The organism is Streptomyces sp. ISL-94 (assembly GCF_018614075.1).
Classification (GTDB): Bacteria; Actinomycetota; Actinomycetes; order Streptomycetales; family Streptomycetaceae; genus Streptomyces.
This window is the reverse complement of sequence record NZ_JAGGOZ010000045.1, coordinates 1-55489: the sequence shown is the minus strand read 5'-3', so window position 1 is coordinate 55489 and position 55489 is coordinate 1. Positions and strand designations below refer to the sequence as shown.

General features: G+C 72.7%; 54 protein-coding genes, 1 other RNA gene, 2 pseudogenes and 1 riboswitch (1 of these 58 cut by a window edge). Of the genes and pseudogenes, 38 read left to right on the top strand and 19 right to left on the bottom strand.

Features of this window, described 5'->3' with window-relative positions; all coding sequences use genetic code 11:
- The 4 genes from J7E94_RS16625 to J7E94_RS16610 all read right to left on the bottom strand — a co-directional run.
- A protein-coding gene (locus tag J7E94_RS16625; RefSeq protein WP_215016226.1) for an energy-coupling factor transporter transmembrane component T crosses the window boundary here: on the bottom strand, positions 1–863 show its 5' portion. Its footprint begins 199 nt before the window's first position; 863 of the gene's 1062 nt are visible here — the first part of the coding sequence; its start codon is at positions 861–863; its stop codon lies off the left edge, out of view.
- A gap of 413 nt (positions 864–1276) precedes the next feature.
- Complete coding sequence (locus J7E94_RS16620) at positions 1277–1954, bottom strand: SCO2322 family protein (protein WP_251056757.1); 678 nt, start codon at positions 1952–1954, stop codon at positions 1277–1279.
- Positions 1954–3204: a prenyltransferase/squalene oxidase repeat-containing protein gene (locus tag J7E94_RS16615; protein WP_215016199.1), complete on the bottom strand. Its 1251-nt coding sequence runs from the start codon at positions 3202–3204 to the stop codon at positions 1954–1956. The genes J7E94_RS16620 and J7E94_RS16615 overlap by 1 nt, the downstream gene beginning before the upstream one ends.
- A 128-nt stretch (positions 3205–3332) precedes the next feature.
- Positions 3333–3424: riboswitch (cobalamin riboswitch) on the bottom strand.
- A 117-nt stretch (positions 3425–3541) separates the two neighbouring features.
- Positions 3542–4591 (bottom strand): MBL fold metallo-hydrolase, encoded by a 1050-nt coding sequence (locus J7E94_RS16610; protein WP_215016198.1) that lies wholly within the window; start codon positions 4589–4591, stop codon positions 3542–3544.
- A gap of 206 nt (positions 4592–4797) precedes the next feature.
- Between J7E94_RS16610 and J7E94_RS16605 the strand changes: the two genes are divergently transcribed.
- Together J7E94_RS16605 and J7E94_RS16600 are read left to right on the top strand one after the other, a co-directional pair.
- Positions 4798–6261, top strand: coding sequence for an aldehyde dehydrogenase (locus J7E94_RS16605; protein ID WP_215016197.1), 1464 nt, complete (start codon positions 4798–4800; stop codon positions 6259–6261).
- Positions 6261–6494 carry a ferredoxin gene (locus J7E94_RS16600; protein ID WP_215016196.1) on the top strand — a complete coding sequence of 78 codons (234 nt, stop codon included), beginning with the start codon at positions 6261–6263 and terminating at the stop codon, positions 6492–6494. Before J7E94_RS16605 ends, J7E94_RS16600 begins: the two co-directional genes overlap by 1 nt.
- 532 nt (positions 6495–7026) lie before the next feature.
- On the opposite strand, the gene J7E94_RS34610 is transcribed toward J7E94_RS16600, so the two are convergent.
- Entirely contained in the window at positions 7027–7377 is a 351-nt protein-coding gene (locus J7E94_RS34610) for a hypothetical protein (protein ID WP_251056756.1), read from the bottom strand.
- Between the two features lie 915 nt (positions 7378–8292).
- On the opposite strand from J7E94_RS34610, the pseudogene J7E94_RS34605 reads away from it, so the two are divergent.
- The 3 genes and pseudogenes from J7E94_RS34605 to J7E94_RS16585 all read left to right on the top strand — a co-directional run.
- Positions 8293–8478 (top strand): annotated as a pseudogene (locus J7E94_RS34605) (RNA-guided endonuclease TnpB family protein); the annotation flags it as partial.
- Positions 8479–8627: 149 nt separating this feature from the next.
- Complete coding sequence (locus J7E94_RS16590; protein ID WP_215016195.1) at positions 8628–9365, top strand: transcriptional regulator; 738 nt, start codon at positions 8628–8630, stop codon at positions 9363–9365.
- Between the two features lie 11 nt (positions 9366–9376).
- Entirely contained in the window at positions 9377–9742 is a 366-nt protein-coding gene (locus J7E94_RS16585) for a hypothetical protein (protein WP_215016193.1), read from the top strand.
- Positions 9743–10173: 431 nt separating this feature from the next.
- On the opposite strand, the gene J7E94_RS16580 is transcribed toward J7E94_RS16585, so the two are convergent.
- On the bottom strand, positions 10174–10806 hold the full coding sequence (locus J7E94_RS16580; RefSeq protein ID WP_215016191.1) for a TetR family transcriptional regulator: 633 nt from the start codon (positions 10804–10806) through the stop codon (positions 10174–10176).
- Between the two features lie 276 nt (positions 10807–11082).
- Between J7E94_RS16580 and J7E94_RS16575 the strand changes: the two genes are divergently transcribed.
- The 3 genes from J7E94_RS16575 (at position 11083) to J7E94_RS16565 (ending at position 14331) form a co-directional block, all read left to right on the top strand.
- The gene (locus J7E94_RS16575) at positions 11083–12399 is read left to right on the top strand and encodes a glycosyltransferase family 4 protein (protein ID WP_215016190.1); all 1317 of its coding nucleotides are present in this window, start codon (positions 11083–11085) and stop codon (positions 12397–12399) included.
- Positions 12400–12484: 85 nt separating this feature from the next.
- Positions 12485–13246 (top strand): class I SAM-dependent methyltransferase, encoded by a 762-nt coding sequence (locus tag J7E94_RS16570; RefSeq protein WP_215016189.1) that lies wholly within the window; start codon positions 12485–12487, stop codon positions 13244–13246.
- Positions 13243–14331: a prenyltransferase gene (locus tag J7E94_RS16565; protein ID WP_215016188.1), complete on the top strand. Its 1089-nt coding sequence runs from the start codon at positions 13243–13245 to the stop codon at positions 14329–14331. Before J7E94_RS16570 ends, J7E94_RS16565 begins: the two co-directional genes overlap by 4 nt.
- Positions 14332–14399: 68 nt before the next feature.
- Here the strand turns inward: J7E94_RS16565 and J7E94_RS16560 are convergent, their stop codons facing one another.
- Positions 14400–14708 carry a hypothetical protein gene (locus J7E94_RS16560; RefSeq protein ID WP_215016187.1) on the bottom strand — a complete coding sequence of 103 codons (309 nt, stop codon included), beginning with the start codon at positions 14706–14708 and terminating at the stop codon, positions 14400–14402.
- A gap of 178 nt (positions 14709–14886) precedes the next feature.
- On the opposite strand from J7E94_RS16560, the gene J7E94_RS16555 reads away from it, so the two are divergent.
- Together J7E94_RS16555 and J7E94_RS16550 are read left to right on the top strand one after the other, a co-directional pair.
- On the top strand, positions 14887–15462 hold the full coding sequence (locus tag J7E94_RS16555; RefSeq protein ID WP_215016224.1) for a hypothetical protein: 576 nt from the start codon (positions 14887–14889) through the stop codon (positions 15460–15462).
- Positions 15463–15497: 35 nt separating this feature from the next.
- Entirely contained in the window at positions 15498–15878 is a 381-nt protein-coding gene (locus J7E94_RS16550; RefSeq protein WP_215016186.1) for a hypothetical protein, read from the top strand.
- On the opposite strand, the gene J7E94_RS16545 is transcribed toward J7E94_RS16550, so the two are convergent.
- From J7E94_RS16545 to J7E94_RS16525, 5 genes are all read right to left on the bottom strand, one after another.
- Entirely contained in the window at positions 15879–16889 is a 1011-nt protein-coding gene (locus J7E94_RS16545; RefSeq protein ID WP_215016185.1) for an LLM class F420-dependent oxidoreductase, read from the bottom strand.
- Positions 16890–17103: 214 nt separating this feature from the next.
- A complete protein-coding gene (locus J7E94_RS16540; protein WP_215016183.1) occupies positions 17104–17910 on the bottom strand; it encodes a DUF5336 domain-containing protein in 807 nt (268 codons plus the stop codon).
- A 162-nt stretch (positions 17911–18072) separates the two neighbouring features.
- A complete protein-coding gene (locus J7E94_RS16535) occupies positions 18073–18993 on the bottom strand; it encodes an N-acetylmuramoyl-L-alanine amidase (protein ID WP_215016182.1) in 921 nt (306 codons plus the stop codon).
- A 146-nt stretch (positions 18994–19139) separates the two neighbouring features.
- Entirely contained in the window at positions 19140–19784 is a 645-nt protein-coding gene (locus J7E94_RS16530) for a class I SAM-dependent methyltransferase (protein ID WP_215016181.1), read from the bottom strand.
- 348 nt (positions 19785–20132) lie between these two features.
- Entirely contained in the window at positions 20133–20552 is a 420-nt protein-coding gene (locus tag J7E94_RS16525) for an ATP-binding protein (protein WP_251056754.1), read from the bottom strand.
- Between the two features lie 85 nt (positions 20553–20637).
- Here J7E94_RS16525 and J7E94_RS16520 point away from each other — a divergent pair, with 85 nt between their 5' ends.
- From J7E94_RS16520 to J7E94_RS16495, 6 genes are all read left to right on the top strand, one after another.
- Positions 20638–21486, top strand: a complete 849-nt coding sequence (locus J7E94_RS16520; protein ID WP_215016222.1) for a helix-turn-helix transcriptional regulator — start codon at positions 20638–20640, stop codon at positions 21484–21486.
- On the top strand, positions 21446–21712 hold the full coding sequence (locus J7E94_RS16515) for a DUF397 domain-containing protein (RefSeq protein WP_215016180.1): 267 nt from the start codon (positions 21446–21448) through the stop codon (positions 21710–21712). Before J7E94_RS16520 ends, J7E94_RS16515 begins: the two co-directional genes overlap by 41 nt.
- A gap of 100 nt (positions 21713–21812) precedes the next feature.
- A complete protein-coding gene (locus J7E94_RS16510; protein ID WP_215016179.1) occupies positions 21813–21983 on the top strand; it encodes a hypothetical protein in 171 nt (56 codons plus the stop codon).
- Between the two features lie 101 nt (positions 21984–22084).
- Positions 22085–24025 (top strand): serine/threonine-protein kinase, encoded by a 1941-nt coding sequence (locus tag J7E94_RS16505; RefSeq protein ID WP_215016178.1) that lies wholly within the window; start codon positions 22085–22087, stop codon positions 24023–24025.
- Between the two features lie 75 nt (positions 24026–24100).
- Positions 24101–26245, top strand: a complete 2145-nt coding sequence (locus J7E94_RS16500) for an acyl-CoA dehydrogenase (RefSeq protein WP_215016176.1) — start codon at positions 24101–24103, stop codon at positions 26243–26245.
- A gap of 12 nt (positions 26246–26257) precedes the next feature.
- Entirely contained in the window at positions 26258–27451 is a 1194-nt protein-coding gene (locus J7E94_RS16495; RefSeq protein ID WP_215016175.1) for a lipid-transfer protein, read from the top strand.
- Between the two features lie 157 nt (positions 27452–27608).
- Here J7E94_RS16495 and J7E94_RS16490 read toward each other — a convergent pair whose 3' ends face one another.
- Positions 27609–28943: an amino acid permease gene (locus tag J7E94_RS16490; protein ID WP_308345146.1), complete on the bottom strand. Its 1335-nt coding sequence runs from the start codon at positions 28941–28943 to the stop codon at positions 27609–27611.
- A 156-nt stretch (positions 28944–29099) separates the two neighbouring features.
- Here J7E94_RS16490 and J7E94_RS16485 point away from each other — a divergent pair, with 156 nt between their 5' ends.
- From J7E94_RS16485 to J7E94_RS16445, 9 genes are all read left to right on the top strand, one after another.
- Entirely contained in the window at positions 29100–29612 is a 513-nt protein-coding gene (locus J7E94_RS16485; RefSeq protein WP_215016174.1) for a flavin reductase family protein, read from the top strand.
- Positions 29609–29968, top strand: a complete 360-nt coding sequence (locus J7E94_RS16480; RefSeq protein ID WP_215016173.1) for a chorismate mutase — start codon at positions 29609–29611, stop codon at positions 29966–29968. The genes J7E94_RS16485 and J7E94_RS16480 overlap by 4 nt, the downstream gene beginning before the upstream one ends.
- Positions 29969–30026: 58 nt before the next feature.
- On the top strand, positions 30027–31496 hold the full coding sequence (locus tag J7E94_RS16475) for an FAD-binding oxidoreductase (RefSeq protein ID WP_215016172.1): 1470 nt from the start codon (positions 30027–30029) through the stop codon (positions 31494–31496).
- 50 nt (positions 31497–31546) lie between these two features.
- Complete coding sequence (locus J7E94_RS16470) at positions 31547–32734, top strand: acyl-CoA dehydrogenase family protein (protein WP_215016171.1); 1188 nt, start codon at positions 31547–31549, stop codon at positions 32732–32734.
- 47 nt (positions 32735–32781) lie between these two features.
- A complete protein-coding gene (locus J7E94_RS16465; RefSeq protein WP_215016169.1) occupies positions 32782–33759 on the top strand; it encodes a methionyl-tRNA formyltransferase in 978 nt (325 codons plus the stop codon).
- A gap of 12 nt (positions 33760–33771) precedes the next feature.
- On the top strand, positions 33772–34296 hold the full coding sequence (locus J7E94_RS16460) for a quercetin 2,3-dioxygenase (RefSeq protein WP_215016168.1): 525 nt from the start codon (positions 33772–33774) through the stop codon (positions 34294–34296).
- 5 nt (positions 34297–34301) lie between these two features.
- A complete protein-coding gene (locus J7E94_RS16455) occupies positions 34302–35483 on the top strand; it encodes an MFS transporter (protein WP_215016167.1) in 1182 nt (393 codons plus the stop codon).
- The gene (locus tag J7E94_RS16450) at positions 35476–36243 is read left to right on the top strand and encodes an SDR family NAD(P)-dependent oxidoreductase (protein ID WP_215016166.1); all 768 of its coding nucleotides are present in this window, start codon (positions 35476–35478) and stop codon (positions 36241–36243) included. The genes J7E94_RS16455 and J7E94_RS16450 overlap by 8 nt, the downstream gene beginning before the upstream one ends.
- A 93-nt stretch (positions 36244–36336) precedes the next feature.
- Positions 36337–37539 carry an acyltransferase gene (locus J7E94_RS16445; RefSeq protein WP_215016165.1) on the top strand — a complete coding sequence of 401 codons (1203 nt, stop codon included), beginning with the start codon at positions 36337–36339 and terminating at the stop codon, positions 37537–37539.
- Here J7E94_RS16445 and J7E94_RS16440 read toward each other — a convergent pair.
- Entirely contained in the window at positions 37485–38186 is a 702-nt protein-coding gene (locus J7E94_RS16440; RefSeq protein WP_215016164.1) for a TetR/AcrR family transcriptional regulator, read from the bottom strand. The two genes, J7E94_RS16445 and J7E94_RS16440, sit on opposite strands and share 55 nt — an antisense overlap.
- Positions 38187–38348: 162 nt before the next feature.
- Here J7E94_RS16440 and J7E94_RS16435 point away from each other — a divergent pair, with 162 nt between their 5' ends.
- On the top strand, positions 38349–39812 hold the full coding sequence (locus J7E94_RS16435) for an MFS transporter (protein WP_215016162.1): 1464 nt from the start codon (positions 38349–38351) through the stop codon (positions 39810–39812).
- A gap of 118 nt (positions 39813–39930) precedes the next feature.
- On the opposite strand, the gene J7E94_RS16430 is transcribed toward J7E94_RS16435, so the two are convergent.
- On the bottom strand, positions 39931–40260 hold the full coding sequence (locus J7E94_RS16430) for a hypothetical protein (protein ID WP_215016161.1): 330 nt from the start codon (positions 40258–40260) through the stop codon (positions 39931–39933).
- Between the two features lie 327 nt (positions 40261–40587).
- Here J7E94_RS16430 and J7E94_RS34600 point away from each other — a divergent pair.
- Positions 40588–41214 (top strand): annotated as a pseudogene (locus J7E94_RS34600) (IS200/IS605 family accessory protein TnpB-related protein); the annotation flags it as partial.
- Positions 41215–41691: 477 nt separating this feature from the next.
- A complete protein-coding gene (locus J7E94_RS35945; protein WP_374224452.1) occupies positions 41692–41868 on the top strand; it encodes a hypothetical protein in 177 nt (58 codons plus the stop codon).
- A gap of 56 nt (positions 41869–41924) precedes the next feature.
- On the opposite strand, the gene J7E94_RS16420 is transcribed toward J7E94_RS35945, so the two are convergent.
- Complete coding sequence (locus J7E94_RS16420; RefSeq protein ID WP_251056762.1) at positions 41925–42284, bottom strand: DNA-binding response regulator; 360 nt, start codon at positions 42282–42284, stop codon at positions 41925–41927.
- A 251-nt stretch (positions 42285–42535) separates the two neighbouring features.
- On the opposite strand from J7E94_RS16420, the gene J7E94_RS16415 reads away from it, so the two are divergent.
- Genes J7E94_RS16415 through J7E94_RS16405 form a run of 3 tightly spaced genes read left to right on the top strand, consistent with a single transcriptional unit; the run spans position 42536 to position 45473 of the window.
- Complete coding sequence (locus J7E94_RS16415) at positions 42536–43390, top strand: MaoC/PaaZ C-terminal domain-containing protein (RefSeq protein ID WP_215016158.1); 855 nt, start codon at positions 42536–42538, stop codon at positions 43388–43390.
- A gap of 29 nt (positions 43391–43419) precedes the next feature.
- The gene (locus J7E94_RS16410) at positions 43420–44496 is read left to right on the top strand and encodes a Zn-dependent alcohol dehydrogenase (RefSeq protein ID WP_215016157.1); all 1077 of its coding nucleotides are present in this window, start codon (positions 43420–43422) and stop codon (positions 44494–44496) included.
- A gap of 35 nt (positions 44497–44531) precedes the next feature.
- Positions 44532–45473: a 3-oxoacyl-ACP reductase gene (locus J7E94_RS16405; RefSeq protein WP_215016156.1), complete on the top strand. Its 942-nt coding sequence runs from the start codon at positions 44532–44534 to the stop codon at positions 45471–45473.
- On the opposite strand, the gene J7E94_RS16400 is transcribed toward J7E94_RS16405, so the two are convergent.
- Entirely contained in the window at positions 45460–46653 is a 1194-nt protein-coding gene (locus J7E94_RS16400; protein WP_215016155.1) for a hypothetical protein, read from the bottom strand. The two genes, J7E94_RS16405 and J7E94_RS16400, sit on opposite strands and share 14 nt — an antisense overlap.
- A 252-nt stretch (positions 46654–46905) precedes the next feature.
- Between J7E94_RS16400 and J7E94_RS16395 the strand changes: the two genes are divergently transcribed.
- The 4 genes from J7E94_RS16395 (at position 46906) to J7E94_RS16380 (ending at position 50736) form a co-directional block, all read left to right on the top strand.
- Positions 46906–47763 (top strand): Nif3-like dinuclear metal center hexameric protein, encoded by an 858-nt coding sequence (locus tag J7E94_RS16395; RefSeq protein WP_215016154.1) that lies wholly within the window; start codon positions 46906–46908, stop codon positions 47761–47763.
- A complete protein-coding gene (locus tag J7E94_RS16390; protein WP_215016219.1) occupies positions 47760–48503 on the top strand; it encodes a zinc ribbon domain-containing protein in 744 nt (247 codons plus the stop codon). Before J7E94_RS16395 ends, J7E94_RS16390 begins: the two co-directional genes overlap by 4 nt.
- Positions 48503–49945: a bifunctional RNase H/acid phosphatase gene (locus tag J7E94_RS16385; RefSeq protein ID WP_215016153.1), complete on the top strand. Its 1443-nt coding sequence runs from the start codon at positions 48503–48505 to the stop codon at positions 49943–49945. Before J7E94_RS16390 ends, J7E94_RS16385 begins: the two co-directional genes overlap by 1 nt.
- Positions 49946–50265: 320 nt before the next feature.
- Positions 50266–50736 carry a hypothetical protein gene (locus J7E94_RS16380; RefSeq protein ID WP_215016152.1) on the top strand — a complete coding sequence of 157 codons (471 nt, stop codon included), beginning with the start codon at positions 50266–50268 and terminating at the stop codon, positions 50734–50736.
- Positions 50737–50774: 38 nt separating this feature from the next.
- On the opposite strand, the gene rnpB is transcribed toward J7E94_RS16380, so the two are convergent.
- An RNA gene (gene rnpB / locus J7E94_RS16375) (RNase P RNA component class A) lies at positions 50775–51176 on the bottom strand.
- Between the two features lie 77 nt (positions 51177–51253).
- Here rnpB and J7E94_RS16370 point away from each other — a divergent pair.
- Positions 51254–51988, top strand: coding sequence for a MerR family transcriptional regulator (locus J7E94_RS16370; RefSeq protein ID WP_215016150.1), 735 nt, complete (start codon positions 51254–51256; stop codon positions 51986–51988).
- On the top strand, positions 51985–52812 hold the full coding sequence (locus tag J7E94_RS16365; RefSeq protein WP_215016149.1) for a hypothetical protein: 828 nt from the start codon (positions 51985–51987) through the stop codon (positions 52810–52812). Before J7E94_RS16370 ends, J7E94_RS16365 begins: the two co-directional genes overlap by 4 nt.
- A 37-nt stretch (positions 52813–52849) precedes the next feature.
- Here J7E94_RS16365 and J7E94_RS16360 read toward each other — a convergent pair whose 3' ends face one another.
- The gene (locus J7E94_RS16360) at positions 52850–54292 is read right to left on the bottom strand and encodes an RNB domain-containing ribonuclease (RefSeq protein WP_215016148.1); all 1443 of its coding nucleotides are present in this window, start codon (positions 54290–54292) and stop codon (positions 52850–52852) included.
- A 150-nt stretch (positions 54293–54442) separates the two neighbouring features.
- Between J7E94_RS16360 and yaaA the strand changes: the two genes are divergently transcribed.
- Positions 54443–55243, top strand: a complete 801-nt coding sequence (yaaA, locus tag J7E94_RS16355; RefSeq protein WP_215016147.1) for a peroxide stress protein YaaA — start codon at positions 54443–54445, stop codon at positions 55241–55243.
- Positions 55244–55489 lie beyond the last annotated feature (246 nt).

Here is a 55489-nt window from a genome sequence, read left to right as displayed (position 1 = left end):
CGCGCGCCCCACCGGTCGGGCCGGTAGCGGGTCCGCACCGACCGGCGGCCCCCGAGCCGCAGCCCGGCCAGGGCCAGGACCAGGCCGATGCCGAGCACGGGGAGCCCGTACGCGGCGCCCTGCGCGGCGAGCAGCCCGTACGTGCCCGCGCACATGCCGAGCAGACCGCCGAGGGTGAGGACGTTGGTGGTGTGCCGCACGGCGGGCGGGACCTGCGCCGTGCGCCCGTACCCGCGCGCGTCCATCGACGCGGCGGTCGCGACCGAACGCTCCAGAGCGCCCTCCAGCACGGGCAGGCCGATCTGCAGGATGGCCTTCACCCCGCCGGTGGGGCGGCCCCGCAGCCTGCGTGCGGTCCGCAGCCGGACGACGTCGGCGACCATGTTCGGCGCGAAGGTCATGGCCACGACCACGGCGACCCCGGCCTCGTACAGGGCGGCCGGGAGGGATTTGAGCAGCCGCGCCGGATTGGCGAGGGCGTTCGCGGCGCCCACGCAGATCAGGAGGGCGGCCAGCTTCGCGCCGTCGTAGAAGGCGAAGAGCAGCTGCTCGGCGGTGACCCTGCCGCCGAACCGGATGCCCTGGGCCCAGGCGGGGAGGGGGGCCTCCGGGAGGGTGAAGAGGGTGTGCGTGCCGGGGATGGGCGAGCCGAGCAGCAGGGAGAAGAGGAGCCGCAGGCCGATGACGAAGAGGCCGAGCTTGAGGAAGGCCCCGTAGGAACGGGCCCAGGGGGCGGCGGTGCGGCGGGCCGCGACCACGTATCCGGCGACGCCGACGATCAGGCCGAGAAGGAGGGGATTGGTGGTCCGGGACGCGGCGGTGGCGAGGCCGAGGGCCCAGAGCCACCACGCACCCGCGTGCAGGGCGGTGGCCCGGCGGGCCTCGGGAGCCTGCCAGGGCCTGCTCCTTTTGTACGTCGGCCCCTGCGGGGGGTCTGACGCCGCGGGCCGGCTCCGGCGGGCCGGAGCCGCGTCGCCGGGTGCGGCTCCGGTGGGGGTGCGCCCGGCCTGCGGCCGGGCGGGATACCCACCCGCACCACCCGTGCGACTCGTACCCCGGGCGCGGGTGGCCCCCGTGGGTGCCTGGGCGCCGTCGGCGGCTGCCGCTCCGTGCGTGGCCGGTCCGGGTCCGGGGGTTCCGGTGGGTGCCTGGGCGCCGTCGGCGGCTGCCGCTCCGTGCGTGGCCGGTCCGGGTCCGGGGGTTCCGGTGGGTGCCTGGGCGCCGTCGGCGGCTGCCGCTCCGTGGCGGGCGTCCGGCGGCGGGGCGGCCGGGTGCGTCATCGGGCGCGGCGGCGGGACTGCCAGACGGCGGCCGCGGCCAGGGCGGCCACCGCCGCGAGGCCCGCCAGCAGGCCCGCCGACGGGGCGTTGCCGTTCACCGGGGGCCCGGCCTGCGGGGCGGCCGGGGTGGCCGTCGGGGCCGGGCCGTCGGCCAGCGGCTCGCCGCAGCCCTGCTCCGGGTAGCCCGAGATCGCGCACAGCAGCGCCGCGCCGTTGTAGCGCAGCGGCTTGGCGACCGCCGCCAGCGCCTCGGCCGCCGTGCCCTCCGGAGCCAGCTGCGCACAGGCCGTCCGCGGCTCCGCCTGCGGCGGGGCGTCGCCCGCCGGGGCGTCCGGCGGGACGCCGAAGTCGATGACGACCGCCACCCTCTTGCGGCCCTCCACCGGCGCGGTGGACCCGCACACGGCCCCGAAGTCGGCGGCGGCCCGCGGCTGCGCGGCCTGGTCCCCGGCGTCCTTGCCCACGGCGAAGCGGAACCCCTGCACGGAGCCGTCCGCCGGGCGGGCCATCGACGGGCCCGTGGTGGCGTACGTCCAGCCGCCGCCGGTGCCGTCCCAGAACGACCAGTAGCGGTAGCCCGACGCCAGCGCCGGGCCGGCGGCCGACAGGGTCAGGGCGATGCCGAAGGCAACCGCCAGGGCGGGGAGGCGGGGCGGTCGGGCCAGGCGGCGCATCAGAGCTGGTTCTTCTTCCGGCGCCCGCTCAGCAGGATGCCGATGCCCACACCGGCCGCGGCGCCCGCGCCGATCATCCACCAGACGTTCTGGTTGCCGGAGCCCTTGCCGCTGTCGCTGTCCACCTCGGTCGCGCTCGTGTCGGCGCCCTGAGGGGCCGGACCGGTCGCGTTCAGCTCCGAGACGAGGTCGGCGCCGCCGAAGGACTTCGGGTCCGTGCCGGTCGCGTGCGCGGCCAGGACCAGGGTGCCGAGGGCCGCCGGGCTGCCCTTCGCCCACGGTGCGGAGTTGCCCTTGAGCCACTCCAGCGCGCCCGCCGCCGACTGCTTGTGCCCGGCCGCGGCCAGGGCGATCACCGCGTCGGCGGTGTTGCCGGTGTCCGGGGTCGGCAGGACCTGGCCCGGGGTCACGGCCGTCAGGTGGCCGTCCTTCTTGAGTGCCTCGGCCAGGTAGCCGGCCGCGCCCTGGGCGGCGGACGCCGGGTCGGTGGCACCCGCCGGGCAGGCCAGGGGCGCGGCAGGGGTGTCCGTACCGGACGGGACGACGGCCGAGCCCCTTCCGAGGCCGGCCAGCACCGCGGCGGCCGTCGCGTCGCCGTTGGCGATCAGCTTGCCGTCGACCGGCTGGTACGCGAAGGCGCCCCGGTCGGAGGCCGGCTCGGCGGTGCAGCCCAGCTGGAAGGGGAGCAGGCCCTCGTACGCCGACTTGCCGGCCTTCGACTTGACCTCGGCCGGCTTCTCGCCGGCCACCGCGAGCGCGCTGATCACCAGGGCGGTGGAGTTGGCCTCGCTGGGGGAGCCGGGGACGAAGGACCAGCCGCCGTCCTCGTTCTGCACGGACTTCAGCCAGTCCACGCCCTTCTTGACCGCCTCGTCCTTGCCGCCGAGGGCCTTGAGCGCCTGCACGGCCGCGGCGGTGGCGTTCGTGTCGAACATCGTCGTCGCCTCGCATGCCGCGCCCGCGTCCGCGCGGAAGGAGGCGAAGCCGCCGTTCGCGCACTGCTGGCCCACCAGCCAGTCGACGGCCTGCTGGGCGGGCTTGACGCCGACCGTGTGCTGGGCGAGCAGCGCGAAGGACTGCCGCCACACGCCGTCGTACGTCGGGTCGCTCTTGCCGTAGAGCCCGGAGGGGATCACCGGCGGCGCGGAGGGGGAGGCGGGCGGCGTGGTGTCGGCGAGGGCTGCGGGGGCCGCGCCCACGCAGAGCACGGCGGAGGCGGCGAGCGCGGCGGCGCTGCGGCGGACGTTCATGGGGGCGGGTGCCTCTCCTGCTGGGGAGCGGGAGGCAGGCACGCAGGGGTACCGGGCTCCGGCTCCGTTTGCCTCGACGGTGCCGGCCGCCGGGGGACCCGGCGGCGCGAGCCGCGCACTCCGGTCCGGGGCATTCCGGCTCCCCGCCCGGGCGGCGCCGGGGTGGCGCCGCGAGTGGGTCACGGTTGCGGGTCAGCGCCGGAATTGCACCGGCTTCCCCCCGTACGAAAGTGTGGACGACGGGCTCACTCTACCGGCCCGTAGCCCGCGAGACCGGTGGCGCCGGGCTGGAGCACCCCTTACCGGCCGACGCACCGCCCGAGGCGCCGCCCGAGCCTCACAGGGCGCGGTACGCCACCGGGTCGCTGCCCGGGACCGCCTCCGCGCGGCCCTGTTTCACCAGCCGCCGCAGGTGGGCCTCCGCCTCCGAGACCGCGATGTTGCGGGAGCCGTACGGGATCTGCTCCCAGGGGCGGTTCCACTCCATCCGCTCCGCCAGCCCCCACGGGGTGAGCGGCTCGGCGAGCAGCGCCCACAGCCCGGTCAGCCGCTCCTCGTGGTGGTGCAGCAGCTCCCGTACGCGGGCGGGCGCGTCGGTGAAGGCGTGCTGGTGGGCGGGGAGCACCTCGGCGGGCCGGAGGCGGCCGATGCGTTCGAGGGAGTCGAGGTAGTCCCCGAGGGGGTCGGTGACGCGGGGGTCCTCCGGGGCCTCGTACAGGCCGATGTGGGGGGAGATCCCGGGGAGCAGGTGGTCCCCGGAGAAGAGGCGCCCGTTGCCGGGGAGGTTGGCCGGATGGGCCTCCTCCAGGTGCAGGCAGACGTGGCCGGGGGTGTGGCCGGGGGTCCAGATCGCCCGCAGCCGGCGCCCGGCGAGGGGCAGCAGCTCGGCGGGGACGATCTCCCGGTCGGGGACGGCGGCCCGCAGCCCGGGCAGGGTGCGCATGCGGCCGCTCGCGCGGGCGGCGCGCAGCGGAGCGATGTGCTCCTCGGGGGCTCCGGCCGCGGCGAGCTTCTCGCTCATGTAGTCGAACCAGACGCCGGGCTCGGCGGCGCGCGTCCGTACGACGACCTCGGTGTCGGCGGCGTGCATGGCGATCCAGGCGCCGGACGCCTCGCGGACCTGGCCGGACAGGCCGTGGTGGTCGGGGTGGTGGTGGGTGATGACCACGCCGTGGACGTCGGCGACGGCGATGCCGAGCGCGGCGAGGCCGGCGACGAGGGTGTCCCACGAGGCGGGGTCGTCCCAGCCGGTGTCGACGAGGACCGGGCCGCGGTCGGTGTCGAGGACGTGGACGAGGGTGTGCCCGAGCGGGTTGTCGGGGATGGGGACCTTGATCGCCCACACCCCGCCACCGTGATCGGTCACCTGTGACGTGTCCTCTGACATGAGGCCCCCTGTCTGCGAACTAGGCGAAGTCACGAATCTCAAAGAACAAGAACCCGTTTCACTTCTGAACCGGTAGCCCAAGTCGACCATCTCCAGCGGCTCCTGACTAGTCGTTGGATCTTCCGGGCTGTTCCGTCCTGCCCGTGGACTCCTCCAACTAGAACTGGTATCAGTTCTGGAACGCCAAGCCGCAGGAGGCATCAGCCATGACCGAGCTCGTGGAACACGGACAACTGTTCATCGGCGGGGAATGGACGGATCCGCAGGGCACCGACAGGATCCAGGTCGTCTCCCCCCACACCGAGCAGGTCATCGGCTCCGTCCCGCACGCCGCGAAGGCGGACGTCGACCGGGCCGTCGAGGCCGCGCGCAAGGCCTTCGACGAGGGCCCCTGGCCCCGGATGTCCCTCGACGAGCGGATCGCCGTCGTCACCCGCATCAAGGACGCCATAGCCGTCCGGCACGAGGAGATCGCCCGCTCGATCAGCTCCCAGAACGGATCCCCGTACTCCTGGAGCATCCTCGCCCAGGCGCTGGGCCCGATGATGGTCTACGACGCCGCGATCACGGTCGCGCGCGCCTACCCGTACGAGGAGTACCGCCAGGGCGTGCTCGGCCCGATCCTGGTGCGCCGCGAGCCGGTGGGCGTCGTCGCGGCCGTCATCCCGTGGAACGTCCCGCAGTTCGTGGCGGCGGCCAAGCTGGCCCCGGCGCTGCTCAGCGGCTCCACGGTCATCCTCAAGCCGTCCCCCGAATCCCCGCTGGACTCCTACATCCTCGCCGACATCGCGCGCGAGGCCGGCGTGCCGGAGGGCGTGCTGTCGATCCTGCCCGCCGAACGGGAGGTCAGCGAGTACCTGGTCGGCCACCCCGGCGTCGACAAGGTCGCCTTCACCGGCTCGGTCGCGGCCGGCAAGCGCGTGATGGAGGTCGCGGCCCGCAACCTCACCCGGGTCACCCTCGAACTCGGCGGCAAGTCCGCCGCCGTCATCCTCCCGGACGCCGACCTGGAGACCACGATCGCCGGGATCGTCCCGGCCGCCTGGATGAACAACGGCCAGGCGTGCGTGGCCCAGACCCGCGTCCTCGCGCCGCGCAGCCGCTACGACGAGATCGCCGACGCCCTCGCGGCGGCGGCGAGCGCCCTCGTCGTCGGCGACCCCCTCGACCCGGCGACCCAGCTCGGCCCGCTCGTGGCCCGGCGCCAGCAGCAGCGCTCCCTGGACTACATCCGCATCGGCCAGGAGGAGGGCGCCAAGGTCCTGGCGGGCGGCGGCCGCCCGGCCGGCCTCGAACGGGGCTGGTACGTCGAGCCCACCCTCTTCGGCGACGTCGACAACTCCATGCGGATCGCCCGCGAGGAGATCTTCGGCCCGGTCGTGTGCCTGATCCCGTACGGGGACGAGGCGGAGGCCGCCCGGATCGCGAACGACTCCGACTTCGGCCTGAGCGGCAGCGTGTGGACCGGCGATGTGGCCCACGGCATCGACTTCGCCCGGCAGATCCGGACGGGCACCTTCAACGTGAACACCTTCAGCCTGGACATGCTCGGCCCGTTCGGCGGCTACAAGAGCAGCGGCGTGGGCCGGGAGTTCGGCCCGGAAGGCCTGAGCGAGTACCTGGAGCACAAGATGATCCACCTCCCCGCAGGCTACGAGGCGGGCGCCTGATGGGAGACCGCTGGCAGGTCGAGGTGGACCGGGGCGTCTGCATCGGCTCGGGCATGTGCGTGAACCACGCCCCGGACGGCTTCACCCTCGACTCGGCACGCCAGTCGCACCCGCGCACCCCGCAAACGGACGCGAACGAGCCGATCCTGACGGCGGCCGAAGGCTGCCCCGTCGAAGCCATCCTGATCACCCTGGCGGCAACGGGCGAGCCGGTCTTCCCGCCGGAGGAGTAGCCGCCCGGCCCGGCGGACCCCGGTGCGCGCCGGACACCAGGGTCCGTGGGCACGCGGAACCTAGCGCCTCTTCACCTCCGGGAACGGCTCGGATACCCCCAGCGATCGAGCAACGGTGTTGGCGCACCGCCCCACGGTGCGCGCGTTGATGTTGCTCGTGTCGGGCCTGCCTATCGCGGGGTCCTGCCGCAAATCCAGTGCAGTTCCTTGAGCGCATCGAAGACATCCTCTGCGACCCGAGGAGCCGCACCCTCCTCGATCCTCTGAGGGTTTCCCCGCCCGCGCCAGGGATGAGGCTGCGCGTTCCGCAAGGTGCTGCGGGCATGACCATCCGGCATCCGCCCAGCCGTGAACTTGGCGATCTCGTACGAGAACTTCAGATCAATGCTCCGGCTCATCGCATCTCCCCCCTCGGGGGCCGAGATGCGCCGACCGACCGCCAACTCATTCCCACCACAACCCCGTTCTCCTGCGCCGATTCTCCCGTCGAGTTCTCACCCGCACAACAGAGACTCATTCCTCGGGCATCAGATCAGCTCAGGTCGGGGACCGGGTGGTCGGGGCTGTCGAGCCAAGGGACATGATTGCCGTCGGGGGCGACTGTCAGCCCGAACCGCTCCGGCCCGGGCCGGCCCATGCCGCGCCACCAGGCGTAGGCCGCCTCGACGGACTCCCACAGACGCCGAGGCCCGTGCTCCCACACGGTGAACCGGCCGGAGCTCCGCCCGTCCCAGTCCACGGCGGCCCAGGACGTCGCGTCGGTGGTGGCCAGCCACAGCCGCGACGCCACCCCCTCCACGTCAGGGTTGTCGTGCCAGGTCCGCCATACATCACGGAGCTGGAGCCCGACCGCGAACTGCGCGGCACAGTCGTCGCCGGACACCCCCAAGGCGAGAGTCGCGTCGAAGACTCGGTCGGCACATGGGCATCTCGCACCACGTCGCGGAAGATCCGCAGATCGGTACGCTGCCCGCGCATCAGCATGAACGCCGAGTACGGAGAGAAGGCTCCCGAGGCGACCCCGTACCCGTCCACGGTCACCCTCAGCAGCCCGTAGCAGAACCACGGCGACTCCCACGGTGCCAGGATCACCCCACCGGGCTCCGTCTCCTGCCCGTCGTTGACCTGGGTGACCACCGGGGTGTCGGCGTAGGCATGACGCAACCAGGTATCGGGCGCCGCATCCCGGGAACACTCCGCCAGGCCATCCCCGATCCACACCCTCCCGGGCAGGAAGGCGTGCCGGGCAACTCCCCAATAAGCGCGCTCCCAGACCGCAGCCAAGGGCGCCCCGAGACCTTCCTCCATCACGCCGAGCAGGCCCCGCATGGCAGCCGGCTCGGCTCCTCCGCTGCTCACCATCCGCGTACGCCTACTTCCCCTTGTGCTTCGGGTCAGGCTTCGGCTGCGCCGTATCCGGGGACGGCTTGGCCGTACCCGGATCCTTCTTCCCCGAGTGCTTCCCATCGCTCCCGCCGCCACCCTTGCCGGTTCCCCAACCCATGCCAGCCTCCTCAGAGTCGAATCGATCCCTCACGAAGACGACCGCAGCGACCGTGCCGCGACCGTCCGCCGCCCCGTACATCGCACGCAGCCGCACGGCGGATACATGTGCGGGTTCGGCAGCACCACCACCGGATCGCCCTCACGCACCGCGGATTCCTGCCCCCACGTCCGCCCTGAATCCCGCGACACCCGCACGGTCATGAGCACCCGCGGCTCGCCGTCACCCAGGCCCCGGATCACCGGACCGACCTCTCGTGGCCGTGGCGAAGCCGACCGTTCGGGGTCCGGCGCCGGGAGCCGGGAGTCCCAGGCCGTGTTCGTGTGCAAGAACCCGGACTGCGGCTGGTCGGGCAACGCCGACTGGAACGCGGCCCGGAACGTGTTGCATCTGTACCGGATGGGCCACGCGCTCATCCCGGCTGCCGGGAGGGCAGTCGTCAGGCGTGCCAAGCGCGTCAAGCCCGCTACCGCAAGGTAAGCAGGAACCTCCCGGCTTCAGCCGGGAGAGCACTTCAACTACTCGCCCAGACCAAGGGCTCCGTCTACCCGGTCGTACGGAACCAGCTCTCCGCGTTGAACGCCACCTTGGACGGGAGCCCGCAGCGGGGCTCCAGGAGCCTGTGCAGCGTGGCCGCGGATCTCTTCCAGTTGGCCGGCGAGCTTGCGTTCGACAACAACAGGTACACGGACGCAGCCGCCTCGTACTCGCTTGCCGCATCTGCCGGCAAGGAGGCAGGAGCCTACGACCTGTGGGCGTGCGCGCTCGTCCGGCACGCGTACCTGGATATGTCCGAGCGGCGGTATCGCGAGGCCGCGCAGATCTTGTCAGCAGCGGAGAGGGTGGCCGACCGAGGAGACAGGCAGCTGTCCACCCGCCATTGGGTCGCGTCGGTCCAGGCGGAGGCGTACGCGGGACTCGGTGACCTGACCGCATGCGAACGGGCACTCGACCGGGCGGAGCGGGTACGGGACCTGAGCGGCGAGAGCAACAACGGCGGATGGCTCCGATTCGACGGGTCACGGTTGGCCGAAGAGCGCGGGTCGCGGTACGCGAAGCTGGGGCGGCTCGACCTGGCCGAACACACGCTCATAAACGCACTGGGCCAGGACGCCCTGTCCGCCGGGCAGTCGCTGCGCCGCCGGGGCGCCGTCCTGGCCGATCTTGCTTCGATCGGTGCCCAGCGCGGCGATGCAGACCAAGTGCTCACCTTCGGCCGACAGGCTCTGGCCCTGGCCGGACAGACATCGTCCGGATACGTCGCCCGTAGACTCCAGGATCTACGAGAAGGGTTCGGCCCGCTGTCGCAGGACCGGCGCATCGCCGAACTGGGGGCCGAAATCGGTGCGTTGAACGCAGTCCGATGAGAGGGGTAGCCATGTCGCAGACCGAAGGCGCACGTCTGTTCCGGGAAACGTGGATCACTGGTGTGAAGGAGCACTTCCCGGGCGAACCGAAGACCGGCTACATCACGCCCTGGGACGACACACCAGAGTGGGAGCGAGAGGCCGCCGGTTCGGTGTACGAGCAAGTCCGCCAGTTCATCGAGATCAGCGGTGGTCAGGCGTCAAGACTGTCGCGTGAGCAGAAGAGCCGGTTCGTCGCCACATGCTGGACGGCCCAGATGTTCAAGCACTTCGGAGACCCCAAGCCGGGCTACGTCGCAGACTGGCCGGATCTTCCGACCTGGCAGCAGGAGACCGACGCCGACATCTTCGAGGCGATCGAGAACGCGCTCGGCTGACCATCCGGAGGTGGGTGCCTCATTCCGCACGCACGCGATCACGCACGCGACGAGGCACCTGTTTCGCCCGTGGGATGGGCGGCCACGAGCCGATGAACAGACTGGGTGGGCCTAAACGAGATCAGCTCCAGGCGGCGGTCGGACGCCAAGCCGTGCGAAGCGCGTAGCGATCTGACGCGCCTGCGGCTCCGGGTGGGCTTCGCGCCGCTGTCCGGTGCGGGTCGGGTCCACCTCCGACCGGCGTGAGGCCAACCCCAGACGGCCGTCGGACGCCAAGCCGTGCGAAGCGCGTAGCGATCTGATGCGTCTCGGGCTCCCGATGGACCTCTCACCGCTGTTTCGCGCAGGTAGAGCCGCCCCGACCCGGAACATGCCCCGCCCCGGAGTGACGCCTCGAAGCCCCCGCCCCCCGTAGCCCCGTACCGGCGGCTTCAGGACTTTTCCGGGGCCGTCAAGTCGATCAGGCGGCAGACGGTCTCGATGTCGATCTTGACCTGGGCGATCGAGGCGCGCCCCGAGAGCCAGGTGATCAGCGCCGAGTGCCAGGTGTGCTCGATGACCCGGACCGCCGAGAGCTGCTCCGCCGTCGGGGGGGCCTCCAGGCCCATCGCGTCCAGGATGATCGCCGTGGTCAGCCGGGAGACCGTGTCCACCTCCGGGCTCACGCTGCGGTCCGCGAACGTCAGCGCCCGGACCATCGCGTCCGCCAGGTGCGGTTCCCGCTGGAGGGCCCGGAAGGCCCGCATCAGGGTCTCCGCCACCCGCGCCGCCGGGTCGTCGCCGGCCGGCGGGCGCTTGCGCAGCGTGGTGTGCATGTGCTGGAGCTGGTCCTGCATGGTGGCCACCAGCAGGTGCACCTTGGACGGGAAGTACCGGTACAGCGTGCCGAGGGCGACGCCGGCGGCCTCCGCCACCTCCCGCATCTGGACGGCGTCGAAGCCGCCCCGGCTGGCCAGCTGGGCGCTGGCGTGCAGGATCCGGCGGCGGCGCGCCTCCTGGCGTTCCGTCAGGGGAGGGGACGCCGGTGTGGTGACCGTGCTGACGGCTTTCGCTTCCGCTGTCATCTGTCCCGTTCCATGGCGTTCCGTGTCGTTGCGGTGGCGGTTCTGCGAGGGAGTTGCAGGGGGCGTGCGGGGGGCGTGCGGCGGAGCTGATTCCGGGCCGGTCCGGGATCAGCATCGCAGGCGCCGCAGCCGTGGCGCGAATCACCTGCTCCGCCTCTTACGGTGTGGTTTCCGGCCGGTAGATTCAATGGTCTTCGACGGATCAAGTCTGAAACTTGTTCTACATTATGCGAGCGGTTACGCTCCGGCGAAAGTGCAGGGAGATGGGGGCCGAGAGTGACCGCTGAGGCCATGGTGAAGAGCCCTTTCACGGGTTCCGCCACCGACGGCGACCGCCCGCTGCGTATCGCACTCCTCACCTATAAGGGGAACCCGTTCTGCGGTGGCCAGGGCGTCTACGTCCGCCACCTCTCGCGCGAGCTCGTCCGCCTCGGGCACTCCGTCGAGGTCATCGGCGCGCAGCCCTACCCGGTCCTCGACACCGGCGCCTCGCTCACCGAGCTCCCGAGCCTCGACCTCTACCGCCACCCCGACCCCTTCCGCACCCCCAAGCGCGACGAGTACCGGGACTGGATCGACGCCCTCGAGGTCGCCACCATGGTGACCGGCGGATTCCCCGAGCCGCTGACGTTCTCGCTCCGTGCCCGCCGGCACCTCGCCGCCCGCGCCGGTGAGTTCGACGTCATCCACGACAACCAGACCCTCGGCTACGGACTCCTCGGCGACCTCGGCGCCCCGCTGGTCACCACGATCCACCACCCCATCACCGTCGACCGCCAACTCGACCTCGCCGCCGCGAAGGACCGCAAGAAGCGGGTCTCCGTACGCCGCTGGTACGCCTTCACCCGCATGCAGGGGCGCGTCGCCCGCCGGCTCCCCTCCGTCCTCACCGTCTCCGGTTCCTCCAAGCAGGAGATCGCCCAGCACCTGGGCGTCCAGGCCGGCCGCATCCACGTCGTCCACATCGGCGCCGACACGGACCTGTGGTCGCCCGACCCCTCCGTCGCCGAGGTCCCGGGCCGCATCGTCACCACCTCCAGCGCCGACGTCCCGCTCAAGGGCCTCGTGCACCTCGTGGAGGCCCTCGCCAAGCTGCGCACCGAACAGCCCGAGGCCCACCTCGTCGTCGTCGGCAAGCGAGCCGAGGAGGGGCCGGTCGCCCGCGCCATCGCCTCGTACGGCCTCCAGGACGCCGTCCGCTTCGTCAAGGGCATCACCGACGCCGAACTCGTCGACCTCGTGCGCAGCGCGCAGGTCGCCTGCGTGCCCTCCCTCTACGAAGGCTTCTCGCTCCCCGCCGCCGAGGCCATGGCCACCGGCACCCCGCTCGTCGCCACCACCGGCGGCGCGATCCCCGAGGTCTCCGGCCCCGACGGCGAGACCTGCCTCGCGGTGCCCCCCGGCGACGCGGGCGCACTGGCCGCGGCCCTGGGCCGGATGCTGGGCGACCCGGAGCTGCGGGCCCGCCTCGGCGCCGCCGGCCGCGAACGGGTCCTGGCCCGCTTCACCTGGGCCAAGGCCGCCGAGGCCACCGCCGCGCACTACCGCGCCGCCCTCGCGCAGGCAGCTGCCCGTACCCGCCGCGCGCGGTGACCTCCCCTCACCCGCGCCCCCCACGCCCCCCACGCCAGCTCATGTGCACCCCCCGACACCCCCGTGACCGCGAAGGCAGGACCCCGTGCTGACCGTCGATTTCTCCCGGTTCCCGCTCGCCGCAGGCGACCGCGTACTCGATCTGGGCTGCGGCGCAGGCCGGCACGCCTTCGAGTGCTACCGGCGAGGCGCCCAGGTGGTCGCCGTCGACCGCAACGGCGAGGAGATCCGCGAGGTCGCCAAGTGGTTCGCGGCCATGAAGGAGGCCGGCGAGGCCCCGGCCGGCGCCACCGCCACCGCCATGGAGGGCGACGCGCTCGCCCTGCCCTTCCCCGACGAGTCCTTCGACGTCGTCATCATCTCCGAGGTGATGGAGCACATCCCCGACGACAAGGGCGTGCTCGCCGAGATGGTCCGCGTCCTCAAGCCGGGCGGCCGCATCGCCATCACCGTGCCGCGCTACGGCCCGGAGAAGATCTGCTGGGCGCTCTCCGACGCGTACCACGAGGTCGAGGGCGGCCACATCCGCATCTACAAGGCGGACGAGCTGCTCGGCAAGATGGAGGCCGCCGGCCTCAAGCCGTACGGCACGCACCACGCGCACGGGCTGCACTCCCCGTACTGGTGGCTCAAGTGCGCCTTCGGCGTGGACAACGACAAGGCGCTGCCCGTCAAGGCGTACCACAAGCTCCTGGTCTGGGACATCATGAAGAAGCCCGCGCTCACCCGCCTCGCAGAGCAGGCCCTGAACCCGGTCATAGGCAAGAGCTTCGTGGCGTACGCGACCAAGCCCCACCTCCCCGTCGACGCAGCCGGCTCCGCAGGCAACGCGGGCTCCGCCCAGTGAGCTCGCCGGAGCGCACCGCACCCGAACACCTCGTCCTGAACGGGGTGCTGACCGCCGAGCAGGCCGCCGAGACGGTCGCCGGGATCCTGGCCGCGCAGCGGCCCGACGGGGCCATACCGTGGTTCCGCGGCCACCACCTCGACCCGTGGGACCACACCGAGGCCGCGATGGCGCTGGACGCGGCCGGGGAGCACGCGGCCGCCGAGAAGGCATACGAGTGGCTCGCGGCCCACCAGAACCAGGACGGCTCCTGGTACGCGGCCTACGCCGACCGGGCGGACGGGGTGGACACCGCCGAGCCGCAGGACACGGGGCGGGAGACCAACTTCGTCGCGTACGTCGCGGTCGGGGTCTGGCACCATTACCTGGCGACCGGCGACGACACCTTCGTGGACCGCATGTGGCCGGTGGTGTACGCGGCCGTGGAGTTCGTCCTCGGGCTGCAGCAGCCGGGCGGGGAGATCGGCTGGAAGCGGGAGGCGGACGGCGCGGCCGTCACGGACGCCCTGCTGACCGGCTCCTCCTCCATCCACCAGGCCCTGCGCTGCGCGCTGGCCATCGCCGAGCACCGCGAGGAGCCGCAGCCCGACTGGGAGCTCGCGGCAGGCGCCCTGCGCCACGCGATACGCCGCCACCCCGAGCGGTTCCTGGACAAGTCGCGCTACTCGATGGACTGGTACTACCCGGTCCTCGGCGGAGCCCTGACCGGCCTCGAGGCGAAGGCGCGCATCGAGGAGCGCTGGGACGAGTTCGTGGTCCCGGACCTGGGCGTGCGCTGCGTCCTGCCGAACCCGTGGGTGACGGGGGGCGAGTCCTGCGAGCTGGCGCTCGCCCTGTGGGCGACGGGGGAGTCGGACCGGGCGCTGGAGATCCTGCGCTCGATCACCCACCTGCGCGCCGACAACGGCATGTACTGGACGGGGTACGTGTTCGAGGACGAGTCGGTCTGGCCGGTCGAGCAGACCACCTGGACCGCCGGATCCATGCTGCTCGCCGTCGCGGCGCTCGGCGGCGACGAAGCCACCACGGAGGTGTTCGGCGGGACCTCGCTCCCGACCGGGCTGGAGCCCGACTGCTGCGGCTGAGCCCTGTAAGAGGGGCCTTCCTCCACCGCCCGGTGGAGGAAGGCCCCTTTGGCGCTGTTCAGGGCAGGTCAGCGGCGGTACAGCCAGCCCGCGACGGCGTGTCCGAGGAGGACGTAGACCACCGCCGCCAGGCCGTAGCCGACCACCACCTGCACCCATTCGCGGCTGAAGGTGAACAGGTCGTAGGACCAGCCGGCCAGCCAAGAGGCGGTGTCGTGGATGAACTCCACCAGCTCGTTACCGCGGTTGGCGTCCAGCAGGTACAGCAGGATCCACAGGAGGATCACGAAGGCGAGCACGTCCGCCACCAGTGCGACGGCCCGGCCTGCCTGGGTGGTTCCGCTTCCTCGGGCGTGTACTCGGGTGTGTGTGCGCATGTGACGCGTCTTGCCGCGCGGGCGCGCCGCAAACCCGAACGGGTCCCCCCGGTAGCGCAGTCACGGCGCCGGGGCGAGGCTGCGGGGGACGCCTCAGTCCCCGGAGGAAACCGTGTCCGTACCCACGACCGTCCGAATCCGCCGCGCCCTCACGGCGGTGGTCCTCTCCACCGCGCTGCTGGCCGGCGCCACCGCATGCGGCAGCGGCGGTGGCGGCGACGGCCGGCGGGAGGAGCTGTCCTCCGCCTCGATGGGGGAGCTGGCCGCCCTCGCGGCCGCCGAGCCCGCCGCCGTCGAAGCCGATGAGCTGGCCGCCGCGACGCCCTCGCCCAGCACCTCCGCCGAGCGGCAGAAGTTCGCCAAGACGCGCTTCGTCGCCAACGCGGGGCTCGCGGCCGGGGCGACGTACCAGTGGATCGTCAAGCCGTACCGCGCCGGCAAGTTCAAGAAGGGCGCCAAGGGCCGCACGTTCGCGCTCATCAAGGCCGGTCTCGCCGGTGCCTTCGCCTACAACCGGCTCAAGGCCGCCGCCGACAACGCCAAGGGCGACCCGCTCCTGTCGAAGGCGATGGGCCCGCTGACGGCGGGCATCGAGTCCCTCAAGGGCCTCAGCAGCAAGCTCCGCAAGGGCGACGCCGGCGACGCCGACATCGACTCCTTCAGCAACGTCATCGGCGGCGTCAAGGACGCGGGCAAGAGCGCGGGCGCCGAGGTGACCGACAAGGTCCCGAGCGTCTCCCAGCTGGGCGGCTAGCAGCGGTTGTCCGCTGCCGCTGTTTCAATGGGCGGATGATCGAGTACGTGTTCCTCGCCGGAGGGGCCGCCGGGATCGGCTGGCTGGTCCGCCGCAAGCACCGCGCGCGGGGGGCCGCCGTGCCCGTGCCCGGGATCCCCGGCATGGCGCGCCGGCCCGCCGGCGAGGGCCGCTGGCGTCCCGGCCGGCTGTACGAAGACCAGGGCGCGCCCCGCTGGATCCCGCAGCGCGGCGCGCCCGTGGCGCTCCCCGGGGGCCGGGCCACCGGGGTGCGGGCCCCCTCCGTACGGGAGGGGATCTCCATCAACCCCGGCTCGCGCATCGTCACCTGCGCGTACGAGGGCGGCGGGAGCATCGAGATCGCCGTCATGCCGCTGGACCTGCGCGAGCTGCTGGCCGTCCTGCCGCAGGCATAGCTAACTGTTGAGCTCCGCCAGTACGCGCAGGGTGTGCGGGTCCGGGGCCGTGAGGAGGAGGTCGGTGACCGGGCCCTTGCGCCACAGTTCCAGGCGCTCCGCGATCCGCTCCCGGGGGCCGATCAGCGAGATCTCGTCGGCGAACGCGTCCGGGACGGCCAGGACCGCCTCCTCCTTGCGCCCGGCGAGGAACAGCTCCTGGATGCGCCGGGCCTCCTCCTCGTAGCCCATGCGCGCCATGAGGTCGGCGTGGAAGTTGCGGGCCGCGTGCCCCATGCCGCCGATGTAGAAGCCGAGCATCGCCTTGACCGGGAGGAGGCCTTCCGCGACGTCGTCGCAGACCTTGGCCCGGGCCATCGGCGCGATCATGAACCCCTCGGGGAGCTCGGACAGCGAGGCCTGGTAGACGTCCGTGCGGGTCGGCGACCAGTAGAGGGGGAGCCAGCCATCCGCGATGCGGGTGGTCTGGGCGATGTTCTTGGGGCCCTCCGCGCCGAGCAGGACCGGCAGGTCCGCGCGGAGCGGGTGGGTGATGGGCTTCAGCGGTTTGCCGATGCCGGTGCCGTCCTCGCCGCGGTACGGGTGGTGGTGGAATCGGCCGTCGAGGACGACCGGGCCCTCGCGGCGCAGCACTTGGCGGATGACGTCCACGTACTCGCGGGTCGCGGTGAGGGGGCTCGCGGGGAACGGGCGCCCGTACCAGCCCTCCACCACCTGAGGGCCGGACAGGCCCAGGCCCAGCATCATCCGGCCGCCGGAGAGGTGGTCCAGGGTGAGGGCGTGCATGGCGGTCGCGGTGGGGGTACGGGCGGCCATCTGCGCGATGGCGGTGCCGAGACGGATCCGGGAGGTGTGCGCGGCGATCCAGGTCAGCGGGGTGAAGGCGTCCGAGCCCCAGGCCTCGGCGGTCCACACCGAGTCGTAGCCGAGGTTCTCGGCCTCGGTGGCGAGGTCGAGGTGGTCCGGGTTGGGGCCGCGGCCCCAGTAGCCGAGTGCGAGTCCCAGGCGCATGGACGGTCCCCTCCGCGATGCCGAGTCGTGGGCGTGGTCGTTGGCCGCGATATCTGACGGTACGTCAGGTGACTGTAGGGCACCGGCACTCTGCCCGGAAGGCCGAACCGGCATCGTGGCGACGCCGGACACGCCGACAGGCCGGGCGGAGAGGTCTCCGCCCGGCCTGCCGGGGTGTGTGCGCCTGTGCGTGCGTGCGTGCGTTCCGCGCCGGTCAGCCGCGCTGGATGCCCGAGGTGTCGTTCAGGACGCCGCGGCGGCCGTCCTGGGTCTGGGCGACCAGGGCGGACGGGCCGCGCTGCTCGACGGCCAGGTACCAGGTGCCGGGGGCGAGTTCGGCGATCTGGCTGGAGGAGCCGTCCTCGGCGAAGAGGGGGCGGGCCACCGGGACCGCGAACCAGAACGGGGAGAAGTCCGCCGCCGGGGCGGGCGCCGGGGTGTCCTGCGGACCCGGAGCCGGGGTGGGCGTGCCGCCGTACGGCGGGGCCGGCTGCGGGGTGCCGCCGTAGGGCTGCGGCTGCTGCCCGCCCGGGTACCCGTACCCGGCGCCCGGCTGGGGCTGGGCCCCGTACGGCGGGACGGCGGCGGGCCTCGGCTCCGGCACCAGCTGGCCGGCCAGCGCCGGGATCTTCGCGCCGGCGACGGCCACACCGGCCAGGGCCAGCGTGGCGAGGAAGGCGATGATGCAGCCCGCGCCGAGGTCGGCGCCGCTCGGGCTGGTGATCAGGGACCACAGGGAGGACCAGGCGGCCGCGACCGCGAGCACCGTCCCCCACGCGGACAGAGGCAGGCCCGCGAGCTTGCGGGCCTCCGGCTGGAATCGGGCCGCGACGAGCAGACCGGCCGCGATGAAACCGAGCAGGAAGATCGTGGGGAGCGCCAGACGGTACACGTCGGTGTCCCACACGCTCGGCAGGTCGAGGCCGGTCGCGGAGTAGAAATCGAGGAACGAGGCGATGAACAGCAGTGCCGCTGCTCCGATCACCACGCCGTCGCCTCGAGTGAGGGAGCGGATGTTCACGTCTTAGGTGTCCTTCTCGGTCTCGGTCGTCTCGTGGTGCCGCGGTCGCAGAGCATGCACGCAGCGGGGCGGGCGGCACCATCGTACGGAGGTCTCCGGCGGCCGAGAGGATCGGGGCGTCGGGCGGTCCCACCGGGAGTCCCGGCGGGACTCCCGCTTGGACTACCCGCCGAGGAAGCCGACGATGCCGTCCGCGATGCCCTGGGCCGCCTTCTGCCGCCACGCCGGACTCGTCAGCTGCGCCGCGTCCTTGGCGTCACGCATGTTGCCGCATTCGATGAAGACCTTGGGCCGAGTTGACAGGTTCAGTCCGCCGAGATCGTCGCGGATCACCAAACCGGTACCGCTTCCGAGGTAGTTGGCGGGCGACGAACCGGTGGTCCGGGCGAAGTTCCCGGCGATCCGCTCACCGAGCTGTCGGGAGGGTTCGACGATGGCCGCGGTGTCGGCGGCGCCCCCCTTGACCTCGGCGGGGAGGATGATGTGGAAGCCGCGGTTGCCGGCGGAGACGCCGTCGGCGTGGACGGAGACGACGGCGTCGGCCTTCGCCTCGTTGCCGATACGGGCGCGCTCGTCGATGCAGGGGCCCCAGGCGCGGTCGGCAGCCTCGTGGGTGAGAACCACCTTCAGGCCCTTGGCCTCCAGGAGGGTCCGTACGCGCACGGACACGTCCATGGTGAACTCCGCCTCCATGTAGCCGGAGTTGGTGGTGGTGCCGGTGGTGTCGCACTCCTTGCGGTTCGTGCCGATGTCCACCTGCCGCTCGATCTCGTCGGTGTGGTCGAAGTTGCCCGTGTTGTGGCCGGGGTCGATGACGACGGTCCGGCCGGTGAGCGGGCCCTTGGCGGGGGCCGCGGCGGGCGAGGCTGCCGGGGCGGCGATCGGCGCGGCCGCCGGTTTCGCGTCGCGGCCGTCCGGCCCGGCCCCGGTCAGTACCTGGGTCAGGACCCAGCCGGCCAAGGCGGTCGGAGCCAGCGCGGCGGCCGCGATGACGAGGGTGGAGCGGCGCGTGAACCAGGGCCGGTGGTCCGGCCCGGCCGACGCGGCGGCTTCGGGGCGTGGGGGGCTGTCGTCGTTGCGCACGCCGCGATGCTAGACCGGGGGCCCCCGGAGGGTACGGACCGTGGGCCATCCGGGGGCGTGGTGTGCTTATCGGTTATATGTCCGCGAAGTGTGCGAAATATGCCCGCCCAGTGCGTGCGAATGCCCGCGAATGTTCGTAAGTGCCGTTATATCCCGGACCCGGTGCGGCGCAGCACGCGCAGGGAGTCGGTCACCGAGACCTCCTCGAAGGCGCCGGAGGCGAGGGCCCGCAGGTAGATCCGGTACGGGGCCTGGCCGCCGTCGGCCGGATCCGGGAACACGTCGTGAATGACGAGCGTCCCGCCGGGGGCGATGTGCGGGGCCCAGCCCTCGTAGTCGCCGGTGGCGTGCTCATCGGTGTGGCCGCCGTCGATGAAGACCAGGCCGAGCGGGCCGCCCCAGGCGGCGGCGACCTGCGGGGAGCGCCCGACGATCGCGATCACGTGGTCTTCGAGGCCGGCCCGGTGGAGGGTCCGGCGGAAGGTGGGCAGCGTGTCCATCAGGCCGATCTCCGGGTCCACGACAGTCGGGTCGTGGTACTCCCAGCCGGGCTGCTGCTCCTCGCTGCCGCGGTGGTGGTCCACGGTGATGGCCGCCACCCCGGCCTCGCGGGCGGCGTCGGCGAGCAGGATCGTGGAGCGGCCGCAGTACGTCCCGACCTCCAGCAGCGGCAGCCCGAGCGCGGCCGCGGCCGTCGCCGCCTCGTAGAGGGCGAGGCCCTCCCGTACGGGCATGAACCCCTTGGCGGCCTCGAATGCGGCGAGGCTCTCCGGCTTGGGCGTGGCGGCCATGGTGTCTCCGGCGGTGGAACGGGGTGCGGGCGGGCCCCATGCTGCCTTACCGCCCGGTAGTGGTCCAGGCTGGGGCCCGTCCCGTCCCGACCCGTCCCGAACCCCACCCACCCGCCCCGTCCCCGTCAGCCGTCGACGTCCGCGCAGATCGCCTGGATCAGGGGACCTGCCTGGGCGGCGGGAGCGGAAGCGAGCCCGACGGCGATCGCCGGGGCTGCCGCCGACGCGATGCGGGACGCAACGAGGTGAGCCCATGGCCGCCCGTCCCAACGCCGCCGGCGCCGCCCGGCCATGCTCATGGGACCGGACAGGGCGGCTGTTTCGCCCGATGGACCAGCTTGGGACGTGTCACGCCTCGTCGCACTCGAACCAGACCGTCTTGCCCGTCGGGGTCGGATCCGTGCCCCAGCGGTCGGTCACGGCCTCGACCAGGAGCAGCCCGCGCCCCTCCTCCGTGAGCCCGTCGTCGTTGCGTGGGCGGGCTACCCGTGGGTGGGCGGGGCAGCCGTCCGTCACCTCGACCCGCAGCCCGTTCGGCTGCCGCAGGATCAGCACCGCGCAGCCCCGCCCGGGCACGTGGCGTACGACGTTGGCGACCAGCTCGGTCAGCGCCAGCTCGGCGCCATCGGCCAGCCCGGGCAGGCCCCAGCGGTCCAGGAACATCCGCAGGATGCGCCGCATGTGCCGGGCGGAGTGCTCACCCACGGTGAAGCCCATGCGGTAGCTGCGGCCAATTTCCGACGGAGAGTGGTCAGTTGCCTGATTCATGTCACCAGCGTGGAGTGGCGTGGTTACGCTCGGCTACAGGCCGAACCGAACGCCGCACGGCGTGAACTTGAGGGGTGACCGCCTCATGGTCAACATCCGCGAGCTCGACCCCAGCGCATCGCCGCTGGATTACTACGGCTCCGAACTCCGCCGCTTGAGGGAAGAAGCGAGGCTGAAGCAGGGAGCGCTGGGAGGCATCATCTTCTGCACGGGCTCGCTGATCGGGCAGATCGAGACGGCGAGGAAGGTGCCGACCCGGGACTTCTCGGAGCGGGTGGACGCGGCGCTCGGCACCGGTGGGGTGTTCTCCCGGCTGGTGGGCCTGGTCCTGCGCAGCCAGCTGCCGACGTGGTTTCAGGCGTACGCGGAGATGGAGGCGAAGGCGGCATACATCTCCAGCTACCAGGCGCAGCTGGTCTACGGGCTGTTGCAGACCAAGGCGTACGCGCGGGCCGTGCTCGGAGTGCGGACCGACGGGGACCTCGACGCGAAGGTGGCCGCCCGAATGGAGCGGCAGCGGATCCTCGACCGCGAGAACCCGCCACTGATGTGGGTGGTCATGAGCGAGGCCGTGTTGCACCAGGAGATCGGCGGCCGGGAGGTCATGCGGAACCAACTCGCCCACCTGTTGGACCTCCAGGGGCGGGAGTGGGTGAAGGTGCAGATCCTGCCGTTCGAGGCGGGGGCCCATGCGGGACTGCCGGGCAGCTTCAACTTGCTGAGGTTCGATGACGACCCGGACCTCGTCTACACCGAGGACTTCGTCCAGGGTCATATGACGGCCAACCCGCAGGCTCTCAGGGAAGGTTCCCTCCGTTACGATCACTTGCAGGCCGCCGCCCTCTCCGTAAAGGACTCGGCGGAACGGATCGCCCGTGTAATGGAGGAGCGCTATGGACACCATCCAGTACCTGACGGGCGCGCGATGGCGTAAGTCTTCGTACAGCTCTGACACCGGCGGAGACTGCGTCGAATGCGCCCCTCTCGGCGCCGCCGCCTGGCGTAAGTCCTCCTACAGCGGAACCACCGGCGGCGAGTGCGTCGAGGTCGCCGCCCAGCCCTGCCTCATCGCCGTCCGGGATTCCAAGAACCCCGACGGCCCGGCCTTCACCGTGAGCCCCGCCGCGTTCACGACCTTCGTGACGGCCCTCTCGGTATGATCCCTCCCCGTACCGGGGGAGGGGCGGGGCCGTATGCAGGGCACAGGGCTGTCCAGCCCGACGCACGGGGGGCCGTTCCGGGTCCTCGCGTACGGCGGCCGTGAGGGACGCCGATGCGGACGAGCCCAGGCCTTGGCCGGCTTCGCAGTTCGTGCGCCCGCCCTCGCTCGGGCAGGCGCTGGACGCCGTCGGGCCGCTGCCCGAGCCGTCGGTGCGCCGGCTGGCGGCCGGGCCGGCGCACGCCCTGACCCAGGTACGGGGCGGGGGCTGATCCACCGGGACCTCAAGCCGTCCAACGCCCGCGCCGCAGTGGCGGCCATGCCCCGCTGAGCGAGCGAGGGCCGAGTGGAGTGGAGAGGTGGGCGGGGCGGTATGGAAGACCTGGGGCCCTCGGGACCGAAGCGCGTGGGGCCGTTCGACGTGCTCGGCGTGCTGGGGCAGGGCGGTATGGGGCGGGTGCTGCTGGCCGCCGGGCCGGACGGGCGGCTCGTCGCCGTCAAGCAGGTGCTCGCGCACTTCGCCGACGACGAGGGCTTCCGGGCCCGGTTCCGGCGCGAGGTCGCGGCCTCGCGCAAGGTGTCCGGCGCCTACACGGCGGCGGTGATCGACGCCGACGCGGACGCCCCGACGCCGTGGCTGGCTTCGGTGTTCGTGGCCGGGCCGTCCATGGGCGCGGTCGTCGAGGCGGTCGGGGTGCTGCCGGAGGACGTCGTACGGCGCCTCGCGGCCGGGCTGGCCTCGGCCCTGGCGGAGATCCACCGAGCGGGGCTGGTGCACCGGGACCTCAAGCCCGACAACGTGCTGCTCGCCGAGGACGGCGTACGGGTCATCGACCTGGGCATCGCGCGGGCTACGGAACCGGGCGCCGAGGGCGACACCGGGCTGACGCGGACCGGCTTCGTCGTCGGCTCGCCCGCGTACATGTCGCCCGAGCAGGCCGAAGGCAAGGCGCTCACCCCCGCCAGCGACGTGTTCTCGCTCGGCTCGGTGCTGGCCATGGCGGTGACCGGCCGCAGTCCGTTCGCCGGATCCTCCACCCTCCAGACCCTCTACGACGTGGTGCACGCCGAGCCCGACCTGAGCGCCGTTCCGGCGGGGCTGCGCGAGGTCGTCGCGGGCTGCCTGGCCAAGGACCCGGCCGCCCGGCCGTCCCCGGCGCGGCTGCGCGAGCTGATCGGCCCGGTGCCTCCGGCGGGGCGGCAGTGGCCGTCCGCCGTGTACGGGATGATCGCCGCGCAACGGTCGGCCATCGACCGGCTGCTCGACGGCCCAGGCCAGGCCCACCCGGCCGGCCCGGCCGACGGCGACGGTCCTGCGCAGGGCCACGGCCCCGCCGACGGCCCCGGCCCCGGACCCGCGGAGGGCGGCCCCTCAGACGGCCACGGCGACGGCGACGGCCACGGCGACGGCCACGGCCCCGGCCCCGGACCCGCGGAGGGCGGCCCCTCAGACGGCGACGGCCACGGCGACGGCCACGGCGACGGCCACGGCCACGGCCACGGCCACGGCCACGGCGACGGCCACGGCGACGGCCACGGCCACGGCCCCGGACCCGCGGAGGGCGGCCCCTCAGACGGCCACGGCCACGGCCACGGCCCGACCGAGCCGTCGGCACCGCCCGGCCGCCCGGCTCCCCTCCCCGCCTCCGCACCCGCACCGCGGAAGGTTCCCGCCACGGCGGACACGGAGGCGGGCCCTGTGCGCGTCCCGCGGATCCCGTCCGTCCCGCCCGCCCCGACCGTCCCCCCGGACACCCCCCGCCTCCGCAGCCCGTGGCGCGCTCCGCGTCGGATCGTGACCCTGGCGGCGGCCGGTGTGCTGCTCGTGGCCGGTACCGGGGTCGCGCTGTACGTACGGGACCGGGTCATGGCGCCCGTCGCCTACAAGGCCGTCCCGACCTGTCAGGTGGTGCAACTGCCTCTGGTCATGCGGTCGACGACCCGCGACACCCGGTCCGAGACCCCCGAGGGCGTGCGGGCGGGCTGTAACTGGGACGGGCTCCCCTTCGGCGCGTCGCCGGCCGCGCTCGTCCGGTGGGACCTGAGCCTCGGCGGGGACGCGGACGCCAACGCGGGTACGCAGAGGGAGCGTTTCCGACTGGAGGCGGCCGGTCAGCGCGAGGCGCCCCACCTCGGGTTCGGCACTGAGGCCTATTGGGGCTCTGCCGGTCCCGACTTGACCTGTGCCCTCGCCGTCCGCGAGGGCAATCTCTCCGTCTGGGTGGGCCTCCAAGGCCATCCGTACACCAAGGTCGCCTGCGAGACCAAGGCGAAGGAGGTCGCCCGGGCCGCGCTGAAGGCCGCGACCCGCTGATCCGGCGCGGCATCCCGAAGAACACGTTCCCATCTGACCTTCCGTCAGATTGGAACGTGTTCTAGTCTGCCGCGCATGGGCATCGGAATCACGCAAGAACAGCGGGAGTTGGCCGAGGCGGCGCGCGGCTGGGTGGCGCGCGCCGTGCCGCCCGAGGAGGTGCGCAAGCTCCTCCACACCCCGCCGCAGACCGGCACGCGGCCCGCCTACTGGGACGCGATGACCGCGCAGGGGCTGCTGGAGCCGCACCTGGAGGGCGGGACCCTCCTCGACCTGGCCGTCGTCGTCGAGGAGGCGGGCCGGGCCGCGCTGCCCGGGGCGTACCTGCCGAGCGCGCTGGCCTCCGTACTGCTGGAGCGGGCCGGGGCCGATCCGCTCGACGGCCGGGTCGGGGCCGTCGCGCTCGGGCCCGGGACGCTGACCGCCGTCGCCGTCGAGGGCGGCGGACACCTGCTCGACGGGGTCGCGCCCCCGGTGCTCGGCGCCGGCGAGGCCGACCTCGTGCTGCTCGCCGCCGAGGCCGCGCACGGCACCCGCTGGTTCGCCGTGGACGCCGCCGCGCTGGACATCCGTACGCAGGAGAGCGCCGACCCGACCCGCCCCACCGCAGAGGTGCGGGCCCGCGGGGTCACCGTGGCGCCCGGCCGGCTGCTGGAGCTGGACGCGGCCCTGGTCCGGGACCTGGCCTGCACCCTGTTCGCCGCCGACGCCTGCGGCACCGCCGCCTGGGCCCTGCACACCGCCGCCGAATACGCCACGGTGCGCGAGCAGTTCGGGCGCCCCATCGGGCAGTTCCAGGGCGTCAAGCACCTGTGCGCCGACATGCTGGTCCGGCTCGAGCAGGCCCGCGCGCTCGCCTGGGACGCCGCCCAGGCCATGGACGAGCCCGCGGAGGTGCGCTCGCTGGTCGCCGCACTCGCCGCCGGGACCGCCCTGGACGCCGCCTACTCCTGCGCCAAGGACTGCATCCAGATCCTCGGCGGCATCGGCTTCACCTGGGAGCACGATGCCCACATCCACCTGCGCAGGGCCCTGGTCGCCCGGCAGCTGCTCGGGCCCGGCGACGGGCACCGCCTCCGGGCCGTGCGGCTCGCGGCGGCCGGCGCGCGGCGCGAACTCCGGCTGGTGATGCCTCCGGAGAGCTTGCGGGAAGGTGAGAGCCACCGCGCGAAGGCCCGTACCGCCATCGAGGACGCCCGCGGGCTCGACCCGGCCGCCGCCCGGCGGATCCTGGCCCCCACCGGCTACGCGGCCCCGTACCTGCCGCCTCCCTACGGCCTCGGCGCCGGACCCGTCGAGCAGCTCGTCGTCCAGCAGGAGCTGCGGGCGGCCGGGGTCAAGGTCGCCGACCTCGGCATCGCCACCTGGGTCGTGCCCTCGCTGATCGCCTACGGGACGGACGCGCAGCGGGAGGCGTACGTCCTGCCGACCCTGCGCGGGGACGTCACCTGGTGCCAGCTCTTCTCCGAACCGGGGGCGGGCTCGGACCTGGCCTCGCTGCGGACCCGGGCGGAGCGCGCGGAGGACGGCTCCTGGAAGGTCAACGGACAGAAGGTGTGGACGAGTTCCGCCCACAGCGCCGACTACGGGATCCTGCTGGCCCGTACCGACCCGGCCGCCCCCAAGCACAAGGGGCTCGGCTACTTCGTCGTCGACATGAAGAACACCCCCGGCATCGACATCCGGCCGCTGAAGGAGATCACCGGGGAGGCCCTCTTCAACGAGGTCTACTTCGACGACGTGCCGCTCCCGGCGGACGCCCTGGTCGGGGCGGCCGACGGCGGCTGGAAGGTGGCCCGCAACACCCTCGGCAACGAGCGCGTCCACATGGCCGACCAGATGACCTTCGACACCGGATTGGAAGCCCTCCTCGCGCGTGCCGCCGACCTCGACGGCGCGTACCGGGCGCGCATCGGGGCGCTCACCGCCGAGGCACACGCGCTGGCGTGCATCGGGCTGCGCACCACGCTCCAGCAGGTGTCGGGGCTGGAGCCGGGCGCGGGTGCGTCCGTACGCAAGCTCGTCCAGACCCCGCACCAGCAGCGGACCGCCGAGCTCGCGCTCGAACTGCTCGGCCCGGCGGGCGCGGTACGGGAGGGGGCGGGGGAGCGGGCGGTGCACGGGATGCTCATGTCCCGCTGCCTCACCATCGCCGGGGGCACCACGCAGGTCCAGCTCAATGTCGTCGCCGAGCGGATTCTCGGCCTCCCCAGGGACTAGGAGTCATCGGGCATGAAGTCGCACAAGTCGTACATCGTGGGCGTCGGCATGACGAAGTTCGAAAAGCCGGAGTCGCGGGACTGGCAGTACTGGGACATGGCGAAGGAGGCCGGGTCCGCGGCGCTCGCGGACGCGGGGGTGGAGTACGGGCTGGTCGAGCAGGTGCCGGTGGGCTACTGCTTCCAGGCCTCCACCGCCGGCCAGCGGGCGGCGTACGAGCTGGGGCTCACCGGGGTGCCGGTCTACAACGTGAACAACAACTGCGCGACGGGATCGACGGCGCTGATGATGGCGCGGCAGTTCGTCGAGGGCGGGATCAGCGACTGCGTGCTGGCGCTCGGCTTCGAGAAGATGAAGCGGGGCGCGCTGGGCGGGGGTGCCGACGGGGGCGACTTCAAGTCGTCTCCGGTGGCCCGGCACTACGGGATCATGGCGGCGGGGCACGGGTTCGAGATGTCCCCGCCGACCGCGCAGATCTTCGGGAACGCGGCGCGCGAGCACATGGAGCGGTACGGGACCACGGCCGCGCAGCTGGCGGCGGTAGGCGCGAAGAACCACCGGCACTCGGCGAACAACCCGAACGCGCAGTTCCAGGACGTCTACTCGGTGGAGGAGATCCTGGCGGCGAAGGAGATCCACGCGCCGCTCACGAAGCTGCAGTGTTCCCCGACGTCCGACGGGGCGGCGGCCGCGCTGGTGGTCTCGGAGCGGTTCGTGGTGCGGCACGGGCTGCACGACAAGGCGGTGGAGATCGTGGCCCAGGCGATGACGACGGACACGGAGGCCAGCTTCGGGGGGTCGTGCATCGACGTGGTCGGCAAGCCGATGACGGCGGCGGCGGCGCGGCAGGTGTACGAGGCCTCCGGACTCGGCATCGAGGACATCGACGTGATCGAGCTGCACGACTGCTTCTCGGTGAACGAGCTGCTGACGTACGAGGCGTTGGGGATGTGTGAGGACGGCGCCGCCGGGAAGCTGGTGGAGAGCGGGGCCACCACGTACGGCGGGCGCTGGGTGGTCAACCCCTCCGGGGGCCTGATCTCGAAGGGGCACCCGCTCGGTGCGACGGGGCTCGCGCAGGCGGCGGAACTGGTCTGGCAACTCCGTGCCGAGGCGGGCTCCCGCCAGGTCCCCGGAGCCCGGGTCGCCCTGGCCCACAACATCGGCCTGGGCGGCGCGGCGGTGGTCACCCTGCTCCGGAAATAAGGCTGAGCGCCGCTGCTGGGGCTCCGCCCCGCACCCCGCGCCTCAAACTCCCCCAGACTCCGTCCGGGGGGACCCCCAGGCGAGGCTGGGTCGTGCCCGGCGGGGCTGGGGGTGCCGCGCCGCTCAAAGACTGGGGCTCCGCCCCGGGCCGCGCGCCTCAAACTCCCCCGGACTCCGTCCGGGGGGACCCCCAGGCGGGGCTGGACGTACGGCGGCGGGAGAGGGCGTGGCCCGTCAGGCACAGGGTGGCCGTGAGGGCTGTTGAGGTGAGGAGTTGGGTGCGGGTGGGCGGGGTGGTGGCCATCAGGGCCATCACCGCCACGATGGCGGAAACCGACAGCCAGGTGGTCGCGGGGAAGCGGCGCAGGAGCAGGTGTGAGACCGAGACCGCGAGCCACATGAAGAGCATGGCCGCGCCCATCGACTTGGCCAGTGCGGGCAGGGCCGATCCGGGCCACAGGGCCTCCGGGAGGACCGCCGCGAAGCCCACGGCCGAGGCCGCGGCCACCGCGCGGGTGGGGACCTGCCGGGCGGAGCGGCGGCGCAAGGTACGCGGGGCGTCGCCGCGTTCGGCGAGGGAGTGGAGCATCCGCGAGGTTCCGTACAGGTTCGCGTTGAGCGCGGAGAGCAGGGCCACGAGGATCACTCCCTCGGTGAGCGTGCCCGCGTGCGGGATGCCCAGCCGGTCGAGGGCGGCGACGTACGGGCTCTCGCCGGGGCGGGCCGCGGTCCAGGGCAGGATCAGCACGACCACGCTCACCGAGCCGAGGTAGAAGAGGGCGATCCGCCAGATCGCGGTGCGCACCGCCGAGCGGATGCCGTTGCCCGGGTCCTCGGACTCCGCTGCGGCCATGCCGATCACCTCCATCCCGCCGAAGGCGAAGACCACCCCCAGCAGGGCGGTGACGATGCCGGCGATGCCGTGCGGGGCGAAGCCGCCGTGGGTGGTGAGGTGGGTGAGGCCGGGGGACGCGGTACCGGGTAGGGCGCCGGCGAGGGCGGCCACGCCCAGGGCGATGAACACCACGATGGCGCCCACCTTCAGTGAAGCGAACCAGAATTCGGCCTCGCCGAACGTACGCACAGAGTTCATGTTCGCTGTGGTGAACAGTGTCATCACCGTCAACGCGAAGGCCCACGACGGTATCCCGGGGATCCAGGAGTGCAGGATCGCCGAGGCAGCCAGGGTCTCGACGGCGATGGCCACCGCGGTCACCCAGCCGTAGAGCCAGCCGGTGGCGAAGCCCGCCCAGGGGCCCAGTGCGCGCTCGGCGTAGACGGAGAACGAGCCCGATGCCGGGAATTCAGCGGAGAGTTCGCCCAGCATGCGCATCACGGCGAGGGCCAGCAGGGCCGCGAGGGCGTAGGCCACGATCACGGCGGGGCCAGCGGCGGCGAGTCCCTGGCCGGTTCCGATGAAGAGTCCGGCGCCGATCACCCCGCCCAGGGCGAGCATCGTCAGGTGGCGTTGGCGTAGTCCGTTGGCTAGCACGTTACTTCCCTTACTTCCCTTGTGCAATGCGGTTGCCAAGGAGTGGAGTTGTTGAAGTTGGCGCAATCTGTGTTAGAAAAGCTATCAGCGTTCACAAGACGCGCTAGCGTTTAGACAGCAACAAGATTCGCACAACCGTGCGAAGGGGGAAGTGTGATGCCGTCCACCGTAAGTACCCGTCACACGCCCGCCGACCTGCGGTCGGTGATGCGCCGGTTTCCGACCGGAGTCACGGTGCTGAGCAGCGGAGACGTCGACAACGCCGTGGCCATGACGGTGAATTCGTTCACCTCGGTCTCGCTCGACCCGCCGCGCGTCCTGGTCTCCGTGATGCGCACGGCCCGCGCCCACCCGGTGATCACCAGCACCCGCAGGCTCTCCATCCACCTGCTCGCCGCCCACCAGGGCGATGTGGCCCGGCTGTTCGCCTCGCCCGACAAGCCCTCCGGCCGTCGGCTCGGCGAGTACCTCACGCGCTCGGCGGAGGGACACGAGATCCTGCCCGGCGCCCTCGCCTCGCTCAGCTGCGAGGTCGAGGACGACTACGCCGGGGGCGACCACAGCCTCTTCCTCGCCCGGGTCCTGCACACGACCCCCGGCGACAGCGGCCACGACGCCCTGCTGTTCCACCAGGGCGCACTCATCCCGGCCGCCACGCCGCGCGGTTGAGCGTCAGCGCCGTCCGCGGTGCCATCGGCATCCCCGTCGACACCCCGCAGGGGATCGCGGACGCCACCGTGGAACTCCTCGACGCCCTCCTGCACGCCAACCGGCTTGACCGGTCCGGGCTGATCAGCCTGATGTTCAACGTCACCGCCGACCTGACCAGCAACAACCCCGCGCTCGCTCTGCACGAGGCGGGTTGGGACCTGCCCGCCCTGTGCGCGCAGGACGCCGCCTTCGCCGGAGCCCCGCCGCGGATGATTCGCGTGCTGGCCCATGTCCGCTGGACGGCCGCCGGCCGCCCCGTGCCCGTCTATCTCGGCGGCGCCACCCGGACCCGACCGGCCATCTCTTCTTCCTGACGTTCGTCCCTCTGACGTCCGTCGACTCTCGTCCCTCCCGCACCACCGAGGATTCGCCATGCCCGAAACCACTTCCGGAACGGGGCTCGACACCGTTCTCGACGCCGTCGAGAAGATCGTCGGCATACGCCATGTCACCCGGCCCGAAACCGGCACGGGACCCCTGCCGCCGACGGGCAACGTGTCCGGCTTCGGCGCCCGCGCCACGCACGCGGTCATCCGCCCCGGCACGGTGAACGAAATCCGCGCCGTGATCCAGGAGTTCGACCGCCGCCCCGAGCTGCCCGGCCTGCACGCCGTCAGCACCGGGCGCAACTGGGGCCTCGGCTCCAAGGAGCCCGCCGCAGGACCCGTCGTACGGATGGAACTCGACCGCCTCGACACCCTGCGCGAGCTCGACCTCGACGCCGGATACGCCATCGTGGAACCGGGCGTCACCCAGGCGGTGCTGTCCGGGCAGCTCGCCGGCACCACCCGCATGCTGAACGTGACCGCCTCCTCCGGGCACACCTCCCTCGTCGGCAACATCCTCGACCGGGGCGTCGGACTGCGCCGCCAGCGCACCGAGGACCTGGTCGGCCTGGAGGCCGTCCTGCCCGACGGGCGCGTCGTGCGCACCGGCTGGTGGCCCGGCACCGGAGCAGGCAAGGCCGTCAACCCGTACGGTCTCGGGCCCAGCCTGCTCCACCTGTTCACCCAGTCCCCGCTGGCCGTCGTCACCGCCGCGGTGATCCGGCTCATCCCGCGACCGCAGGCCCAGCAGGTCGTCCGGCTCACCTTCGAACGGGACCGACTGGCCGAGGCCGTCGAGCAGATCCACCAGTGGCGGGCCGGCAACGCCGTGTCGGGCGTGGTCAAGATCTACGACACCGCCTCCTCCGCCACCTACGGCGGCGAGGACGGCCACGGCTACCTGGCGCACCTGTGCGTGGACGGCACCCGCTCCACCGCCGCCGCCCTCGCCGGGGCGCTGACCGCCGAGGCCGAGGCCTGCGGTCTGTTCACGGGGATCACCGCCGGGCAGGAGCCGGCCGCCGACGACATCGTCTCCAAGGTCGTGCAGGCCGCGTACGCCGGGTCCGTCGCCCACAACGAGGACATGCTGGCCTCGGCCACCGGCACCAGCGCCGACCGGGTCGACGCGGAGGGCAACGGCTGGCTGTTCTTCCTGCCGCTGATCCCCTTCACCGGAGCCGACACGGTCCGCGCACTGGCCATCCTGGACCGCATCCACCTGGCCACCGGCATCCGGCCCGGCGCCACCGTCAACGCCCTCGACGCCGACGTCATCGACCTCGTCGTCTCCTTCCCCTTCGACCGCGCCACCCAGGGCCCCGCCGCCCACCAGGCACTGGACCTCGCCTACACGTGGTTCGCCGAGGCCGGATACGCCCCGTACCGCATCGATTCCGAGCACGCCTCCTGGGCCGGCCGGACCGCCGCCGACCCCGCCGCGGGCGAGCTGACCCGCGCCATCGCCGCGCTGATCGACCCCAACGGGACCATCGCGCCGGGCCGTTACCTGTGACCGGCCGCGCCGCCCCGTCCGCATCCTCTTCGCACCAAGGAACCGCAGCCATGACCACTGCCCTCGCACCCACCGCCGTCCCCGACACCGCCGAGGCGATCCTCGCCCACGCCCGGACCCTCGTCCCGGTCCTGCGCGAGGCCTCCGCCCGGATCGAGGAGAACCGCCGGCTCCCCGCCGACATCGTCGCCTTGCTGCGCGACGGCGGAGTCTTCCGCGCGGCCATGCCCAAGACCTGGGGCGGCCCCGAACTGACCTCCATGCAGCAGTGCGAGCTCATCGAGACCATCGCCACCGGCGACCCGTCCACCGCCTGGTGCGCCATGATCGGTATGGGCTCGGGCATTTACTCCGGCTACCTCGACGACTCCGTGGCCCGCGAGATGTACCCCGGGCTGGACCTCGCCAACTCCGGCTGGATCTACCCGCAGGGCCGCGCCGTGCGCGTCGAGGGCGGCTACCGCCTCACCGGCCGCTGGAAGTTCGGCTCCGGCTCCTCCCACTGCGACTGGCTCGGCGCCGGCTGCCTCGTCGTCGACGAGAACGGCACCCCCGAGGCCGACCCCCTCACCGGCGCGGACACCCACTGGCGGGTCATGATCGCGCGGCCCACCGAGTACACCTTCCACGACACCTGGCACACCACCGGCCTGGCCGGCTCCGGCAGCCAGGACTACTCCTGCGAGGACCTGTTCGTCCCCGCCGAGCGCTCCTTCAGCTTCGGCGACCCCAAGCGCACCGGCCCGCTGCACAACAGCCCCGACGCCATCCTGCGCAAGATGCCCGGCATCCCGCTGGGCATGGCCCGGGCCGCGCTGGACCATGTACGGGAGATGGCCGCGCACCGCACCGACCGCGAGACCGGCACCCCCTGGGCCCAGGACCTCCGGATCCAGAGCACGATCGCCCGCCTGGAAGGCGAACTGACCGCCGCCCGAGCCGGTGTCTACACCACCCTCACCACCCAGTGGAACGCCCTGTCCGGCGGCACCGAGTTGACCGACGACGCCCGCGTGGCCACGGCCATCGCCCGCCACCACGCCTTCCGCACGGCCCGGCACATCGTGCAGACCCTCTTCGACCTCGTCGGCGGGTCCTCCGTCTACAAGCCCTCGCCGATGGACCGGTGGCTGCGCGACGCCTACACCATGAACCAGCACGCGGTCGCCCAGGACTCCATCCTCCAGCTCACCGGGAACGTGCTGCTCGGCGGTACGTCGACCAGCCCCTTCTTCTAAAGAGACCGAGAGACCCGAGAGACCGAGAGACCCCAGGGATCACCGCCATGGACCGCATACGCGTCGTTCTGTTCTCCGAAGTCAACTCCAAGCTGGGTTCGCCGTTCCTGAGCATGTTGCACGGCCACCCCCAGGTGGACCTCGCCGCCGTGGTCACCTCCCCGCGCGGCAAACGGTGCTCCTACTTCACCGAGGACTCCGACCAGGTCGACCTGGTCACCCAGGGAGCCGCCCTCGGCGTCCCGGTGCTGCGCCCCGCCTCCGTGAACAACCCCGCCTTCATCGACGAGCTGGAGCAGCTCGACGCCGACTACTTCGTCGTCGGCAACTTCCAGCAGATCCTGCGGGAGCGGCTGCTGTCCGTCCCCAAGGAGACGGCCGTCAACTTCCACCCCTCCCCGCTGCCCCGGTTCGCCGGACTCTCCCCCTTCTACTGGATGATCCGCGAGGACGCCGAGGAGTCGCTGGTCTCGGCCATCGAGATGGCCCCCACCCTCGACAGCGGCGACCTGCTCATGCAGCACCACGTACCGCTCACCGGGCGCGAGACCGGCCTGGACCTGCGGACCGCGCAGGAGCGGGCGAACGTCCTCATGCTGCTCGACCTGATCCCGCAGCTCGCCGGCCGCAGCCTGGTACGCACCGTGCAGGACCCCGCCCGGCGCACCTACTACGGGCGCCCCACGGACGAGGACCACCAGCTCGACTTCCACCTGCCGGTGGCCGTCGTCGAACGGCACGTCCGGGCCGCCTACCGCCATCCCGGCGCCTGGAACGCCGACGCGGCCGGCCGCCGGATCCGGATCCTGTCCGCGGACCCGGCCGGGGCCCCGTTCCCGGCCGCCGCCTCGCCCGGCCTGATCGCACGCGACGCCCAGGGCGCCGTGTACGCGGGCTGCGCGGACGGCTGGCTGCGGATCCTGACCACCGAGTCCGACGGGCGGGAAGTGCCCGTGAACAGCACCGCCCAACTCCTCGCCGGAGACCGGCTGGTGTCCCCCCGTACTCCTTCCCCCGCATCCTGAGGTCCGCCCGCCATGTCACTGATCGAACAGCGCGACACCGCGCATCCGCCGACCGTCACCAAGGTGCTGCACGTCCCCTCCGGCCAGGGCCCCTCGGTCTGGCTCAACGGCGACGTGTACACGGTGAAGGTCGACACCGCCGAGTCAGGCGGCACCATCACCCTGCTGGAGGCCTCCGTGCCGCCCGGCGGCGGCCCGCCGGCCCACGACCACCGCAACGAGGACGAGGCGTTCTACCTCCTCGAGGGCGAGCTGGAGTTCTACGCCGACGGCCGGACCTACGACGTGAAGGCCGGCGACTTCGTTTTCGTCCCCAAGGGCACCGTCCACCGGTTCCGCAACAAGGGCCTGCACGCGGCGAAGCAGCTGCTGATCTTCACGCCGAGCGGCTTCGAGGAGTTCTTCCTCCAGGCGGGGGTCCCGGCCCGGCCCGGCCTGCCCATCCCGCCCTTCGACCCCGCCGACAATCCGCGGGCGAAGGAGATCGCCGAGGAACTCGGCTCCTTCCAGGTCTCGATCCCCTCCGAAGAGGTCTGATTCCGATGCCCTTCGCGATCTACGTCCTGGGACTCGGCATCTTCACCATGGTCACCAGCGAGTTCCTGGTGGCCGGGCTGATGCCCCACCTCTCCGGCGACCTCGGGGCCACCATCCCGCAGATCGGCTACCTCGTCTCCGTGTACGCGGCGGCGATGGCCCTCGGCGGGCCGGTCCTCGCGGCCCTCCTGCTGCGTATGAACCAGAAGGGCGCCCTGCTCTGGCTATACGTTGTCTTCCTCGCGGGTCAGGCCCTGGGCGCCCTCTCCGAGAACTACGCTGTGATGCTGGGCGCCCGGCTTGTCACCGGAGCCGCCTCGGGCGCCTTCTTCGGGGTGGCGCTGGCCGTCTGCGTACGGATCAGCGCGCCGGAGGTACGGGGCCGGGCCATCTCCATCGTGCTCGGCGGCCTGATGGTCGGCACCGTGCTCGGGCTGCCGCTCTCGCAGCTCGCCGGTGAACATTACGGCTGGCGCTTCGCGTTCTGGGGCGTCGCCGTGCTGGCCGCCCTCGCCGCCCTGGTGACCTGCTGGGCCGTCCCCTCGCCGGCCGGGGACGCCGCGGCGACCGGGCAGGGCTCCGTACGCGCCGAGCTCGGCTCCTTCCGCAACGCCCGGCTCTGGGCAGCCTTCGCCACCAGCACGCTGACCATCGGGGCGACCTTCGCAGCGTTCTCGTACTTCGTGCCGATCCTCACCGGGGTCAGTGGCTTCGGCGACGGCACCGTCCCGCTGCTCCTGGTCCTCTACGGCGCGGCCACCGTCGTGGGCAACGCCGTGGTGGGGCGGCTTGCCGACCGGTACACGCTGCCCGTGCTCGCCGTGGGCCTCGGCCTCAACACCGTGTTCCTGACCGTGTTCGCGCTCGCCGCCGCCGTACCGGCCGCAGTGGTCGCCGCCATGGTCGGCATCGGCCTCGTCGGCGTGACGATGAACCCTGCCATGGTCACGAGGGTGATGCGCACCGCGAACGACCGGCCGCTGGTCAACACCGTCCACACCTCCTTCATCACCCTCGGCGTGGTCATCGGCTCCTGGGTGGGCGGCATCGGCATCACCCACTTCGGCCTGCGCGCCCCTCTGTGGACGGGCGCCGCCATGGCCGTGCTCGGCCTGGCCACCCTGCTTCCCGAACTGCTGCGCCGGGCCTCTCCGGCCCAGGTACCCGAAAGGCCCGTACATGTCTGAGCCCCCTCTTCAGCCCGGTTCCGCTGAGGACCGCGTCGCCCTCGTCACCGGCGCCAGCCGGGGCATCGGGGCCGAGATCGCCCGCCGCCTGGCCCGCTCCGGGGTCCGCGTCACCCTCACCTACACCCGGGGAGCCGCGGAAGCGGAGCGGGTGGTCGCCGAGATCGAGGCCGCCGGGGGCAGGGCCTTCGCGATCCGGGCCGACGCGGCCACCCACGAGGGCCCGGCCGAGGCCGTCGAGCGTACGGTCGCCCACTTCGGGCGCCTGGACATCGTCGTGAACAACGCCGGATACATGGACACCTCCGGGCTCCCGCTGTCCGACGTGCCCGCCGAGGTCATCGACCGGACCCTGCACGTGAACGTGCGCGGCGCCCTGCTGACCGCCCGGGCCGCCGCCCGGCACCTCCCCGCGGGCGGACGCGTCATCAGCATCGCGTCCTGCCTGGGCGAGCGGGTGCCCGGCCCGGGCATGGTCCCGTACGCGGTGAGCAAGGCCGCACTGCTCGGCCTGACCCGGGGCCTGGCCCGGGAGCTGGGGGAGCGGGGCATCACCGTCAACCAGGTCTCACCCGGCCCGGTCGACACCGACATGAACCCGGCCGAGGGACCGGCCGCCGACTTCCAGCGCTCGCTGACGGCGGTCGGCCGCTACGGCACGCCCGCGGACATCGCCGAGGCCGTGGCCTTCCTCGCCTCGCCCGGGGCGGCCTTCATCACCGGCGCGAACCTGGCCGCCGACGGCGGCACCACCGCATAGCCACGTCCGCACACCGGGGCCGGGCCGTGGAAACGGCCCGGCCCTCCGCACACCCACACCCACACCCACACCCACACCCAAGGACGCTTCGACATGGGCCACAAGCCCACCACCGCCGGGACTTCCCGGCTCCCCTCGCTGACCGGACTGCGCTTCTTCGCCGCCCTCGGCGTCTTCTTCTTCCACACCTCCCTGGCCGGACCACCGGCCCTGACGCCCTTCGGGGGCCGGGCGCAGGAGGTGTGGGGCCGGCTCTGGGCGCAGACCGGATCCATCGGCGTCTCGTTCTTCTTCATCCTCTCCGGCTTCGTCCTGACCTACGCCGCCCGCCCCGGCGACACCAAGCGGGCCTTCTGGCGCCGCCGGGTCGTCAAGCTGTTCCCGAACCACGTGGTGACCTGGGCCCTGGCGATGGTGCTGTTCGCCGCCGCGACCTCCACCTGGAAGCAGTGGCTGCCGAACCTGCTGATGGTGCACGCCTGGTTCCCGCGCCTGGACGTCTACCTGTCGGTGAACCCGCCCAGCTGGTCGCTGGCCTGTGAGCTGTTCTTCTACGCCTGCTTCCCCTTCCTCCACGCCGGCCTGCGCCGGGTGGCCGCCGAACGGCTGTGGGGGACGGCGGTGGCCCTGGTCGCGCTGATCGTCGCCGTGCCCGCGGCGGCGTACGCCCTGCTGCCCGACGGCACCACGCCGAACGGCTTTCCCGTGTCCGCCGAGCAGTTCTGGGCGGTCTACATGTTCCCGCCGGTGCGGACGCTGGAGTTCGCCCTCGGCATCGTGCTGGCGCTGATCGTGCTGTCGGGGCGGTGGACCGGCATCCGCGTGCGCACGGCCGCGGTGCTGACGGCCGCCGCGTGGGTGCTGGCCATGAACGTTCCGTGGCTGTACTCGCACAGCGCGGCCACCGCGCTGCCGCTCGCACTGCTGATCGGCGCGATCTCCGTACGGGACATCCAGGGCACGCCGTCCCGGCTGCACCACCCGGCGCTGATGTGGCTGGGCGAAGTCTCTTTCGCCTTCTACATGGTGCACGGCACGGTGATCACGTACGTGAAGCAACTGCTGGGCATGGAGCGGTCGTTCCCCGTCTGGCCGGGCGCGGGAATCGTACTGGTCTATCTGGTGGTGAGTCTCGCGCTGGCCTGGGCGCTGTACACGTGCGTGGAGAAGCCGGCGATGCGGGCCTGGTCCCGCCCGCGCCGCAGGTCATCTCAGGGCGGCCACGACCGGCAGCCGGCCGGTCAGCTGTCGGACAGTCCGAGCAGGGAGACGATGGCGTCGACCTCGCGGCGGTAGAGCTCCGCCGGGTCGTTCACCTGCTGCGAGAGGTAGCCGAAGACCTCCAGCGCGACCGGCCCGTACATCCGTCCCCAGATCCGCAGGCTCAACGACAGTGCCTGGGGCGGCAGATGGGGGAACTGTGTCCGCGCGGGCTCGGCCAGGGAGGGCTGGAAGTCCTCCCATGCGGTCGTGTCCTCGCGGGCCTCTGCCGGTACGTGGTCCCAGGCGCCGCCGACCACGTCCAGCACGGTCATACAGCCCCGCCGGGCGGCCTTGGAGACCTCCTCGGGCGGTGTGAAGCCGGGCAGGCCGTCGCCGTAGATGAGCCGGAAGGCGGCCGGGTTGTCGATCGACCATGCCCGGAAGGTGTCGCACACCGCGCGCACCCGCCGGGCCGGCTCGTCGGCCGGGAGCGCCGCGAGGGCCGCCTCGTGGGCGTCGGCGAGCTCGTTGTAGGCGTCCGCCGCGAGGGTGGCGATCAGCTGGTCACGGGTGTCGAAATAGCCGTACAAAGCGGCCGCCGTCATGCCCAGTTCGCGGGCGATACCGCGCAGTGTGATGCCCGAAGGCCCGGATTCCGCAAGGCCCTTGAGGGCGGCCTCCTTGATTTCGGCGATCGTCTGCCGGCGCAGTCGCGCCCGGCGGTTGGGCTTCGTGTCCATGTGTCGTCCTTCTGTCGGGGGCCAGAACTATACGACGTTCGGTTGCTAGCGTACTCCTGGTACAGTAAACACTGTTCAGAAATTAAGCATCGTTCAGTATGGTGTCTCAAGTGCGGTGCCCCAGACGCGCCGCCGTACCGGCTTTTCCTACCTGGAGTGCCCATGCCTGCCACGGCACCTGCCCGGAGGGCAGGGTTCACCCTGTTCCTGCTGGCCTTCGCCCAGTTCATCGTCACCGTCGACTACAACATCGTGTACGTGGCACTGCCCGACATCGGCCAGTCCCTCGGCTTCAGCGCCCAGTCCCTCCAGTGGGTCGTCTCGGCGTACGCCGTCTCCTTCGGCGGCCTGCTCCTCTTCGGCGGCCGCGCCGTCGACCGGATCGGCGCGCGCCGGCTCTTCCTCGTCGGACTGAGCCTCTACGCCCTCTCCTCCCTGGCCGGCGGTCTGGCCACCACCCAGAGCCTCCTGATCGCCGCCCGCCTCGTGCAGGGCATCGGCGGGGCCTTCCTCTTCCCGGCCGTCCTCGCCCTCATCGCCACCTCCTTCGAGGGCAAGGCCCGCATCAAGGCCTTCGGCATGTGGGGCATGGCCGGTTCGCTCGGCCTCGCCGCCGGTGCGCTCTTCGGTGGCGTCCTGACCGATCTGGCCTCCTGGCGCTGGGTGTTCTTCATCAACATCCCGTTCGCACTGATCGTCCTGATCCCGGCACCGAAGGTGCTGCGCCCCGACCCGGCGACCGGCGCCTCCGGCGGCTTCGACCTGCGCGGCGCCGTACTTGCCACCGTTGGCATCTCGGCCATCGTCTTCGGCCTGGTCACCGGCCCCGAGGACGGCTGGACGCACCCCACGCCGCTGACCGCCCTCATCCTGGGCACGGTGCTGCTCGTCGCCTTCTTCGTCACCGAGGCCAAGACCCGTGACCCGCTGATGCCGCTGAGGCTGCTGAAGAACCGGCCGCTGGTCGTCGCCATGGCCGTCGTCTTCATCTTCCAGACCGGCCTGTCCGGCGGGTACTACGTCTTCACCACCTACATCCAGCCCGTCCTCGGCTACACGCCGCTGGAGGCCGGCCTCGCCTTCCTGCCGCTGACGCTGGTCTCCATGATCGGAGCCGGCAAGCTCGCGCCGAAGTTCATGGAGCGCTTCGGCATGCGCGGCACCCTGTCCACCGGCATGATCGTCAACGGCGCGGGCATCGCCCTCACCGCCGCCGTCATGACCACCGGCGGCTCCTTCTACGCGATGCTCCCCGGCTCCGTGCTCTGGGGTCTGGGCGGCGGACTCGTCTTCGTCTCCGTCTTCGCCTCCGCCGGCTCCGGAGTGGACCTCACCGAGCAGGGCGTGGCTGGAGCCATGGCCTCCACCGCCCAGCAGGTCGGCGGCGCGGTCGGCCTCGCGGCCCTGGTGGCCGTCGCCAACTCCACCTTCACCGGTACCTACGCCGAGGCCGCCAAGGAGGATGTGGTCTCCGGTCTGCGCATGGCCGGCATCGCCGGCGGTGTCCTGCTGATCCTCGGCGGCCTGCTCGCCCTGGCCCTCAAGAAGCAGCCGCCCGGCGCCGGTCCGGCCGAGCCCGAGGTCCCGGCGGCCCGCCCCGAGCCGGAGGCCGTGGCGGCCCGCTGACCCGGCAGGCCCCCTCGTACCCCGGCCGCCGATGGCACCCCTGCCGGAGGCGGCCGGTCACCGCCCCGCCCCGCCGTTCCCCACCGGACCGGCGGGGCGGGCGCACGTCGTGGGAGGCTCAGGCGTGCCAGACGCCGAACAGTGCCGCGAAGAAACAGACGGCGGCGACCGGTACCACCCAGGGGGCCGTGCCGGACCGCCGCGCGGAACGGGAGAGGCGGGCGAGGGCGCCCGCGTTGAACAGCCCGGCGGCGAGGCAGTAGACCGCCCAGAGCGGCTCGAAGAGCCAGGCGGCCGATTCGAAGTAGAAGCTGTACCCCAGCAGCCAGGTGTCGACCTGGGTGACGGCGAGGAAGAGGTGCACCACCAGGAGCCAGGGCAGGGTCAGGATGACCGAGAGGTGACGCGGAAGCCAGCTCCCCTCACCCAGCCCGGCACCGCCGGCCATGGCCCACAGCGCACAGAGCCGAGGAGTATGACGTAGGTACGGGAAAGCGGCTCGCTCCAGGCCCGTATCGCGGCCTGCCTGATCCGGTGGGGAAAGGTTTCTTTCACGGTCTGCAGGGGTCACCCGGTATCGGGGTTCGCGCCATCGTAGGGGCAAGGACGGGGTGGTGTGCGAATTCCGCACACCACCCCTTCGAATTGCGTTTACCAGAGGATCCGGCGCAGGTTTCTGCGCGAGACGGCCCCAGGTGTTGTAGGCGCCGTTCCTGTACATCCACCCCGGAATCCCGCGGACGTGTCGCCCGAGGTGCGGCCGTGGACGTTCAGGCGCCGCTTCTTCTACGACCTCACCGGGAGCGCGAACCACCGTGACGCCCAGGTACGGCACGCCCTCACCCGGCTGCTGCACTGGGCCAAGACCTGCGGCGTCGCGGCGATCGCGGTCGAGGACCTGGACTTCGGTGCGGAGAAGACCCGCGAGAAGCACGGCCGCAGGCGCCGCTTCCGCCAGTTGATCTCCGGCATGCCCACCGGGAAGCTGCGTGCCCGCCTGACCTCCATGGCCGACCAGACCGGCATCACGATCATCGCCGTCGACCCGGCCTACACTTCAAAATGGGGCGCCCAGCACTGGCAGAAGCCCCTTACCAGCACCACTCGCACCACCACCCGTCACGATGCGGCGAGCATCGCGATCGGCAGGCGCGCCCAAGGGCACCCGATCCGGCGACGGACGGCACCGCCCCACGACGAGAGCGATCGTCGCGGGCATCGGACCGTCCAGGCCGAACCGGGCACCCTTGGGCGTGAGGAACCCCGCCCCCACATCCCCGGACCACGGACACGATCCGTGTCGCCGGACGCGGAGCGAACGCGGCAGACCAGGACATCCAAAACCGTTCGGGATGTCCGCAGCGACCAGGAATGGGTCCAAGACCCACTCCTGCTCACTGATGAGGAACGGTTGCCGTACTCGTCGGTCTCCAGCGCCACGGGCGCCTGGGTGGTGTTCAGCGGGAGCTGGAGGGCCACGTCACCGTGAATGTTCGTCAGCTGGAGCACCGTGGCGCCCGTGGCGTTGGTGGTCGCGGCGAAGTCGCCGGCGGCCGAGCTTACGATGCGGGTGATGCCGCCCCCCTGGGCGCCCTCCACGATCCAGCTCGGGCTGTCGCCGTCCGCCGCGTAGTGGTTGACCTTGGACGCGGTCTGCGTCCACGTATCGGTGGCGTTGCTCTCCACCGTCCAGGAGCGGAAGCGCAGGGACGCGTCGAGCTGCCAGGTCTGGCGCTTGGCACCGATGGTCTGCTGGCGCACCAGATCGTTGTTGTAGTAACCGACGGTGGTGCCCGGAAGGGCCGTCGTGCGCCCGAAGGCGTCGTACGTGTAGCCGCTGTCGGTGATGCGGTCGGCGCTGTCGTAGGTGTGGTTGACGGTGGTGCCGCCCGAGGTCGGGCAGGCCGCTCTGGTGGCGCCGGCCGCGGTGGTTTCCGAGGTGCGGTTGGAGCGGGCGGTGAACCGGACCCGGGCGACTGTCGGCTCCGTGATTCCGCAGTCCGTCGAACCGAATTCTCCATTTCTTCGAACCCTGCTGTATTTCCAGGGCAAATGAAGAGGCGTGGCCGGCCGTCGGGCAAACTCCCGGCACGAAAGACCGGTTGGGTCGGACTAAGGAGCGCCGAGGGCGGGGTCCACCACCGTTTCGCCCATGGATGCGCGGCGGATCGCGTCCGCCAGGTCCTCGATCGGGCCGTCGCGCAGGACCAGGCCCGCCGCGCCCGCCGTCAGGACCGCGGCCGCCAGGCCCGGGTGCGCCGAGCCCGTCAGGACCAGCACCCGGCACTCCGGATCCTCCGCCAGCAGCGCGGGCACGGATCCGGAAGCCTCCACCAGGGCCACCGCCGGGCGGGCCATGACCGAGGACACCACCTCGATGTCCGGCTGGAGGCCGAGCCGCAGGGCGAGGGCGGCGTCGGGCGGGTCCAGCAGGACCCGCAGGGAACGGGTCGGACGGTGGTTCACGGGCATTTCGTCCACCCGCGAAGGCTACGGGCCACGCGCCCCGGACTACGCGCAACACGCCTTGCCGAAAGTTGATCTGACGTGAAGTCAGGAGCCTTCCCAAGTGCTGGGGCGTGCGTTATACATTCCTCACCAGCCGGTTCTAGAACGCGTTCTAGAACCGGACCCGCATACGACCTCGGTGCGGCCGACGGTGCGGACGGCCGCACCGAGGTCTTCCAAGGCCCCCGTTTTCAAAGACAGGGAGCAGCATCCTCATGCCGATCGATGCCGCCAGGGCCCTCGCAGCCGACCCCCGCCAGGGGGACATCGGCTGGGACCACAAGGACATCCAGCTCTACCACCTCGGCCTCGGCGCCGGACTCCCGGCCACCGACCCCGACGAGCTGCGCTACACCCTGGAGTCCCAACTCCACGTCCTCCCCAGCTTCGCGACCGTCGCCGGCGCCGGCATGGCCATGATGGGCGGGCTCGCCGCCCCCGGGATCGAGATCAACCTCGCCAACGTCCTGCACGGCGGCCAGTCCATCGAGCTGCACCGGCCCATTCCCGTCAAGGGCAGCGCCACCTCCACCGCCAAGATCGCCGCCCTCTACGACAAGGGCAAGGCGGCCGTCATCGTGCTGCGCACCGAGGTCGCGGACGCCGACGGGCCGCTGTGGACCAGCGACGCGCAGATCTTCGTACGGGGAGAGGGCGGATTCGGCGGCGACCGCGGCCCCTCCGTCAGGGAGGAACTGCCCGAGCGGGCCCCCGACCGCACCGAGGAGCGGCACATCCGCGAGGACCAGGGGCTCCTCTACCGCCTCTCCGGCGACTGGAACCCCCTGCACGCGGACCCCGAGTTCGCCAAGCTGGCCGGCTTCGACAAGCCGATCCTGCACGGCCTGTGCTCGTACGGGATGACCCTCAAGGCCGTCGTCGACACCGCCCTCGGCGGGGACGTGTCCCGGGTCCGCGCCTACCGCACGCGCTTCGCCGGGATCGTCTTCCCGGGCGAGACGCTGCGCATCCGGATGTGGCAGGAGACCGGCCGCGTCCTGGTGTCGGTGACCGCCGTCGAACGGGACGACGCGCCCGTCCTCGCCGACACCGTCGTCGAACACTCGTAGCATCCACAGACGCCCCAAGGAGCCGCACCGTGCGCGCAGCACTGCAGAGCGAGATCGGCCAGGACAAGCTCGAAGTCGTCGACGACATGGAGGCCGTGGGTTTCGGCCCCGGCAAGGTCAGGATCCGCGTCAAGGCCACCGGCCTGTGCCACTCCGACCTCTCCGCGATGAGCGGCGTACTGCCCCAGCCCGCCCCCTTCATCCCGGGCCACGAGGGCTCCGGCGTGATCACGGACATCGGCGACGGAGTCACCAGCCACGCGATCGGCGACCGGGTCCTCGTCTGCTGGCTGCCGCCGTGCGGCCACTGCCCCTCCTGCAGGCGCGGCCAGGGCCACCTGTGCCTGGAGGCCTTCGGGAACGTCGCCACCCCCAACTTCAAGCGGGCGGGCACCGAGATCTTCGGCTTCGCCGGCACCGGCACCTTCTCCGAGGAGATGGTCGTCCCGGCCGCCTGCGCCATCCCGATCCCCGACGACCTGCCCTTCGACATCGCGGCGCTCATCGGCTGCGGCGTCACCACCGGACTCGGCGCGGCCATCAACACCGCCAAGGTGGAAGCCGGTTCCTCGGTCGCCGTCATCGGCTGCGGCGGCGTCGGCATATCCGTCATCCAGGGCGCCAAGGTCCAGGGCGCGGCGCAGATCATCGCCGTGGACCCGGTGGCCTCGCGGCGCGAGGCGGCGCTGCGGTTCGGCGCCACCGAGGCGGTCTCCCCGGAGGAGTTCGCCGACGCCAAGAACCGGATCACGGCCGGCGAGGGCTTCGACTACGTCTTCGAGGTCGTCGGCAAGTCCGCGACCGCGCACAAGGCGTACGAGATGACGCGGCGCGGCGGCTCGGTCGTCGTGGTCGGCGCCGGCGCCCTCGACGACAACTTCCAGGTCAACATGTTCTCGCTGTTCTTCGACGAGAAGAAGATCCTGCCCTCGATGTACGGGGGCGGGGACGTGCTCCGCTCCTACGAGCGCACCATCGCGCTGTGGCGGGCCGGCCGGATCGACCTGGCGAACCTGATCACCCACCGGGTGCACCTGGCCGAGATCAACGACGCCCTCGACCAGATGCGCACGGGCGTCGCCCTGCGCACCTGCATCGAACTCTGACGCCCCGCCGACCAGCTCCGAGAGGAACCGTACGGATGTCACTGCCACTTGAGGGACTTTCCGCCATCGTCACGGGCGCGGGCCGCGGGCTCGGCCGGGCCGAGGCGATCGAGCTCGCGCGGCTCGGCGCGAGCGTGGTCGTCAACGACTTCGGGCAGCCCGGACGGGACGGCTCCGGGGAGGCCTCGGCCGCGCCGGCCGAGGAGGTGGCCGAGGAGCTCCGCGCCGCGGGCGGCCGGGCGGTCGCGCACCTCGGCGACGTGGCCGACTCCGAGCAGGCGCGCGAGCTGGTCGACCTGGCGGTGAGCAGCTTCGGGAAGCTCGACATCCTGGTCAACAACGCGGGCATCCTGCGCGACCGGATGATCTTCTCCATGTCGGAGGCGGAATGGGACTCGGTGATCCGGGTCCACCTCAAGGGCCACTTCAACACCACCCACTTCGCCTCCGTGCACTGGCGCGAGCGGTCGAAGGCGGCGGGCGGCCCGGTCTACGGCCGGATCGTCAACACCTCCTCCGAGGCCTTCCTGGGCGGCTCGGCCGGCCAGCCGAACTACGCGGCCGCCAAGGGCGGCATCGTGGGCCTGACCACCTCGACCGCCCTGGCCCTGGCGAAGTACGGGGTGACGGCCAACGCCATCTGCCCGCGGGCCCGCACCCGCATGACCGAGGACGTCTTCGCGGGCTTCCAGGTCCCGGAGGAGGGCAAGCTGGACCCGCTGGCTCCCGAGCACGTCTCCCCGCTCGTCGGCTACCTGGCCTCACCCGCCTCGGCCAAGGCCAACGGGCAGCTGTTCGTCGTGCACGGCGGGATCGTGGCCGTGATGGAACGCCCGCGTGTGGCGGCCAAGTTCGACACGGCCAAGGAGGCCTTCTCGTACGAGGAGCTCGACGGGCTCCTGACCCCGCACTACGACTCCCGCCCGGCGAACGAGACCTTCGCCGCGACGGAGGTCCTGGGCCTCAAGCACGACTGAGCGGCGCCTGCTGGAGCGGTACGGGGCGCGGCGCCCGGGCCGGCGGCGGCGGGTCCAGGCGGACCGGCGGGGGAGGGGAGACCGGCAGGGTCAGCCCGACGATCCCGCAGGGGACTTCGGGGGTCGTGTACGGGAGGTGCAGGCGGCCCTCGGGGCTCCACAGGCCCGCACCGCCGAGCCAGCCCGCGGGTGCGGGAAGCCGGAAGACGTGCCGGTCGGCGGGGCGCCACAGGACGATACCGCCGTCGGCCGACCGGAACGCGACCCCGCAGGTCTCCGGCATCAGGGCCTGGCCCGGCTGGACGGCGAACGGGGTCGCGTCCTCCAGCCGCAGGCACTCCGGGAAGCGGACCGGCAGGGAGCTGCCCAACACGCCCCATCCCAGGCGCGATTCCCCGGGCGCGTCGGAGCGGAGCAGCAGCAGACCGCTGTCCGGGTCGGCCAGGAGGAGCCGGTCGTCGCTGTCCTCGGCGATCTGGAGCAGCGGGGAGACCTCGCCGCCGCGTCCGAGGTCCACGGCGACGGCCTTGGTGATGCCGTCCAGTTCCCGGTCCAGGGCCAGCATCCGGCCCGTGCGGTCCAGCCAGACGCCGCCGGAGCAGCGGCCCGGGATCCGGGCGACCGGCCCGAAAGCTCCCCCGGCCACCTGCCAGACGGTCGTCGCGGTATCCCCCACGGCCAGGGCGAAGGCGCCGCGTCCGTCCGGGGACGGCGGCAGCAGGCGGACCCGCGGCTCCTTCCCGGCCCCGTCCTTCCCGGCTCCGTCCTTCCCGGCCCCGTCCTTCCCGGCTCCGTCCTTCCCGGCCCCCTCCTTCCCGGCTCCGTCCTCCCCGGCCCCGTCCTTCCCGGCGCCCTCCGGCGCCGCCACCGAGCCCAGCGGGAGCTCACCGGTGCGCGGCCCGGCCGCGGCGCCGCCCGTCGGGTACAGCAGCGCGAAGGCGTGCCGGTCCGCCACCCGCCGGTGGATCAGCACCCGCCCGTCGGCCAGCGGCAGCACCTCGCTGTCGGCCTCCTCGGGCTGCGCGAGCGGCAGCGGCACCGCGTACGGCTCGGGGCCGGCCAGGGTCCAGCGCTCCGCGAAGCGCAACTCTCCTTCCCCGGCGAGCCGGGCGGCGTACGACCCGTCCGCGGCGATCGTGAACGGGGCCGTGGTCGTCATCTTGATGGCACAGACAGTCATCCGGCCGTCACCTCCGGGGCGAAGCTAGTTTTCGCACTTCGAGCCGAACAAGACCCCCCAGCACGCTTCACACGTACGGGTGTCCACCTCCCGATTCGCCTGTGGGGGAGGTGGCGGTTGTGCTGTGCGAGACTTCCGCCCCGGCCCCGGCGCGCCCTTCGTCCGGGCCCGGCGTCCGGCTTCCCCCGGCTCTCCCGACAGGAGCCCGGTTCTCCTGGCGGGGACGGCCGCCACGGACGGTAGCCTTGGCCCGTGCCCCGTCTCTCTGAAGTCATCGCCGCGCTGGACGCTCTCTGGCCCCCCTCGCGGGCCGAGCAGTGGGATGCCGTCGGAACCGTCTGCGGCGACCCCGACGCCGAGGTCTCCCGGGTCCTGTTCGCCGTGGACCCCGTCCAGGAGATCGCCGACGAGGCGGTGAAGCTGGGCGCCGACCTGATCGTCACCCACCACCCCCTCTATCTCCGCGGCACCACCACCGTCGAGGCGGGCACCTTCAAGGGCCGCGTCGTGCACACGCTGATCAAGAACGACATCGCGCTGCACGTGGCCCACACCAACGCCGACACCGCCGACCCCGGAGTCTCCGACGCCCTCGCCGGCGCCCTCGACCTGCGGATCACCGGCCCGCTGGTGCCCGACCCCACCGACCCGGAGGGCCGCCGCGGCCTCGGCCGGATCTGCGTGCTGGACCACCCCGAGACCCTGCGCGAATTCGCCGCCCGCGCCGCCGCCCGGCTGCCGCAGACCGCGCAGGGCATCCGCGTGGCGGGCGACCCGGACGCGGTCATCCGTACCGTCGCCGTCAGCGGCGGCTCCGGCGACAGCCTCTTCGACCAGGTCAGGGCCGCCGGCGTGGACGCCTTCCTGACCGCCGACCTGCGCCACCACCCGGTGTCCGAGGCCCGCGAGCAGAGCCCGCTGGCCCTCGTCGACGCCGCGCACTGGGCCACCGAGTGGCCCTGGTGCGAGCAGGCCGCCGCGCAGCTCGACGCGATCTCCGAGCGCCACGGCTGGGGTCTGCGGACCTACGTCTCGCGCACGGTCACCGACCCGTGGACGGCCCACGCGCCGTCCGTCACACCCCCTTCTACCTCTGGAGCCCCCAACTGAACGCCGAGCCCGCCGACCAGATCCGACTTCTCGACATCCAGGCCCTGGACGTCCGGCTGTCTCAGCTCGTCTACAAGCGCGAGTCACTGCCCGAGCACGCCGAGGTCGACTCCCTGGCCAAGGACCTGTCGCAGCAGCGCGACCTGCTCGTTGCGGCCCAGACGCAGGCGAGCGACGCCGCCCGCGAACAGACCAAGGCGGAGCAGGACGTGGACCAGGTGCGCCAGCGCGCCACCCGCGACCAGCAGCGGCTCGACTCCGGCGTCGGCATCTCGGCCCGGGACGTGGCGAACCTCCAGAGCGAGGTCGTCTCCCTCGCCAAGCGGCAGGGCGACCTGGAGGACATCGTCCTCGAGGTCATGGAGCGCCTGGAGGCCGCGCAGGAGCGCGTCACCGAGCTCACCGACCGCGTCGCCGCCCTGGAGGGCAAGCTGACGGACGCCACCGCGCGCCGCGACGCCGCCACCGGCGAGATCGACGCCGAGGCCGCCAAGATCGCCAAGGACCGCGAGGTCATCGTCGCGTCGGTGCCGGCCGACCTGATGGCGCTGTACGAGAAGATCCGCGTCAAGCAGGGCGGGGTCGGCGCCGCGCGCCTGTACCAGCGCCGCTGTGAGGGCTGCCGCCTGGAGCTCGACATGGCCGAGGTCAACGAGATCAAGGCCACGCCCCGCGACCAGGTCGTCCGGCACGACAACTGCGGCCGCATCCTGGTGCGTACGGCGGACTCGGGCATCTGATGCAGAGGTTTGTCGGGTTCGTCGTGGAGGCGGACGGCGGTTCCCGGGGCAACCCGGGGCCCGCCGGCTACGGCGCGGTGGTCCTCGACCCGGCGACGGGCGAGACGCTGGCCGAGCGCGCCGAGTACATCGGCGTCGCGACGAACAACGTGGCGGAGTACAAAGGCCTGATCGCCGGCCTCAAGGCCGCCCGGGACCTGGCCCCGGACGCGCGCGTCCAGGTCCGGATGGACTCCAAACTGGTCGTCGAGCAGATGTCGGGCCGCTGGAAGATCAAGCACCCGGACATGAAGCCGCTGGCGGCGGAGGCGGCCCGGATCCTGCCCGCCTCGCAGGTGACGTACGAGTGGATCCCGCGTGAGCGGAACAAGCACGCGGACCGGCTCGCCAACGAGGCGATGGACGCGGGCAAGCGCGGCCGGCAGTGGGAGCCGTCAAACTCCACGGCCGCCCTGGACACCTCGGCGGCCCGCGCCCTGGCCGCCCCGCCGTCGGGCCCTCCGGGGGACGCGGCGAAGGGCGCCGCGGCCGTACGCGCCGCCCTCGCCGCCGACACGGCCACGCGAACCGGCGGCCTGCTCGCGGAAACGGAAACGGAAGCGGAAGCGGAAGCGGAAGCGGAAGCCGGCGCCCGCCCTTCTTCCCGTACGCCGTCCCGTGCACCGGAAGCCGCGGAGGCGGGGGCCGACACCCTGTTCGCGGAGCCCGACCCCGCCGCGGCGGGATCCATCCCGTCCCCGGCGCCCGAGCCGGGCCAGGCCGTTCCCGCCCAGACGGCCACACCCCCCGCGGGCGGCCAGGGCTGGGGCCCCGACATGGGGACCCCCGCCACCTTCGTGCTGCTGCGGCACGGGGAGACCGCCCTCACCCCGCAGAAGCGCTTCTCCGGCAGCGGCGGCTCCGACCCCGAGCTGTCCCCGGCCGGCCGCCGCCAGGCGTCCGCGGTCGCCGAGGCGCTGGCCGCCCGCGGCACGATCCAGACGGTCATCAGCTCCCCGCTGCGCCGCTGCCGCGAGACCGCCCAGGCCGTCGCCGACCGCCTCGGCCTCACGGTCACGGTCGAAGAGGGCCTGCGCGAGGTGGACTTCGGCGCCTGGGAGGGGCTGACCTTCGGCGAGGTGCGGGAGCGCTTCCCGGACGACCTCCAGGCCTGGCTGGACTCCCCGAAGGCCGCCCCCACCGGCGGCGGCGAGAGCTTCACGGCCGCCACCCGCCGGATCTCCGCCACCCGCGACCGCCTGCTGGCCGCCCACGCGGGCCGCACGGTCCTCCTGGTCACCCACGTGACGCCGGTGAAGATCCTGGTCCGCCTGGCCCTGGGCGCCCCGCCGGAGTCCCTGTTCCGCATGGAACTCTCCGCGGCCTCCCTCTCGGCGGTGGCCTACTACGCGGACGGCAACGCCTCGGTCCGCCTCCTGAACGACACGTCCCACCTGCGATAGCCCTGGCCGGGCCGGGGCGGTGGCTCGCCTCGGCCCGGTTCCCGCGCGGCTCGGTCCTGCGATCCCCGTCTCACTCCGCGTACACCGCGTGGCAGGTTTTGCCGTCGTGTGTACCTTGAGCGCGCTCGTGCTCCGCGTCGCGGCGCATGACGATCGCTCAGGGCGCCGCCGCCGCGCCCGAACGGGAGGGGACACCACCTATGAAGAAGACCACCGCTCTGGCCGTGGCCGCCGCGTTTTTCCTATCGCTGACGGCGTGCTCGGGCTCCGGCAAGCCAGGGCCGACGTCCAGCACGTCCAAGGCGGCAGAACCCGCGCCCGTGAGCTCCCCGTCGCCGACCGCCACGCCCGCGTCGGGGCCGATGGCCCTCGGTGACACCTTCACCTTCGACGGCACCGTACCGGGCCAGGGAGAGGTCGGCGTCAGCGTCGCAGCGCTGTCCTACACCCAGCCCGTCACCGCCGACTCGAAGCCCTCGGAGGTCGGAGCCGGCAGTCCCGGTGACGAATGGGCCCAGCTCGAAGTGAAGATCTGCTCGGTGAAGGGAAACATCCAGCCCAGCGACCGGGTGTGGCAGCTCGCGATGGCCGACGGGGCCCGTGCCACGTCCGCCTACGCCCCCCAGACGCTTCCCGGCCCGGCGTTCCCCATGGACGCCAAGCTCGGAGCGGGGGACTGCCTGCGGGGGAAGATCGCGTTCGCCGTGGCCAAGGGCCAGCGGCCCCAGACGGCGGTCTACGCTCCGGATTCGCTCCCCGCGCCGCAGAAGTGGGCCATCCCGGCGCAGTAGCGGGGATCGGCTCTCCACCCCGAACGGAGTGGAGGCGGCAGACGAGCCGGCCTGTACGCCGGGTTCTGTCACCCGGTGACCTCGCGGTCGCCGGGGAGACGGCCATCCATCTAGGACCGGCGTTGCCGCCGGCCTCGTGCGGTCTACCCGCGAACTCGGGCGGGCAGCCCTCAAGCGTTCGCGCAGATCCGTCCGGGGACGGATCCTCTTGACCTTGCTCCGGGTGGGGTTTACCTAGCCGCCTGAGTCACCTCAGGCGCTGGTGGTCTCTTACACCACCGTTTCACCCTTACCGAGGGCCAAGGCCCCCGGCGGTCTGTTTTCTGTGGCACTGTCCCGCGGGTTACCCCGGGTGGGCGTTACCCACCACCCTGCCCTGTGGAGCCCGGACGTTCCTCGGCGGGATCCGAGGATCCCGACGCGGCCGTCCGGCCGACTCGTCTGCCGTGGTGGACATGTTACCCGTGGCGATGCCCTCGCTTGACCTTGACGCAGCGACAGGGTTTCTACTGGGCCCATGCGGATCGGAGAGATCGCCGCGCTCGTCGGGGTCACAGCCCGGGCGATCCGGCACTACCACCATGTCGGGCTGCTCCCGGAGCCCGAGCGGCGCCCCAACGGCTACCGGGCCTACAGCGTCCGCGATGCCGTGCTGCTGGCGCGCGTACGGCGGCTCACCGAGCTCGGGCTCAGCCTCGACGAGGTGCGCGACGCCCTCGCGGACGACGCCGGGCGCGAACTGGCCGACGTACTGGAAGAGCTCGACGCCGACCTGGCCCGCCAGGAGGCCGGGATCGCCGAGCGCCGCCGGCGGCTCGCCGTCCTGCGGGCCGCGCCGCCCGGCGAGACCGAGCCGGTCTCGCCGGCGCTCGCCGCACTGCTCGCCAAGGCACCGCCGACCGCATCGCCGAGTGCCGCGATGGACCGCGAGCACCTGACGCTGGTCGACGGCTCGGGCCCCGGCGGGCAGCGGCTCTACGCCGCGCTCGGGCCGCTGGCCGCCGATCCGGCCCTGCTCGCGCTGTACGAGCGGCTCGACGAGCTGGCCGCCGCCCCCGCCGACGACCCGCGGATCCCGGTGCTGGCCGCCGAGCTGGTGGCCGCCGTCCCCGATGAGGTGTTCGCGGCGGTCCCCGCCGAGGGCGCGGTCGCGGCCGGGTTCAAGGAGGCGCTGCTCGCCGAGTACGCCCCCGCGCAGGCGGAAGTCGTACGCCGGGTCATGGAGGCGTTCATGGAAAGGGGCCGGGGATGAGCGGGGTGCGGGTGGCGCGCATGGCCGCCGTCGCCGTCGTACCCGGGGAACTGGCGGTGGCCTGCTGCCTGGTCGCCGGGGTGCGGCTCCCCGCGTGGGCGGTGGCGGCATCCGAGGTCCTGGTGCTCGCCGTGCTGCTGCTGGAGGCCCGGGTGCTGCGCGCGCTGTACGTCGCCGCCCGGGCCCGCGGAGCGAAGCCGCGGGAGGCCTGGTGGGCGGCCGTACACACGGTCGTCCCGGTCCAGGTGCGGCGGCTGATGCGGCACGAGCTGCGCGCCACCGCCTCCCTCGGCTGGTGGGTGCTGCGGCGCAAGCACGGGGTCCGGGCCGGGGACCTCGCCGCCGGATACACCGGACCGCAGACGGCCCTCATGTACGGAATGCTCTTCGTGTCGGTGGTCGAGACGGTCGCCCTGGCCTTCCTCGTCCCCTGGCCCGCGGTCCACCGGGTGGTGCTCGTGCTCGACCTCTACGGGATCCTGCTCGTACTCGCGCTGCACGCCGCCTGCGTCACCCGGCCGCACGTGGTCCGCCCCGACGGCTCCCTGCGGATCCGCTACGGGGCCCTCTTCGACCTCGTCGTGCCGCCGGATGCGGTGGCCTCGGTCCGCGTCGACCGCCGCTACCCCGAGGGCCGGCTGGTCACCGTCTCCGAGGACGGGGTGCTCGACCTGATCGTGGGCAGCCAGACCACGGTGACCCTGGAGCTGGCCCGCCCGCTTCCCTTCACCCGCCCGCTCGGGGCCCGGGGAGAGGCGCGGACCATCCGCTTCCATGCCGACGACCCGCGCGCGCTGGTCGGCGCCCTGCGCCGGCCGGCCTGAGAACGGCCGGGCCGAAGATCCGTACCGGGCCACCGGCTCACACCGTGGCGAACAGCACCTTCGCCGTGCCCGGGTCCGCCTGTGTCAGCCGGACCCGGATGCGGCCGCCCAGCGGCAGCTCCTGCAGCGCGGACTCGACCCGGCCGACCACCGCCGGGTCCTCCAGGTGGACCGTGCCCACCAGCGGCTCCCGGTCCTTGACGTCGACGACCGTGGCCTCGAAGGTCTCCCCGACGCGGTCCTGGAGCACGGCCGCCTCGACGAGGTCCACGGACTCCCGCTCGGCCGTGTTGGCCAGCCGGGTGCCGCCCGCCATCTCCTGCGGGAGCGCCGCCAGCGCCGCCACCGCCCACTCGGGGGGCTCGCTCCCGGCGACGGCCGCCACGCACAGCTCGCCGGTGTACCGGTCGACGAGCCTGCGCAGCGGAGCGGTCGTGTGCGCGTACGGGGCCGCCACCGCGGAGTGGATCGCCGGGTCGGGGCGCTCGCCGCCGGTGAAGACGGTGTAGCCGGCGCCGCGCAGCAGGGCCGTGCACTCCTGGAGGAAGGCGGCGTGGGCGGGGCGCTGCGGGTCGAGGGAGCGCACGAGTTCGGCGTACGGGACGTGGTGCGGCCAGTCGATCCGCAGGGCCTTCGCGGTCCGGCGCAGCTTGCCGACGGCGCCGTCGGGGGCGGTGGGGAGGGTGCGCAGGATGCCGGTCCCGGCGGCCAGCATCAGGTCGGCCGCGGCCATGCCGGTCATGAGGGAGATCTGGGCGTTCCAGCCGTCGGCGGGCAGCGGGGCGCGGTAGCCGAGGGAGTAGGTGCCGTCGTGCGCGACGACCACCTGCTCGGGCACGTTCAGCGAGATGCCGCCGCGTTCCACTTCGAGGGCCTCGCGGAGCCGGCCGATGTCCTTGAGGAGGGCGAGGGGCTCCTCCGCGGTGCCGGTGTCGATGGCCTTCTGGACGCCCTCGTAGTCGAGCTTGGCCCGGCTGCGGACCAGGGCGCGGCGCACTTCGGTGGTCTCGACCCGGCCTTCGGCGTCGAGGTCGAGCCGCCACAGCAGCGCGGGGCGGGTCTGGTCCGGCAGCAGGCTGGCCGCGCCCTCCGAGAGCACGGCCGGGTGCAGCGGGACCTTCCCGTCGGGGAAGTAGAGGGTGGTGACGCGGCGGTGGGCCTCCGCGTCGAGGGGGCCGCCGGGGGTGACGAAGGCGGCGACGTCGGCGATGGCGTAGTGGATGCGGTAGCCGCCGGAGGATCGTTTCGCCAGGTGCATGGCCTGGTCGAGGTCGACGGAGGTGGGGGGATCCACGGTGAAGAAGGGGAGGTCGGTGGCGTCGGCCTCGGGCAGGCGGGGCGCCCCGGCGGCACGCTCGGCCTCGGCGAGCACCTCGGCCGGGAACTCCTCCGGCACGTCCAGCTTCGTCCGCAGTACACGCAGCGCGGCCCGCAGGGCAGCCCCGTCTGCGCCGGTCATGTGCATGTGACGGCGTGGCATGGATCCGAGCGTAGGCCCTGGCCGCGCGATGTGCGCGGTTCGGGCGGTTCGGCCGGTTCGGCTCGTGGGGCCGGGCAGGATCCGCGGGCCGTCTACCCTGGCTCGGGGGCCCGCATCCCCCGCGCCGTGTCGTATTGAAGGAGAACCACCGTGCTCGTGCTGCTGCCGCCGTCCGAAGGAAAGGCCGCCGGCGGCTCCGGCGCACCCCTGAAGCCGGAGGCGCTGTCGCTGCCCGGCCTGGCCGCGGCGCGCGCGGCGGTCCTGGACGAGCTGGTCGAGCTGTGCGCGGCGGACGAGCTCAAGGCGCGCGAGGTGCTCGGCCTGAGCGAGGGGCTGCGGGGCGAGGTCGCGAAGAACGTGGAGCTGCGCTCGGCGGTGGCCCGGCCGGCGGGGGAGATCTACACCGGGGTGCTGTACGACGCCCTGGGCCTCGCCGACCTGACGCCGGCGGCGCGCGCGGCCGCCGAGGACGCGCTGCTGGTCTTCTCGGGGCTGTGGGGTGCGGTGCGGATCACCGACCGGATCCCGTCGTACCGCTGCTCGATGGGCGTGAAACTGCCGGGGCTGGGGGCGCTCGGGGCGTACTGGCGGGGGCCGATGGCCTCGGTCATGCCGGAGGCGGCGGGGGAGGGGCTGGTCCTGGACCTGCGGTCGTCGGCGTACGCGTCGGCGTGGAAGCCGAAGGGGGAGGTGGCGGGGCGGACGGCTACGGTGCGGGTGCTGCACGCGCAGGTGGTGGACGGGGTGGAGAAGCGGTCGGTGGTGAGCCACTTCAACAAGGCGACCAAGGGGCGGCTGGTCCGGGACCTGCTGCTCGCGGGGGCGGCCCCCGCGTCCCCGGCGGAGCTGGTGACGGCCCTGCGGGACCTGTCGTACGCGGTCGAGGCCGAGGCTCCGGCGAAGCCGGGCAAGCCGTGGTCCCTCGACGTGGTGGTCACCCAGATCCACTGACCCACCGCCGCAATCCCCGGCGCGGCTCGGCTGGGCCCCTCCGCCTGCGGCGCCGCTGCGGGGGCGCTGCCCCCGAGCCCCCGCGCCTCAAACGCCGGCGGGGCTGAAATTGCCCTGCCCTCGCCTCAAACGCCGACGGGGCTGGGATGGGTGGCGGGCTGTGTGGGCCTGTGGGGTCCGGGTTGGCTGGGTGCCTGCTTTCTGCGGCGCCGTTGCGGGGGCGCTGCCCCCGGGCCCCCGGGCCCC

What these genes read in the sequence shown, in the direction of transcription:
- J7E94_RS16455 (WP_215016167.1), top strand. Translation starts at nt 34,302, where the DNA reads ATGCCCTTCGCGATCTACGTCCTGGGACTCGGCATCTTCACCATGGTC.
- J7E94_RS16470 (WP_215016171.1), top strand. Translation starts at nt 31,547, where the DNA reads ATGACCACTGCCCTCGCACCCACCGCCGTCCCCGACACCGCCGAGGCG.
- J7E94_RS16440 (WP_215016164.1), bottom strand. Translation starts at nt 38,186, where the DNA reads ATGGACACGAAGCCCAACCGCCGGGCGCGACTGCGCCGGCAGACGATC.
- J7E94_RS16530 (WP_215016181.1), bottom strand. Translation starts at nt 19,784, where the DNA reads ATGGCCGCCACGCCCAAGCCGGAGAGCCTCGCCGCATTCGAGGCCGCC.
- J7E94_RS16605 (WP_215016197.1), top strand. Translation starts at nt 4,798, where the DNA reads ATGACCGAGCTCGTGGAACACGGACAACTGTTCATCGGCGGGGAATGG.
- J7E94_RS16370 (WP_215016150.1), top strand. Translation starts at nt 51,254, where the DNA reads ATGCGGATCGGAGAGATCGCCGCGCTCGTCGGGGTCACAGCCCGGGCG.
- J7E94_RS16525 (WP_251056754.1), bottom strand. Translation starts at nt 20,552, where the DNA reads ATGAATCAGGCAACTGACCACTCTCCGTCGGAAATTGGCCGCAGCTAC.
- J7E94_RS16450 (WP_215016166.1), top strand. Translation starts at nt 35,476, where the DNA reads ATGTCTGAGCCCCCTCTTCAGCCCGGTTCCGCTGAGGACCGCGTCGCC.
- J7E94_RS16620 (WP_251056757.1), bottom strand. Translation starts at nt 1,954, where the DNA reads ATGCGCCGCCTGGCCCGACCGCCCCGCCTCCCCGCCCTGGCGGTTGCC.
- J7E94_RS16360 (WP_215016148.1), bottom strand. Translation starts at nt 54,292, where the DNA reads ATGCCACGCCGTCACATGCACATGACCGGCGCAGACGGGGCTGCCCTG.
- J7E94_RS16475 (WP_215016172.1), top strand. Translation starts at nt 30,027, where the DNA reads ATGCCCGAAACCACTTCCGGAACGGGGCTCGACACCGTTCTCGACGCC.
- J7E94_RS16460 (WP_215016168.1), top strand. Translation starts at nt 33,772, where the DNA reads ATGTCACTGATCGAACAGCGCGACACCGCGCATCCGCCGACCGTCACC.
- J7E94_RS16545 (WP_215016185.1), bottom strand. Translation starts at nt 16,889, where the DNA reads ATGCGCCTGGGACTCGCACTCGGCTACTGGGGCCGCGGCCCCAACCCG.
- J7E94_RS16365 (WP_215016149.1), top strand. Translation starts at nt 51,985, where the DNA reads ATGAGCGGGGTGCGGGTGGCGCGCATGGCCGCCGTCGCCGTCGTACCC.
- J7E94_RS16520 (WP_215016222.1), top strand. Translation starts at nt 20,638, where the DNA reads ATGGTCAACATCCGCGAGCTCGACCCCAGCGCATCGCCGCTGGATTAC.
- J7E94_RS16560 (WP_215016187.1), bottom strand. Translation starts at nt 14,708, where the DNA reads ATGCGCACACACACCCGAGTACACGCCCGAGGAAGCGGAACCACCCAG.
- J7E94_RS16420 (WP_251056762.1), bottom strand. Translation starts at nt 42,284, where the DNA reads ATGCCCGTGAACCACCGTCCGACCCGTTCCCTGCGGGTCCTGCTGGAC.
- J7E94_RS16415 (WP_215016158.1), top strand. Translation starts at nt 42,536, where the DNA reads ATGCCGATCGATGCCGCCAGGGCCCTCGCAGCCGACCCCCGCCAGGGG.
- J7E94_RS16550 (WP_215016186.1), top strand. Translation starts at nt 15,498, where the DNA reads ATGATCGAGTACGTGTTCCTCGCCGGAGGGGCCGCCGGGATCGGCTGG.
- J7E94_RS16600 (WP_215016196.1), top strand. Translation starts at nt 6,261, where the DNA reads ATGGGAGACCGCTGGCAGGTCGAGGTGGACCGGGGCGTCTGCATCGGC.
- J7E94_RS16515 (WP_215016180.1), top strand. Translation starts at nt 21,446, where the DNA reads ATGGACACCATCCAGTACCTGACGGGCGCGCGATGGCGTAAGTCTTCG.
- J7E94_RS16435 (WP_215016162.1), top strand. Translation starts at nt 38,349, where the DNA reads ATGCCTGCCACGGCACCTGCCCGGAGGGCAGGGTTCACCCTGTTCCTG.
- J7E94_RS16385 (WP_215016153.1), top strand. Translation starts at nt 48,503, where the DNA reads ATGCAGAGGTTTGTCGGGTTCGTCGTGGAGGCGGACGGCGGTTCCCGG.
- J7E94_RS16585 (WP_215016193.1), top strand. Translation starts at nt 9,377, where the DNA reads ATGTCGCAGACCGAAGGCGCACGTCTGTTCCGGGAAACGTGGATCACT.
- J7E94_RS16400 (WP_215016155.1), bottom strand. Translation starts at nt 46,653, where the DNA reads ATGACTGTCTGTGCCATCAAGATGACGACCACGGCCCCGTTCACGATC.
- J7E94_RS16445 (WP_215016165.1), top strand. Translation starts at nt 36,337, where the DNA reads ATGGGCCACAAGCCCACCACCGCCGGGACTTCCCGGCTCCCCTCGCTG.
- J7E94_RS16405 (WP_215016156.1), top strand. Translation starts at nt 44,532, where the DNA reads ATGTCACTGCCACTTGAGGGACTTTCCGCCATCGTCACGGGCGCGGGC.
- J7E94_RS16580 (WP_215016191.1), bottom strand. Translation starts at nt 10,806, where the DNA reads ATGACAGCGGAAGCGAAAGCCGTCAGCACGGTCACCACACCGGCGTCC.
- J7E94_RS16430 (WP_215016161.1), bottom strand. Translation starts at nt 40,260, where the DNA reads ATGGCCGGCGGTGCCGGGCTGGGTGAGGGGAGCTGGCTTCCGCGTCAC.
- J7E94_RS16505 (WP_215016178.1), top strand. Translation starts at nt 22,085, where the DNA reads ATGGAAGACCTGGGGCCCTCGGGACCGAAGCGCGTGGGGCCGTTCGAC.
- J7E94_RS16610 (WP_215016198.1), bottom strand. Translation starts at nt 4,591, where the DNA reads ATGTCAGAGGACACGTCACAGGTGACCGATCACGGTGGCGGGGTGTGG.
- J7E94_RS16500 (WP_215016176.1), top strand. Translation starts at nt 24,101, where the DNA reads ATGGGCATCGGAATCACGCAAGAACAGCGGGAGTTGGCCGAGGCGGCG.
- J7E94_RS16485 (WP_215016174.1), top strand. Translation starts at nt 29,100, where the DNA reads ATGCCGTCCACCGTAAGTACCCGTCACACGCCCGCCGACCTGCGGTCG.
- J7E94_RS16465 (WP_215016169.1), top strand. Translation starts at nt 32,782, where the DNA reads ATGGACCGCATACGCGTCGTTCTGTTCTCCGAAGTCAACTCCAAGCTG.
- J7E94_RS16495 (WP_215016175.1), top strand. Translation starts at nt 26,258, where the DNA reads ATGAAGTCGCACAAGTCGTACATCGTGGGCGTCGGCATGACGAAGTTC.
- J7E94_RS16615 (WP_215016199.1), bottom strand. Translation starts at nt 3,204, where the DNA reads ATGAACGTCCGCCGCAGCGCCGCCGCGCTCGCCGCCTCCGCCGTGCTC.